Raw genomic sequence first — 57,671 nt, 5'->3', positions numbered from 1 at the left:
GGGGAGGCAGAGGGCGAGGGTTGCTCGCGTGAGCCAGCGTCGCGGGGAGGCGGTTCGGGCAGGGCCGCGCGTGTTCATGGTGGGCGGGGCATAGCGCGGATTAAGGGGGTGTGCAGGCGAAAAGGGCGGGTTGAAGGGAGGTGGGGGCGCGCTGTATGCAGAAGCGGCAGGTGGTCTGCACGTGCGCACGAGGATGTGCTCGGGGCGCGCGAGGACGTGAAGAGAGAGGGTGCGTCACCATGGCGATTGAGTCGCGAAGCGTCGTCTATGAAGGTCCCGGGGGTCCGTTCGAGGGGGTCGTGGCGTGGGATGCCGCGGTCTCGGGGCCCCGGCCCGGGGTGCTGGTCGCGCACACGTGGATGGGCCAGGGGGAGCACGAGGTGCAGCGGGCGAAGGAGATGGCGGAGCGGGGGTACGTGGGGTTCGCGCTCGATGCGTACGGGAAGGGGAAGCGGGGGACGAATCCGGAGGAGTCCGGGAAGCTGATGATGGCGGTCGACGCGGATCGGAAGGCGCTGCAGGGGCGGATGACGGCGGCGCTGGAGACGCTGCGAGGGTTCGAGACGGTGGACGCGGCGAAGACGGCGGCGATCGGGTTCTGCTTCGGGGGGAAGTGCGTGCTCGATCTGGCGCGGATGGGGTCGGACGTGCTGGGGGTGGTGAGCTTCCACGGGGTGTTCGATGCGCCGCCGCACCCGAACGCGGAGACGATCACGGCGAAGGTGCTGGTGCTGCACGGGTGGGAGGATCCGCTGGCGAAGCCGGCTCAGATGGTGGCGCTGGCGGAGGAGCTGACGGCCGGAAAGGCGCGCTGGCAGATCCATGCGTACGGGCACACGACGCACGCGTTCACGGCGAAGGGGTTGAACGATCCGGAGCACGGGCTGGCGTACCAGCCGGATGCGGATCGGTGGTCCTGGCAGGCGGCGTACCGGTTCCTGGAAGAGCTGTTCGGCTGACGCGGCGAGGCGCGGGGGGCGCGCCCGCGTGAGGGCCCAGGGGGGCCTCTTCCAGCCTGCTCTCCCCGTCGCGTTCTCTCCCTGTACACTCGGGGTGGAGCGGCGCTGGACGGGAGGTCGTCATGGAGGTCTGCGGCTGCGAGCTTCTGGAGCAACTCCGGGAGGGGTCTCGCTCGATCACCTACCGGGCGAAGCGGTGCTCGGATGGGCTGCGGGTGGTGCTCAAGGTGCTCCGGGAACACCACCCTTCGCAGGTGCAGCTCGCGTCGCTGCAACACGAGGATGCGATCTTGCGCGGGCTGGAGGTGGAGGGGGTCGTCCGGAGCTACGGGGTCGAGGAGGAGGGGGGACGGGCGGCGCTCTTGCTGGAGGACTTCGGCGGCGAGTCGCTGAAGGTGCTGCACGGGGCGAGGCGGCTGTCGATCGAGCGGACCGTCACGCTGGCCGTGGAGGTGGTGTCCATTCTGGAGACCATCCACCAGCGGGGGGTGGTCCACCAGGATCTCAACCCCACCAACCTCGTGATGCGGCCAAGCGACGGGAAGATCAAGATCGTCGATTTCGGGCTGGCTTCGTTACTTCCACAGCACACTTCGGCGTTCACGAGCCCGGTGGGGCTCAAGGGAACGCTCGCGTACATGTCCCCGGAGCAGACGGGGCGGATGAACCGGCCGGTCGATTACAGGACGGATTATTACTCGCTGGGGGTGAGCCTCTATGAGCTGCTCACAGGGCACCTGCCCTTCACCTCGGAGGACGCGGTGGAGCTGGTCCATGCGCACATCGCGCGGCAGCCTCCGCCTCCGCGCACGCTGAACGCCGAGCTTCCGGAGGTGCTCGCCACCATCGTGCTCAAGCTGATGGCGAAGAGCGCGGATGATCGGTATCAGTCGGCGCGCGGGATCCGGGCGGACCTCATCAAGTGCCTCGATCAGCTCCGGGAGGGGGAAGAGGTCGCGCCATTCTCGATCGCGCGGCGCGACAGGCCCACGCAGTTCCGGATCGCGGAGAAGCTCTACGGGCGCGATGCGGACGTGCAGAAGCTGGTGGCGGCTTTCGAGCGCTCGATCCACGGGACGGTGCTCATGCTGGTGTCGGGGCACTCGGGCATCGGCAAGTCCTCGCTCATCCGCGAGGTGTACCGGCCGATCACGGCGCGGCGGGGCAACTTCATCGCCGGGAAATTCGACCAGTACCGGCACGAGGATCCCCACGCGGCGCTGAAGCAGGCGTTCCGTGAGCTGGTGGAGCAGCTCTTCACGGAGAGCGAGGAGCGCCTCGCGGCGATCCGGGGGCGGGCGAAGGAGGTGCTCGGCGCGAACGCGCGCATCCTGACGGATATCTATCCGGGCCTCGATCTCCTGCTGGGGCAGCACCCGGCGGTGCTCACACTCCCGCCGCTGGAGACACGGCACCGGTTCAACCAGGCGGTGACCCGGTTCCTCGCGTGCGTGGCCACGCCGGAGCACCCGCTCTGCATCTTCTTCGACGATCTGCAGTGGGCGAACGCCGATGCGCTGAAGCTGCTGGAGCACATGAGCCACGCGGATCAGGATCTGCCGCTCTTCATCATCGGCGCTTACCGGGACGAGGAGGTGCTGGATGCCCACGCGCTGGCGCTGACGCTCCGGTCCATCGAGGCCCACGGGGCGCGGGTGGAGAGGCTCGCCCTCAGGCCGCTGGGGCTCGCCGAGACGAAGTGGATGGTCGCCGATACGCTCGCCATCGCGCCGGAGGAGGGGGCGGACCTCGCGGAGCTGCTGCTCGCGCGGACGGCAGGCAATCCGTTCTTCGTGCGGGCGTTCTTCTCGTCACTCCACGCCGACGGGCTGATCGAGCCTCACCCCGAGGGCTACCAGTGGAGTGTGGATCGCATCCGTCAGCGAGGGGTGACCGACAACCTCGTCGATCTGATGACGGCTCGGCTGCGCCAGCTACGGCCAGAGACGCAGGAGGTGCTCACGGTGGCCGCTTGCCTGGGGGGCATGTTCGATCTCGGCACCCTGGCGCTGGTGACGGCGCGCACCCTCGACGAGGTGAGCCTCACCCTGTGGGGGGCGGTGGCGGAAGGGCTGGTGCTCGTCGTTGGCCAGGTCTCCTCGGCGGCGCAGATGGTCGAGCGGGGGCCGGAGCTCCACTGCCGTTTCGCGCACGACCGCATCCAGCAAGCGGCGCTCTCGGTGCTGGGCGAGGAGGCGAGGGCGCGGCTGTCCCGGAAGATCGGCGGGCAGCTCGCGCGGGCGCGGGACGGCCGGGAGGACGCGCGCCGGCTGTTCGACATCGTGGGGCTGCTCAACGAGGGTCGCTCCGCGATGGATGATCGCGAAGAAGTCGTGGCGCTGGCAGGGCTGAACCTGGAAGCAGCGCGCAAGGCGCGCGACAATGCCGCCTCGCAGCAGGCGCTGGAGTACGGGCGGGTGGGGATCACGCTGCTCGACGAGGACGACTGGGAAGCGCGGTACGAGCTGGCCCGGGATCTCCATCTGACGGCGGTGGAGGCCGCGTTCTCCTGCGGTGACGTCGAGGCAGCGCGGGAGCTGTCCGACGCCGCGCGCCCGAAGCTCCGAGGGGTGCTCGACGAGGTGAGGCTGCTCTCTCTGGATGGGCAGGTGCTCTTCTCGCAGCAGCGCATCCACGAAGCGCTGCAGACATACCTGACGGCGCTGGAGAGGCTCGGTTGTGGGCTGCCGGCGAGCATCACCCCGGGAGGTATCGAGGACGAGTTCCAGAGGACGGTGGAAGGACTGAAGGCGTACACCAGCGAGGCGCTGGAGGGGCTCGGCGAATGCCGCGACCCCGTGGCAAGCGCGGCGATGTTTCTCCTCAGCCAGGTCATCAGCTGCGCCGGCGTGGGCGGGGCGAGCGTCTATCCCATCGCGGTGAGCCGACTGGTATCCATGTCGCTTCGTTGCGGCGTGGTACGGCAATCGTCGTTCGGCTATGCCACGTTCGGGTCGCTGCTGCTCCTGCGCAATGAGATCGAGGAGGCGTACCGGCTGGGCCTCGTGGCGCTGCGCATGGCCGACCGGGGCCTGGACAGCGCCTTCCGCGCCCAGACCTACTACGTGGCAGCGTTTCATCTGATGCACGTGAAGAGGCCGCCGCGGGACATCTTCGGGATGTTCCGGGATGCCCATCGCTTTGCCCTCGAAGGAGGCAGTCCGTTCTTCGCTGCCGCGGCGCTGGAAGCCCTGTGCGTCACGCGGTTCTTCGCCGGGGAGGACCTCACGACGTTGAGCGTCGACCTGGAGCAAGGCGCGCAGCTCATCGCGAAGCTCCAGCAGCCGATGGTCCTCGTCTGGCAACGCATCTACGTCCAGCGGGTGCTGAACCTGCTCGGAAAGAGCGCAGCGCCCATGTTGCTCTGCGGCCCTGCCTACGTGGAGGAAGACCACGTGCCACGCCAGCTTGCCGCTGGCGACGCCGGGGGGATGTTCCATTACCACGAGTCCAAGATGCACCTCTGTTACCTCTTCGGTGACCACGAGCAGGCAGTCACGCATGCGGACGCCTTGGCCAGGTACCCCGTGGGTGCAGAGCACTCGGTGGCAGCGACGGCCATTGCATTCACGCAAGCGCTCTCGTACCTCGCCGTGTACGAGCGCGCCGATGAAGCGGAGCGCGAGCGGTTGCTGGGGCTGGTGGAGGGTAGCCTCCGCAAGCTGGAGCGGTGGCTCGAGCACTGTCCAGCGACCTACGAGCACAAGCTGCTCCTCCTGCGCGCCGAGCGCGCGCGGGTGCTCGGCGCGCATGACACGGCCCGCGCCGCATTCGCGCGGGGGACGGAGCTGGCCGACAAGAGCGGCTATCAGCAGGAGGCGGCGCTAGGACACGAGCTGGCCGGCCGTTTCTACGGGATGCGGGGAGACCACAAGCTGGCCCGGCAGCACCTGCGCAATGCCCACGAGCGGTTCCTGCGCTGGGGAGCCATCGCCAAGGCCAAGCAGCTCGAACGAGAGCACCCAGGCATCGTGCCGCTCGTCGCCTCCAGCATTCTCACGGCGTCGAAGGTCTCCGACGCGGCGGGTCGCGAGCTGGATTTCAACGTCCTCGATCTGGTCAGCGTGCTCAACGCCTCCCAGGATCTCTCGCGCGAGATCGAGCTCGACCGACTCCTCGCCCGGCTGATGCAGGTCCTCCTGGAGACGAGCGGCGCGGCGGTGGGGTATCTCCTCCTCGAGCAGGACGGTCAGTGGGTCATCGAGGGGGAGAAGACGGTGACGCAGGAGGATGCGGTCGTCCTGAAGTCGATCCCGCTGGCGGAGCTCGGGGCGCGAGGGCACCGCGGGTTGCCGGTGTCGCTCATTTACTACGTGGCGCGCACCCAGGAGAGCGTGGTGCTGGACGATGCCGCGGCAAGCCCCAGGTTCGGGGGCGACCCGTACATCTCGGAGCACGCGGTCGGTTCGGTGCTCTGCTTCTCGCTCGGCCGGACCGGGGGGCGGCGGGGGATCGTGTATCTCGAGAACAGCCTCACCCGAGGTGCGTTCACGCCGGCCCGCATCCGGATCCTGCAGATGCTCTCGACGCAGGCGGTCATTTCCATCGAGAATGCCGGCCTGTACAACACGCTGGAGCAGCGGGTCGAAGCGCGCACCCTGGAGCTCCAGAGGAAGAATGAGGAGCTCGCGGCGGCCCTGAAGCGGCTGCGCGAGGCGCAGGATCGGATGGTCGTGCAGGAGCGCCTCGCGTCACTCGGCTCGCTGGCCGCGGGGATCGCGCACGAGCTGCGCAACCCGCTGAACTTCGTGACCAACTTCGCCGACTTCTCGGCGGCGCTCGTCGATGAGATCGGCGGCGAGGTCACGGGCGTGTACGAGAAGCTCGGCGCCAGCCGGTCGCAGCACCTCGGGGAAGCGCTGGAGGATCTGAAGGGCAACGTGAAGCGGATCTCCGAGCACGGACGGCGCATGGAGGGAATCATCCGCTCGATGCTGGACCACTCGCGGGACGACCGGGGGGCCCGTCAGCACGTGGACATCAATGCGCTGGTGGAGACCTACGTCCACATCGGCTACCGGGGGACGCGGGCGCGCATCTCGGCGGGCGCAATGGCCATCGATGTGCGGCTCGACCCTGCCATTGGCCTGGTGAGGGTCGTGCCGCAGGAGTTGAGCCGGGTCATCATCAACCTCGTCGACAATGCGTGCTATTCGGTGGGCCGAAGAGCGGCGCAGGGTGAGGCGGGGTTCGAGCCACGCATCCAGGTGAGCACGCACGATGAGGGGGCGTGGTTCGAGATCCGGGTCCGCGACAATGGGTCGGGGATTGCAGCGGTGAACAGGGACAAGGTCTTCAATCCCTTCTTCACGACCAAGCCGCCAGGGGAAGGGACCGGGCTCGGGCTCTCCATCTGCCACAACATCATTACCGAGGGGAATGGCGGGGTCCTCCGCTTCGAGTCGGAAGAGGGCACGTTCGCCGAGTTCATCGTGCGGCTCCCCAAGCGGCCGCAGGGTGGCGAACGAGGCCACGCGCGCGACGTCGCGTCAGGGGCGCCATGAGGGTCGCGAGGGGGGGCGCGTTCGGCAGGAGGAGGCTTCGGGCCGAGGCTCAGCCCGCACTCTTCGTGGTCTGGAGCTCTTCCTCGGCGGTCGTGTCGAGGTTGGCCATGGTCCCCGCGGGTGAGGAGGGGATGCGCTGGATGACCTCGAAGATCCGGGCTGGTTTGTGGGTGCCAGCGAGGAGGCGGTGCCCACGGTCGCTGAGCGTGAAGTGTGAGGCTGCCTCGACACAGGCGTCTCCGCTCAGCAGGATCTGATTGGGCTGCGCCATGACTTCGAGCTGCGCTGCCGTGCTCACGACCGGACCCAGCGCTGTGTAGTCGAGCTGGTGGCTGGAGCGGGAGCCGACCTCGGCAAGGACGATGTCGCCCGTGGCCACGCCCATGGAGAGGGCGCGGGCGAACGGTGAATTCTTGCCTGCCCGGCGGTTCAGGGTCTCGAGCTGCGCGCGCACGGCGAGGCAGGTGTCGAGCGCGTTCGTGAGGTGATCCCGGCCTCTGAAGAGGATCATGACGGCATCGCCCAGGAACCTGCCGACCACCCCGCCACGCAGGGTGATCTCGGGGACGATGACGTCGAAGTTGGCGTTGAGGAGCTGCACCACCTCGCCGGGGCTCTTCCCGCGGGTGCGCTCCTGGAAACCAGCGAGGTCGATGAACGCCACCGTCCCCGGCTCGACGAGGGTGGAGATGGTCCGGTCGGGCATGTCGAGCCGCTCGACGAGGAGCGGGCTCGCGAAGGTCTTGAGGAGGCTGTTCTCGTGGCCCGACCGGGCGCTCTTGCGCGCCTCACTCACCTGCTTGAGCGTCTTCTCCACGGTGAGCAAGAGGTCGCTGGGGTTCAGGGGCTTGATCAGGAAATCGAAGGCCCCGCGGTTCATGGCGGTGCGGATGTTGTGCATGTCGCCGTAGGCGGTGACCACCACGACCCGCGCCTGGGGGCGGGTCTCGCTCACGCGGGCGAGTAAGGTGAGTCCATCCATGCGGGGCATGTTGATGTCGGTGAGGACGACGTCGATGTCGGGGTGGGCGTTCAGCGCCTGCAGGGCCTCCTCGCCGTCGGCAGCGAAGATGAATTCACAGGTGCCGTCGCGGAGGTGGGCACGAAAGCACTGCTTCATGAGGACGGCCATGTCGGGCTCGTCGTCCGCGACCAGGATCTTCGCCGGGCGGCGCCCGTCGCCGTCGGCCAGCGACGCGAAAGCAGAGGCCAGCTCGCGCGCGGACTGGAAGCGCTGGGTAGGGTCCTTGGCGAGCGCGCGCTCGAAGAAGTGGTCGACGGCGGGAGAGAGCTCGGGCACCAGGGTCGAGGGTGGCGGGAACGCTCGGGTGCTGATGTCGATGATGAGATCGCCGAGCCACCTGCCCGTGAACGGTAGCCTGCCGGTGAGGAGGACATAGGCCATGACCGCGAGCGACCAGAGATCGCTGCGGTGGTCGACCGTGGAGGCGCGGATCTGCTCCGGGCTCATGTACGCGGGCGTGCCCACCAGCGCCCCCGGAGAGGTGAGGGCGTTCTGGTCACTGCCCGTCAGATGGGCAATGACGCCGAAGTCGAGGATCTTGGCGATGTCCTCGGCGTCGACACGGGTGAGGAGGACATTGGCCGGCTTGAGGTCGCGGTGCACGATGCCCGCGGCGTGCGCAGCGGCGAGGCCGCGCGACACCTGCACGATGGCAGCCACCGCGGCGCCCAGCGAGAACCGACCGACACGGTCCAGCCGGCGCTGCAGGTCCTCGCCTTCCAGCAGCTCCATGACGATGTACGGGGAACCCGCGTTGATTCCGTAATCGTACACGTGGACGACATGCTGGTTGCGGAGCTGCGCGATGGCCATGGCTTCGCGCTCGAATCGGGCCCGGGCGGCGCTCGATTCCACGAGGTCCGGGCTCATCATTTTCACCGCAATGCGCCGGCGGAGGCTCACGTCTTCCGCCTCCCAGACCTCGCCCATTCCCCCTTCACCGATCTTGCGGCTGAGCTGGTACCTGCCGGCGATCGTGGCTTCTGCCATGAGAGCGCGAGACTACAAGTGCGTCGCGAGCACTGTCAACGAAGCGGGCTCGACGCGTGGTCACGACGCGCGAGGGTTCCAGGGGGTTCGCTGGCCCGTCCTGGAGGCCTCGGCGATGGTGTCGATGAGGTGGTGGAGCGTGAGGGCGTCGTCGAAGGTGGGGGCGGTGTGGGTGCCTTCGGCGAGGTCGCGCTGGAACGCGGCGTAGACGTTGCCGATCTCCTTGGCAGAGGTGGAGACATCCGAGGGCGGTAGCCATTCGTAGCGCTCGGGGATGGGGAGGGGCTTCAAGGGGTTGCCGCTCCCCTGGGCGCCCGAGAGGGTGAGGTCGTCGGAGAGGGCGAGGTCTCCTTCGGTGCCGGTGATGGTGTAGGCAATGCGGCTGCCATTGCGCTTGCCACCTTCGAAGTGGGCCGAGAGGACGGCGCCGCTCGTGAAGGTGCCGGCGAGGAGGACCTGGTCCGGCGCGGTGACGGGGATGACCTGGCCGGTCTCGGCGATGGTCGCCTGATCGAACTGGCGGGCGACGATGGCGGAGAGGTCGCGAAGGTCGCCGAGGGAGGCGAGGAGCAGGTCGAGGAAGTGCGCGGTGTAGATGGTGTGCACGTTGGCGCCGTTCGCCGCGTCGGCCGTGTAGGCGCTGGAGGCGGTGATCTCGGCGCCGAGCATCGCGGTCGAGGCATCGATGGTCGCCGAGCGGACCTTGCCGATGTAGCCGTCGGCGACGAGGTCGCGGAGGTAGCGGATGCTGGGGGCGAGGCGGCGCTGGAGACCGATGAGGGTGCGGACGCCCGTGGCGGCGGCGAGGTCCCGGAGCGCGGTGGCCTGCGCCGTCGAGGTGCCGAGAGGCCACTCGCAGAAGACGTCTTTACGGGCGGCGAGGGCGGTGCGGACGAGACGGTCGTGCTCGGGGGTGCGGACGGAGACGACGACCAGGTCGACGTCGGGATGCTCGGCGAGCTTTCTCGCGTCGTCGAAGGCGTGAGGGACGCCAAAGGCGCGGGCCGTCTCGTCGGCGCTCTGCTGCCTGGTGGTGCTGACGGCAGTGAGCTCGTAGCCAGGGAGAGTTTTGAGGACGGGGAGGTGGGTGAGGCTCGCCCAGCTCCTGCCAGGGCTCGCGCCGATGACTCCGACCCGGATCTTGCCTGCATGCTTCGAGGTGCTCATGAGGGCTCCAGCGATGACCTCCGCGCGCACGCGGCCGCACCGGCGGCTGCGCACGAAGCGGAGGGTTGCTCCGTTTCAAATACGGAGGCAGGCTCCGTTTGGCAAGGGATAGATCGCAAGGACGGAGATGAGCGCGACGAAAAAGCAGGCAGGTGGGGGGGTGGCGGCACCCGCACAGAGGCTGCGCGCGGACGCGCAGCGCAACCGGGAGCGTCTGCTCGCGGCAGCGGACGAGGCGTTCGCGGAGAACGGGGCAGAGGCGTCGCTCGACGATGTGGCGCGGCGGGCCGGGGTGGGGATCGGGACCCTGTACCGTCACTTTCCGACGCGGGAGGCGCTGCTCGTGGCCACGGCGGAGGATCGGCTGGCCGCGCTTGGCAAGAAAGGTCGGGCGCTGCTCGGAACAGCATCTCCAGGAGAGGAACTGGAGGCGTGGCTGAGGGCGATGGTGAAGCACACGACGACCTACCAGGGGCTGGCAGGGTTGCTCGCGGGGGTGGTCCAGGGGCTGTCGGTGGGGTGTGACGATGTGAAGAAGGCAGGGTGTGAGTTGCTGACGCGGGCGCAGGCGGCAGGCGAGATCCGGGCGGACGTCAGCTTCGAGGACGTGCTCGGGGTGGTGACGGCCATCGCGTTCGCGGCGCAGCAGTCACCCACGGACAAGGGGCGGGCGCGGCGGTTGCTCGTGCTGTTCCTGGAGGGGCTGCGGGTGCCTGGAGCAAGGCAACGGGCGGCGCAGGAGTCCGAGCCCTGAGGCGGGGCGCCGGGGGGCGCCTGGCAGCCGGAGAGTGTGAAGCGCGGCGACATGCGCCTGGGGCACCCGCATTGCAAGGCAAGCCGCGATGCCGGCAGGCGGCGCACGGACCGGGAAGGGATGCATGACTCACACCGTGACGCGAGGGTTGAAGGCGGGCGCGGCGATGACCGCGGCATGCGGGGCAACCATGATGGTCTCCTCGGCGATCCAGCGGGGGACCCCCTGGGCAGGGCTGAACGCGATGGCGACGGCCGTGGGGGTGAGGCGGCGGCGGTTCGGGAAGCATTTCGACGCGGACGTGTCGGTCCCTGGGCTGGCCGTGCTCACCGGGGGGCTGCTGGCGTGGGGGATCTTCTACGAGGGGGCGGTGAGGCCGGTGGCGCGAAACCGGGTGGCCGCGGGGGTGCTGTCGGGGCTCGGGGGGTACGCGCTGGACCGGTGGGTGCTGCCGGACTGGGTCCTGCCGAACTTCCGGAAAGCGATGGGGTCTCGCGGGACGGTCGCGAAGTACGTGGCGCTGGGGGTGGCGAGCGCGCTGGCGACCGAGGGGCGGGGCGGGGTGCTCGCCGGGAAGCGGATCGCTGTGCTGGCGGCCGACGGGTTCGAGCAGGTGGAGCTGACCTTGCCCGTGAAGGCGCTGCGGGCGAAGGGAGCGACGGTCGAGATCGTGTCGCTGCGCCGGGGTCGAATCGTGGGGATGCACCTGAACGTGCCCGGGAGCCGGACGAAGGTGGACCGGACGGTGGAGAAGGTGAACGCGGCGCGCTACGACGGGCTGTTCGTTCCCGGAGGGTTCATCGGGCCAGATCTGGTGCGGCAGAGCGAGGAGGCGCGGGATCTGGTGCGCGCGTTCGACGCGGCGGGGAAGCCGATCGCGGTGATCTGTCACGGGCCCTGGGTGCTGGCGTCGGCGGAGATCCTGAAGGGGCGTCAGCTCACGTCGTGGCCCGGGATCCGTGACGACCTGGTGCACGCAGGGGCGGTGTGGCGGAACGAGGCGGTGGTGGTGGACGGGAACCTGGTGTCGAGCCGGGGGCCCCAGGACCTGCCGGCGTTCACGCGGGCGATGGTCGACCTGTTCGCGGGGCGCGCACCCGCGGCAGCGCTGCAGACGAGGGTTGAAAGCTCGTCGCCGCCACGGCTGTCACCGCCCGCGCTGGCGCTGCACGGCGTGGCGACGCTGCCGAAGGTGGCACGGGCGCTGCGCACGGTGGGGCTCGTGGCCGTGACCGCGCTCGTGGCGCGGCGCGCGGGGGTGCTCGCCGCAGCGGCAGCGCTCACGTAGGGTTCGGCGGCGCGCGGGGGCGTGAGCCCCTGCCGTGGGAATCAAACCGTGACGTGGGCGAGGGAGCCCGCCGGGGTGTCCCAGAGGGCCTGGGCGCGGGTCTGGGCCCGGAGGTGGTCATCGCTGCCCTCCACGGGGCCAATGACCCTGGGGGAGGCGCCGGAGAGGTCGACGTCGACCGAGGTGACGCCCGCCGTGGGCAGCTCCCGGCGAAGCTCGCGGGCGAGGCGGTCGCCGACGCGGCGGGAGAGGCCGGAGAGGACCGGGGGGGAGAGGTCCTTCATGCGGAGGATCTCGCGGAGGCTCAGCTCGGAGACGAGCGAGGCGCGGTCGCTGAGGCCCGTCGCGCCGAGGCGACGTTCGAGGAGGGCGGCGAAGACGCTGCCGTAGGCGCGGTCGATCTGGTCGCGGCGGAAGGTGGGATCGAAGCGCGGGCTGACCACGCGCTGGAGCTGGGCGACGCCGTTCAAGCCGTTGGCCCACTGGCCTTCGTTGCGGGCGAAGTACTCGCCGCGACCGTGGAGGTCGGCGGCGAGCGCGGAGAAGTGATCGGCCATGGTGGAGAGGGCGCGGAGGACGTAGTCGGTGAGGCGAAGCTCTTCGCGGAGCCAGGCGACATCGGTGAGGCGGCCGGCGAGGAAGGGCCAGAGGACGAGGTTGTAGTAGTTGTTGAAGTCGAGCAGGTACTTGAGCCGGTACAGCTCGAAGGAGCCGAAGACCGGGTACATGCGGGAGTAGAGAAGCAGGGTGCTCTCGTACTTGAAGCGGTAGTAAGCGTCGTAGGCCTTCACCTTCTCCTCGAAGGCGCTCCGATCGCCGGCGATCTCGGAGGAGATCATGCTGACGATGAACTCGTTGGCGGTGGCGATGAAGTCGGAGCCGGGGCTGTAGAAGGGGTCGGTGAAGGCGCCAGCCTCGCCGGTGACGGCCACGCGGTCGGTCGAGAAGTACAGGTCGGCGTGGTACGGGAGGTGGGCGTAGGCCTGGAAGTCCTCCATGTCGGCGCGGCTGGGGTGCTTGAGCAGGTCGCTCGCGGCGCGGTGGCCGGCGAGGAAGCGCTCGAAGTCCTCGCGGTTGCGCGGACCAGGGGTGCCGAGGGCGTTGAGGCGGTCCTTGTCGTAGACGACGCCAACGCTCATGAGGTCGCCGGCGAGAGGGATGAACCAGATCCAGTAGCCGTCGTACATGAGGTGGTTCGTGGAGAGGTGGCGCGAGGTGTAGCGGACGCGGTCGCGCCAGGCGTCGTCGCGGACGGCGTCGAGACCGCCGACGCCGCGGTAGCGGGCCCAGGCGGCGGCGGTGTTGAGGCGGGTCTCCTTGTGGACCTTCTTGCCGAGCTTGCGGAGCAGCACGTGGCGGCGACCGGAGGCATCGCAGAGCCAGCGGCAGGTGACCTCGTGGCGGGCGCCGTCTTGCTCGTAGACGACGGTATGGTGGCTCTCGGCGTCGATGCGAAGGTCGACGACCTTGGCGCCCAGCGCGACCTCGGCGCCGGAGGCGCGGTTCATGGTGACGAGATCGCGTTCGAGCCTGGCGCGCTCGAGCTGGAAGCTCGGGTGGTAAGGGAGGTGGTCAGAGCCGATCTCGCTCATGCGCTGGAGCGGGAGGTCCTTGCCGGCGCTGTCGAAGAAGAAGCGCAGGCCATTCTTGGGGAGCTGGTGCTGGTAGAGGTAGGTGCCCAGGTCGAGGCGCCGGATCATGTAGCTGGCGGCGACCTCGACGGTGCTCTCGCCGACCTTGTAGTCGTCGATGGTCGCGGCGGCCTCGAGGACGAGGACGGCAAGGTCGGGGTGGGTGAGGCGGAGGTGACGCGCGAGGAATCCCCCGGCGATGCCGCTGCCGATGATCACGACGTCGTAGGCACGCACGAGGGTGCCTCTACACCGTTTTCAGTGCGGAAGCTTCAGGCTGGAGGGGCCGGTTCGCCGAGGAGCGCTTCGCGGAGCGCGAGGGGCAAGGCGCGTGCTTCGGCATCGGCGAAGATCCCGGCGGCGTGGACGATGCTGGCGGAGAGCAGGCCTCCGTGGCGGCTGAAGATGATCTGGAATCCGGGGGGGCTGACCACCGTGGGCAGGGGGTAGGCGTCCTCGACGGGGACGCCAGCGAAGCTGGTGATGGTCATGGGACCGGGGTTCGAGAAGATCATCGAGGAGAGCTCACCGTGGAAGGGGCTCTCGCGGAGCCACTCGTACGCGACACCAGGGAGCCACCGGGCGAGATCGAGGGCGGCGAGCATGGCGAGGTCGAGCTTCTCGCGGACGGCATTGCGCTGCTGGTCGGCGAGGTGGGCGACTGCGCGGCGTTCGTCGCGGAGGTCGTCGCGGTCGAGGGAGACGTGGAGCATGGAGAGGTGGTTGCCGAGGAACCGCCGGGCGCCGACCTTGGGATCGAGGGAGAGGGGGACGGGAAGGATGTGGTGAGGGGGGGCGTGGCCGCGCTCGGCGAGGGCACGGTCGAGGAGGTGGGCCGAGGCGAGGAGCATCAGGCTGGTCTCGGCGAGGCGTGCGCGCTCGCGCACGCGGAGGTCGAACGCGCGGGTCTCGTCGGCGGAGAGGACGAGGCGGCGGACGCGGGGAGGCGTCGAGGCGATGCGCGGGGGAGAGGCGGTGGCGAGGGAGAGGATGGGGCGCGCGCCGACGGCGAAGACATGGGCCTTGTAGGCGCGGGCGAGATCGATGCGGGCGTTGCGATCGAGGTGGGCGAGGGCGCGATCGGAGAAGGCAAACCGCTCCTCGGGAGGCGGGGGTTCCTCGGGCTCGTCGCCGTGCCCCGATCCGAGCCAGCGCACGAGGCGATCGGCGCCACGCGCGTCGACGAGAGCGTGGACGTGGCGGAGGACGAGGACGTCTCCAGCATCGGGGCGGCGAATGAGGTCGATCTCCCAGACGCGGGCGCCGCCGACACGGGTGGTGAGCAAGGCTTCGAGGAGGGCATTGACCGCGAGGTCATCGGCGGCGTCGTGAACGCGGACGCGGGGTGCGCCACGACGGGGGTCAATGCTCCAGCAAGGGCGGGCGAAGAAGGGGATGTCGAGGCGCCAGCGCAGCTCGGGGACGAGCTCCACGGCGCGGTCGAGACGGCGCTGGAGGCGGGCAGGATCAAGGCGGTCCGCCAGCGTGACCACGTAGAGACAGTCGTTGCCGGAGAGGCCGCGGCTGCGCATCGCGCGGTCGTTCATGAGGTGGAACACGTCGATCCCACCGAGCAGGACGGAGGCGGTCATGGGGAGGGCATCGTGACAGGTACGATGGGCGCGGCTCAGGTTGACCAGGTGGATCCGGCGACGTGGCTGACGCGACGCTATCAGCGGGCGGGGCGCAGGGACAGGGCCGCCGTCCTCAAGGCTTGCGACGCGCGGTGGGGATCGTCTAGCGTGCGTGAGCTGGCGTCCTGTGCCCACCATGAGCCACCACCCCATGATCCTGCGACGATCCCTGGTTCGTTCGATTGCAGTCGCTCTGTCGCTCGGCGTTGCCGTGACGAGCGGTCCTGTCCTCGCCCAGGAGGGCGGTCAGCCCTCGAAGGCCGCCGTGGAGGAGGCGAAGCAGCGCTTCCAGCGCGGTCGCGAGCTGTACGAGGAGAACGATTTTCAGGGGGCGCTCGTCGAGATCCGCAGGGCCTACGACCTGGCGCCGACCTACCGGCTGCTCTTCGACATCGGCCAGATCTACTACCAGCTCCAGGACTACCCGAACGCCCTGAAGACCTTCACCAAGTTCCTGCAGGACGGGCGCAACGAGATCCCGCAGCAGCAGCGGGATGACGTCCAGCGGGAGATCGACAAGCTCAAGGGGCGGGTCGGCACGCTGCGCGTCACGACGAACCGGCTCGAAGCGGAGATCTCCGTCGACGATGTGCCGGTGGGCAAGGCGCCGCTCTCCGAGCCAGTCCTGGTGAGGCCCGGTCGGAGGAAGATCACCGCCACGCTCTCCGGGTTCTCGCCGACGACGAAGACAGTGGAGATCGCAGGGCTCGAGACGCTCGATGTGAACCTGGAGCTCGGGGAGGCCAGCACGCTGACCTCGACGCCTCCCTCCGGGGAAACGGGGGGCGCCTCCACGCAGACGCCTGCGGTGGAGGAGAAGAAGAGCGTCCTCCCCACGGTGATGTGGATCACGACGGGTGGGCTTGCCGCAGCGACGACGGTGACAGGGATCCTGGCGCTGAGCGCGTCGAGCAGTCAGTCGACCAACCTGGAGACCTTCCCCACCACCGCAGAGACGCTGGAGAGCGGAGCCAGCAAGGCCAAGACCATGGCGCTCGTGACGGACATCCTGCTCGGAGCCACCGTGGTGGCTGCTGCCGTCTCGGTCTACGTGACCGTCTCCTCAAGCTCGAAGAGCAGCCCCCAGAAGACGGGCGAGGTCCGTCTCGGTGTGGGCCCCGGCAGCTTGAGCGTGATGGGCACCTTCTAGGGCCCGTCCTGGATTTCGAGGGAGGCCGGCCGACGACGCGGGGCGCGCAGCAGCTTTACCGGCAGCTCTTTACTTGGCCCAGGGATCGCTGCTCAGGGTGCGCTTCGGCTTGTTGGTCGCCGTGTCCACGGGTGCCGGCGCCGGCGTCGTCGACGTGCCAGCAGCACCTGACCAGGGATCACTGCCGCTGAGCGTGCGCTTCGGCTTGCCAGCCGCGGCTGCCTTCGCGGGATCCTCGGTGTTGGTGGAGGTGGGGCTCGGCTCGTAGGGCATTCCTTCTTCGCCGCCCGTGGTACGGCGCGGACGGTAGCTCACGGTCGCCGAGGTCTTCTTTTCGAGGTCGAACTCCATCGACACGTCATCGCCGAACTGCGCGAACTCCTTCTGGGTCGCATAGCCCTGCGCCTCTACCCGGACCAGGTGGCGAGCGCCATCGGCCGGGAAGCGCCCCGTGAAGGGGTTCGCGCCGAGCCCGACGTCGTCGAGGAAAAGCTTGGCCGTGGCCGGAGCCGCCGTGATGCGCAGCTCGATGGTCTTGGGCGTCGGCGCCTCGGCGGAAGCCGACGATGGCGTGGGGCCCCCCGGCTGAGAGGCGGCGACGTCGGCGGCTGCGGGAGGGGGCGGGATCGGGTCTGGCCCGCGGCCCCGGAGGAGGAGCAACGCGACCACACCGGCGGCGGCAGCCCCTGCGAGGATGGGGAAGAGCATCCTGCGGGCCGGAGGGGGCGGCGGCGGCGGCGCCTGGGGCACCTGCTGGGTGACGCCCGAGCCGTCGGAGGTCGGGTAGGCGAGGTTCGGGAGGGGCTGCGAGCCGCTCGACGACGAGGAGCGCGTCGACGGGGGCGGGAGCATGCTGTTCATGTCGAGGAGCGAGGCGCTCCCCGAGCGCAGCCGCTTGAGCTGGCTGTCGATGACCGTCTGGAGGCGGGAGCGCCGATCCGAGAACAGGCTGGCCACGAGCTCACCCGTCTCGTCAGGCGTGATGCGCTGCCCGGTCCTGTCGAGGTAGGAGAGCAGATCGGCGCGCAGCTCGGCCGCGGTGTTGTAACGCTCTGCCGGGTCGTAGGCGAGCGCGCGGTCCATGATCCGCACCAGGTCGGGGTCGAGATCGGGGCGGTAATCGGTGAGGCGCGGGATCTCCTGGTTGAAGATCTTGTTGACGATCTCCATGTCCGCCAGGCCCTTCCACATCTTGACCCCGGCGAGGATCTCCCAGAGCACGATGCCGATCACGAAGATGTCGGCGCGGCGATCCACAGGCTTGGCGCGGCACTGCTCGGGCGCCATGTACGAAAGCTTGCCCTTGAGCACGCCGGTGGTGGTCTGGCTGGAGCGCGTCGCGGCCTTGGCGATGCCGAAGTCCACCACCTTGGTGTGACCTTCGTACGTGACGAAGATGTTGTGCGGGCTGCAATCGCGGTGGACGACGTGCAACGGGGTACCGTCGTAGTCCGACAGCTCGTGCGCGTAGTGGAGACCGGCAAGCGTGTCGGCGATGATCTTCAGCAGGATCGCTTCGCCGCGAGGGCCCGCCACGCGCCCGTTGACGCGCATGCGCTGGATGATCCGGTTCAGCGGCTGGCCATCCAGGTACTCCATCGCGATGAAGTACTCGCCGTCGACGTCCCCCACCTCGTTGGTCTGCACCACGTTGGGGTGGTTGAGCCGCGCCGCGAGCCGCGCCTCGTCGAGGAACATCGTGATGATGTCGTTCTCGTCGCCGATGTCCGCCCTGCGAAGGCGCTTGATCACATGCAGCTTGCTGAAGCCGGCAGGACCCTGGGTGACCGCGAGAAAGACGTCCGCCATGCCCCCCTGACCCAGGGTGGCAATGAGTGAATATTTTCCGAAGCGAAGCTCCGGGCTCTTCGGGTTTTCAGGCTCCACGTGAACGAGGAATGGTCAGCCTTCGGGGCGCCGCCGTCAAGCTGCGCGGAGGCGGCGACAGACAACTTCATCTGTAGAGATCCAGCAACGATAGATGATCTGATGCTGGACAACGCACGGGTGATGTATGCAGGACGCAGACATCCTCCGCGTTCCGTCGTAGGCGCGGCGGCTCAATGGAACGTGATGGAACGTGGACGATGCGCTCCCCTCGCCTGCCCCCTGACGCGCGAATGAACCTCTCGGCGATCGACGCCAACCTGGTGGTGGCGCTCGACGCGCTGCTGCGGGAGCGCAGCGTGACGCGGGCCGCACAGCGGATGGGGCTCAGCCAGCCTGCGATGAGCCATACCTTGACGCGGCTGCGCGGAGCCCTGGGCGATCCGCTGCTGGTGCGCGTGGGACGGCAGATGACCCTGACGGAGCGCGCGGAGGGAATCACGGCGCGCGTGGCAGCGCTGGTGCAGGAGCTGAAGGCGATCTTCGACGAACGGCCCCCGGCCTTCGAGCCCGGAGAGAGCACGCGCGCCTTCCGTCTGGCGGCCTCGGACGAAGTGCAGGTGCTGCTCCTCCCCGCGCTGCAAAAGCTGTGCGCGCGAGAGGCGCCTCAGATCACCCTGCATGCGGTGCCCCTCGGCGAGGTGCGCATCGTCGAGGCGCTCCGGAGCGGTGAGGTCGATCTGGCACTCGGCGCCTTCGCGTCGGGGGCACTCGCCTCGGACGTGCGACGGACGGAGCTGCAAGGAGATCGCCTGGTGGGGCTCACCAGGGTGCAGCACCCCCGGATCCGCATGCGCGCAGACATGGAGACGTACCTCGCCATGAGGCATCTGAGGGTGGCGCACCCGGGCGGGCAGGATCCCGTGGACGAGCTGCTCGGGCGACGCGGCCTCACCCGGCACGTGGCGATGACGGTCCCCCACTTCCTCGTGGCGCCTCACGTGGTCGCGGACTCCGATCTGATCGTGGCGCTGCCGAAGAGGATCGCGGAAGCCTTCGCGCCGGGCATGGCAGTCCGGACCTTCGAGATGCCCTTCGATCTGTCGACCCCCGAGATCGTGATGGCGTGGCACGACCGCGTCCACGCCGATCCGGCCCATGGCTGGTTGCGACGGCTCGCAGCGCAGGCGGCCGCCCGCGCCTCCCAGGGTGGGCGGCGACGACGGCGCGGCTGACGCGGAGCTGGCTGGATCAGGGGACCGGGCGGTCCCCGAGGCGACGGCTGGGCGTACTACCGGCCGAGTGCTTCGGCGCGGTTGACGATGCGGGGCGTCAGGAAGATGACGAGTTCGCTGCGCGTGTCGGCCGCGCGACGGCGCTGGAACAGCACCCCGAGCACGGGGATGTCGCCGAAGAGCGGGAGCTGGTCGAGGTTGCGACCGGTATTGCGGGTGAAGATGCCGCCGATCACCGCCGTGTGGCCGTCCATGATCAGCAGATCGGTCTCCGCCTCGCGCTTGAGGATGGTCGGATCGCCGCGCGCCGAGGTCTGGGTGAAGTCCGGCTCGTCGCGGTTGATCTTCACGTGCATGGCGACGCTGCCGTCCGCCGTGACGTGCGGCCGCACGAGGAGCTGCAGCTTGGCTTCCTGGAAGATGGTCTGCACGCCCTGCGCGCTGACCTGCGAGAACGGGATGAGCGTGCCCTGGCTGATCCGCGCCTCGCGGTTGTCCAGGGTGAGGACCCGGGGGCTGGAGATGACCCGCAGCATGCCGCTGGCCTCGGCGGCGCTGAGGCGGACGCCGAGGTTCACCGCGTTGTTGATCGAGCCGAAGGTCAGGCCGAGGGCGCCGCCCTGGCCGGAGCCGACGGTGGCAGGGAGGTTGACCGCGAAGTTCGGGTTGGCGACGCGGCTGTTGAAGGGCGAGAGGCCTGCCGTCGGGGTGTTGGCGTCGCTCGCCCCGCCGACGAGACCGATGGAGTTGGGGAACGCGAGCCCCGTCGGGTTGCCCGTGGCGGCGCTGAAGGTCGTGTCGCCGCCCCACTGGATACCGATGTCGCGCGTGTACCTGCTCGTGGCCTCGACCACGCGCGCCTCGATCAGCACCTGGGGCGTCTGGGTGTCCAGCGCCCGGATCAGCTCCTCGATCTGGTTCAGGTTGCCGCCCACGTCACGCGCGATGAGCACATTCGTGCGCTCGTCGACGGCCATGGACCCGCGGGGAGAGAGGAGGTCCTTGGCGCGGGCCTGGAGCTCCGCCGCCTGGGCGTAGGAGACGGGGATGAGCCGCGTCTCCAGCGGGGCGAGCTGCTGCTCGCTCTTGCGCCGCGCGATCTCGAGCTCCCGCTCCTTGTTCAGGTCGGCGATGGGCGCGACGCGGATCATGTTGCCCTGCCGCACCATCCCGAGGCCCTTGGCCTGGAGCACCGTCTCCAGGGCCTGATCCCAGGGGACGTTGCGCATGCGGATGGTGACCGCGCCGCTCACGTTGTCGGCGGTGACGATGTTCACCCTCCCCACGTCCGAGATGAGCCGGAGGACGTTGTGGATGTCAGCGTCCTTCAGGTCGAGGTCGACGCGACGACCCGTGAAGCGCCGCTGCTGGCCGGCGATCGTGGGCAGGAAGGCGTCGGCCTGGTCGGGCTCCGTCGACGCCTCGCGGACCGCCTTGCCCTGCTCGAACGACGTGGTCACCCGCGGCACGCCGTCGTCGAACGCCTCCTCGCGGGCGACGACGCGGGCCCTCCTGGCGACACCGCCGTCGACGCCCTTGCCGGAGAGCATCGAGTGGACCGGCCCGTCGGAGACCGTGAGCACGAGGGCATTCCCCTCGCGCGCCACCGAGGCCAAGGCGCCCTCCTGTCCCTCGACCTCCACCACGACCCGCGACGCATCGCTCTTCCGGCGGTAGCTGGAGACTGCCCGGACCGTGCCCCCGAACGCGCCCACGTCGAGCGTGCGCTGCAGGCGGTCCGGGAGGCGCGCCCCCTTGAGCTCCAGCACGAGGCGACCTGGCGCGGGGCTCGTCTGCGCGAAGGAGGGAATCGAGGTCATCTCGATGATGACCCGGTCATGCCCGGCGCGGTGGTCGAAGCGCACATCCGAGATCGTGGGCCCCGACCCGGGCGGCGCCTCCTCCACCGTGGAAGGGGCTGGCGTCGGGGATGGCGCAGGCGACACCGGCGTCCCGGGCGCGGCCATCGGGCCCGTCTGGTCCGCCGCCTTGAAGCTCATGACCAGCGACCCTGCCTCGGCGCGGAGGCGGTAGGCGACGGGGCGCGCGAGCTGCACCAGCACCCGCGTCGTCCGCTGTGCCCCCGTCTGGAAGGACTGGGTCATCACCCCACCCACCAGCTGGTTGCCGCGGGTGATGGCGCCCGGCGCCCCCTGCACGTCGGCCCCTTCCAGGTCGACCAGCAGGCGCTTGCCGCCGTCCGTCACCCGCGCCGAGAACCGTGGCGTCCCGCTGGTGGCCACGACGATCTCGGCCGTCTCCTCCGTCGGTGCCGTCAGCTTGACGTCACGGATGTGGATCGCGACGGCTTGCGCTGCCGCGTCACCGACGAGGGAGCCGGCGGTCAGCACCGCTCCGATCGCCAGCGCCCGACACAGCGCGCCCCTTCTTGAGCGACCCTCTCGATTGCTCTTCATTGCACTCCCGCTCGTGTTGACGCGCACCTGCGTCCCACGCTGCAGAGGCTACTCTGCCGGTGTCGTACCGGCCTAATTCGTGGCAATCAGGGTTCGCTCAGCCCGAACCGGGAGGACTCTTCGTCCGCCGAGCGGAGCGCGACCACCCTGGTGGTCGGGGGAATCTCCGGGTGGGCGGGGTCCTCGCGGATGAGGACCACGTCCGACTCGCGGATGCGGTCCACCCGCCAGTTGATGGCGACATCGGCGCCCGTGGCTCCGCCGGTGTGCACGATCTCGGCCTTCCCGATGAAATCGCCGACCTTGACCACCCAGCCGAGCCCCGTGGGATCGGTGAGCAGGGCGCGCGCGGGCGAGCGGCTGACCACGCCCACGAGCTTCAGCTCGTCGAGCGCGTACCTGTCCACGAGGACCTGACGCTGGATGGTGATCCGGGTCTTCGCCTGCGAGGCGAACAGGGACTCGTAGCTGCGGAACGGATCCCGGTTGCGCTCGCTCTCGGAGAAGTCTGCCTCCGAGAAATCACGGAGCGGGAGCGGCGGCAGCTCGGGCTCCGCCACCGCGTCCGCGCCCGCGTCGGCCGCGCGCGGGTTGGAAGGTGGACGCGCCGCCTGGGGGGCTCCCGGCTTGACCGTGGTCGGCGGCGCCACCGGTGCCTCCTCTTCACAGCCCGCCACGAGCGTCATGGCGGTGGGCAGCAGGAGGGCACCTGCCAGCATGGGCCCACGCGCGAAGCGCCGCACCAGGCGGCGAGGAGCGCTCAGGAACTCGACGGACACTAGTGGCCTCCCTGCTTCGGCGCGCCCCGTTGCTGGCGCTTCGGGTTGGTGCCAGCCCCTTCGCCCGCCTTCACCGCGCGGAACGCGGTGGCCAGACACTCCACATCCACCTCCACGTCCTCCGCTCTGGGCTCGCTCTGCCGGGAGGCCTTCTTCTTGATCTGGATGTTCTCGACGTTGATGATCCGGTCGAGCTGCCCGACCCCGTAGAAGAACTTCGCCACCTGGTGGAACTTGCCGCTGAGCGACAGCTTCATCGGAACCTTGGCGAAGAACTCCTGAGGGATCTCCTCCGTCGGGCTCCAGGAGGTCAGGTTGACGCCCGACACCGTGGCCACGCCCTGGATCGCCGAGAGGAACGCCGGGGTCTCCGACTCGTCGGGCAGGATCTTCTTCTGCTCCCGGGAGAGCTGCTCCCGGCGCGTCTTCTCGTCGAGATCCTTCTGGTACGCCTCTTTCGACGCCTGCGCCTTGCTCAGCTCACTCTGCAAGGAGAGGGTCCGGTTCTGGGCGCCCTCGATCTGGGAGGAGACGTCCGTGTAGAAGCCAATGAAGTAGAGCGCACCGATGAGCGCCATGAAAACCGCGCCGATGGCGACCTTCGCGACCGGCGAGAGCCGGTCGAGGGACAGCCCCGACTGCGTGGTGGTGGTCTTCTGGGCCATCAGTACCTCACCCTCAACTGCAAGGCGAAGGAGACCAGCTCGAGCTTGTCGGCCTTGTTGTTCTCCTTTTTCCCCGGCAAGAGCTGCACGTCGTGGAAGTACTCGGACAGCTTGAGCCGCTGCGCGAGCTCGTAGACGTCCGTGCCATCCCGCGCGAGCCCCTCGATCCGCACCACGCGCTCGGACTCGATGTAGCTCATGAGCCACAGCCGCCGGGTGTCCCAGGCAGGGTTGTAGACCGCGAGCGGGTTCTCCTTGCGGAGCTGGGCCAGCTTGTCGGCGTCGGCGGTCGGTCCCTTGCCCTGGGTGAGGATCTGCCCGAGTTCCAGGAGCACCGCGGTCGGCCCGCTGCGCGCGGCCTGGAGCTTCGCGATGGCGTCCTCGCGGGCGCGAAGCACCTCGAGGGCCTGCTTGATCTCCTCGTGGTTCGAGACGAGCTTCTTGATGTCGTTGATCTGCTGCTGGAGAACGTTGTTCTTCCGGTTCAGCTCATCGAGCTCTTCGACCTGCGTCTGGTGGAACCAGAACAGGAGCACCACCTGGAGGATGACGACCCCCAGGGTGACGAGCAGCCACCGCTGGCTGGCCTGCGGCGCGGCCCTGGGGCCACGTCGCTGCGGGAGGAGGTTTACGCGTATCACAGGCGCTTCTCCCGCTCCTTCCGCAGCGAGAGCCCGAGCGCGACGCAGAACTGCGCGGCCCGGAGGCGGAGGAGCTCAGTGTTCACTTCCTTGGCTTCCACGGCGATCCGCTCGAGCGGCTGGATCAGCTCCACCGCCACCCGCGAGCGACGCCCCACGGCCGCTGCCAGCGCGGGGAGGCTCGACGAGCCGCCCGTCAGGAAGATGCGGTGCATCTCTCCCTCGCCGCTGGTGGCCAGGAAGAAGTCCAGCGACCGCTGGATTTCCCCGGCGATGGAGTCGCACACCTGCTCGATGGTCTCCAGCACCTGCCCCGGGACGCCCCCGGGCCCTGCGGTGACGCTCGCGCATTTCAGCTCCTCGGCCTGCTCGAAGCTGACCCCCAGCCGACGCTGCACCTGCTCGGTGATGTAGTTGCCCCCGTTGCCGATGTCGCGTGTGAAGGCGCTGACGCCGCGGGAGATGATGTTGATCGAGGCGAGGCTGGCGCCGACGTTGATGATGGCGAAGGTCTGATCGGGCGGGATTCCGCGGCTGACCTCGAAGAGGTTCTGGACCGTGAACGCATCGATGTCCACGACCATGGGCTTCAGCTTCGCGTTCTTGGCGATCTGCGTGTAGTCGTTGATCTCGTCGCGCTTCGCGGCGACGAGGAGCAGGTCCATCTGCCCTGCTTCCGGGCGACGGCGCAGGACCTCGTAGTCGACGTGCACGTCCTTGATGTCGAAGGGGATGTGCTGCTCGGCCTCCCACTGGATCTGCTCGTCGAGCTCGGCCGCGGTCATCAAGGGCACCGTGATCTTGCGGATGATCACCGCCTGCCCGCTGATGCTCAGGGCCACCTCTTTCTGGCGGATCTTGGCCTCCTGGAACGACTTCCCGAGCGCATCGACCACGGCCTGGGCGTTCATCACGTGGCCATCGACGATGGTCTGCGCCGGCAGCGGGGCGTAGCCCACCCGGACGAGGCCATACCCCTTCCTGCTCTCTTTGACCTGACAGACCTTGATCGAGCTCGATCCGATATCGACCCCGACCAGGTTCTTGCCTTCCGACATCCCGCCCGTCCTGGCCCCGCTACGCGGAGGCCCCTTGACCGATGTTCAGGGAGAAGTTGACGCGCGTGATCCCCGGAATCTCATCCGGAGCGGGGGCCCTGCGCGTCGGTTTCGGACCCACGCCCGGAGCTTCGCACCTCTGCAGTTCCCTGGGCAAAAATCCGCTTTACGCTTGGGTTACGCCCGCTTATCGAAGCGGGTGTGCGCTGCGGCTCCCTCCCACGGGGAGCGGCCCGCGGGCAGACCTGGTGGCAGGCACCGCATCTGCCGGTCAGGGTAGCACGATCAAGGCTGCCTCACCGTGCAGCGAGGACGTGGAGATCGACCGCGTGGCACTGCCTACCATGCTCTCGAAATTGTTGGGTTACCGAGCGCCCCAGGAGGCGCACGCCCCGGGACGCCGCGAGAGGCGTTCCCGTCCTTCCCGCGCCGCGTGCATCGCCGCCCTCGTGGGCCTGGCCCTCCTCACCATCCCGGTCGTGGCAGACGCGGCCACCGTGGAGCACGTCGTCGTTCGAGGCCAGACGCTGGTGCGCATCGCCCGACGCTACCGGACCACGGTCGACATCCTCCGCGAGGTGAACGGCCTGAAGCCGGAAGATCAGCTCCGCCCTGGCCAGCGGCTGGTGATCCCCGAGCGCGGCAAGGAAGCCGAGGCAGCGCGCAAGGCAGCCGCCCTCCGGAAGGAGGAGGCCCGCAAGGAAGCTGCCCGCAAGGAAAAGGAAGCCGCTCGCCTCGAGGCAGCGCGCAAGGACAAGGAGCCCGATCGCAAGCCGACCACCGGCAAGAAGGCCGATCGGCCGGGTGACAGGAAAGACGACCGGAAGGCGAAGCCCAGCAAGGAAGACGAGGAGCAGGGTTACGCCCGCAAACCGAAGCGCCCTGGCTTCGTGCGCATGGTGCGTGGCGGCGAGGGGCTCGAAGTCCAGCTCCTCAACCGGAATGGCCGGCTCAACCCCAAGGCGCTCCCCAAGATCACCCACCTGCTCCGATCAGCGAAGGGCGGTCTCGCCATCGATCCGCGGCTCGCGACCCTGGTGGGCATGGTGAGCGACCACTTCGGAGGGCGCACCATCCGGGTGGTCAGTGGCTATCGACCCTACTCCCCGACCCAGTACACCCCCCGCTCCAACCACAACCTGGGTCGCGCCATGGACTTCTCCATCGACGGAGTGCCCAACACCGTGGTCCGAGACTTCTGCCGGACCTTCCGGAATGCTGGTGTTGGCTATTACCCCAACTCCTCGTTCATTCACCTGGATGTCCGTTCAGCCAAAACCTACTGGGTAGATTATTCACGCCCTGGCGAAGCCCCCCGTTACAGCAGAGGCTCCCCCCCTCCGGCCGAAGCAGAGGGGCCCAGCGACATGGAGCAGACCTCCCGCCACGAGGCTTCTCCGGTGTCTGCGGAGACTCCCCCATCTGCTGCAGAATCCGGAGAAAACTCTGCAGGAGTTCCGAGCAATTCCGGAACTTCTCCCTCCGACGGCGAAGACTAGAGTCGTCCAGGACCCTCCCCGATTCGCGCCTCGTCGGGAGGACCTGAAAACTGCGATTTAGCCCGCCAGCAAGCGTGAAAATTATCCACATCTGATCAAAGGATCCCGCTTTACACACATGCGTCTTCCCTGCACGTTGAAGGAGAGTTGCGTCACCAATCCACCTCACCAGTGACGTGTTTGACCCGAATCGAGCAGGGGCAACATCTGCCCTCGGGGATGGCCATGCCTGTCGCGGAACCTATCTGGGAGTATTCAGAGGCTCGCGCGGAGGAGGACGTCCCTCCGGAGAGCGCATCGTTCCGTAAACACGGAACACCCATCGTTGCGGGTGAGGGACCGAGGCGAACACTGCCGCCGCGAGCAAGGGCGGCGGGCAGCGAGGGCCACGAGGCGCGCCGGTGGGCGCGGAAGCAGCGGGCGCAGCGACGGTTCAACGAAGACTTCTGCCCCGAAGCGCTGAGGGGATACCTGCCGCTGGTCTACAAGATGGTCCAGCAGCTCTCGCGCGGTCTCCCCGCCAACGTCGAGCGCGACGACCTCCTCGCAGCGGGAGTCTTCGGGCTGCTCGACTCGATCCGCCGCAATGGCGGCGTCGAGGGGGACACGTTCACCGGTTACGCGCGCATGCGCATTCGCGGCGCCATCGTCGACGAGCTCCGCGCCCAGGACTGGCTCTCCCGGCGGGCCCGCGCAGCGCTCAACGCATCGGGGACCGAGGGTACGAGCTTCGTGAGCCTGAACGAGATGACCCCCGGCGAGGAGTCTGCCCACCTGGCCCACGGCGAGGATCCCTCGGAGGCCCTCTCCGCCCACCACGAGCGCCGCGCGCTGACCACCGCCATCGAAAAGTTGCCCGAGCGGGAGCGCCGGGTGGTGGGGATGTACTACTTCGAGGGGGCCAAGCTGAAGGAGATCGGGGCCGAGCTCGGCGTGAGCGAACCCCGGGTGTCGCAGCTCCACACCAAGGCGCTCCTCCGCCTGCGCTCGATGCTCCGCGCGGCCTGAGGCAGCTATTTGATGGACATCGCCGGGGTGGTGGCCCCACGCGCGCCGCGCAGCACGGCGTGCACGCTCAGGAGCCCCCCCACGGCGCCCGCGAACCCTCCCCGGGTGAGGAGGACCTGGGCGAATCGATGAAGATCATCGGCCGACGCGAGGGAGGTGAGCCCGGCCCCCTGGAGCGTCTCTTCCATCGCGCGATGCGCCGCTTCCGCGCCAAGCACGTTGGTGAGCTTGCCGAGCGCGATGCCGTGCCAGTCGTAGGGTTCGGGGCTCATGGGGCACCCAGCCTGGCCTCGAGCTCCGCGACCCGCGCCTCTGCGGCCTCTTTGGCGCGCAGCAGGCGCGTCAACGAAACCTCGCTCTCCCTGGCTTGCAGCGCGATCTCATCGAGGAGAGCCTGCGTGCGGCGCTGCACCTCGCGTTGCTCATCGATGTCGGTGTTCGTGCCAAACCAGCGGACGATCTGCCCCTCGGGGCCCCGCTGCGCCACGGCGCGGGCGAGGTGCCACCCGTAGCGGCCGTCGTGAAGCCGCAGCCGGAACTCGACCTCGTAGCTCTCTCCTGTGGTCAAGGAGTGCACCCAGCGCTCGATCACGCGCTGGCGATCCTCGGGGTGCACCACGTCCAGCCATCCTTCGGCGAGGAGCTTGTCCACGCTGAGCCCGAAGTGGCGTGCCGTCTGCGTGGTCACATAGTCCAGGTGCCCGTCGGGGAGGGCGGTCCAGATCTGCACCGGGATGGTCTCGGCGAGGAACCGGTACCGCGCCTCGCCCTCCTCCAGCTCCCTCGCGATGCGGCGCTCGTCAGCAAGAGCGCGCACCTCGATGACCACCCCCACGGCACTACCGTGCTCGAGGACGGGGCTGGCCGAGAACGCGACCGGATAAGCATGTCCGTCCTCGTGGAGGAAGACATCCTCTCCCTGCGCGCTCGTTCGTAGAGCGAGCACGCGCTCACGCAACCCCTCCGAGAACGGGCTGACCGCGCTCTCGGCGTGACCTCGGTGAACCACCTCGTCCAGCGGCTCGTCGCGCCGTTGCACCTCGATGGCCGAGAAGCCCGTGAGCCGCTCGGCGGCTGGGTTCATGTAGGTGCAGCAGAGCCGGGTATCCGTCAGGAAGAGCGCGAGCGTGGCGTTCTGCGCGATGGCCTCGACGAAGGTCGCCGAGGCAAACCTACCGACAGCACTGTCCATGGAGCCTCAGCGCTTACGACCTTCACCCCCCCAGCGCAAGCCTTCCCCTGGCGCCCTGCCTGACCGCTCTCTTTCGCCGTGCTGCCGCCCCCTGCTGCGACCTACCACCCCGTGAAAGGACGGGCTCTGCCGAGCATCGGCGCCTCGAGCAGGAACAGGGTCGTGTCGTCGTAGCTCGCCCGCAGCACCGGCGGAAGCTCCAGCTCCGGCGGTGCCACAGGCGCCGCGTCGGGAGCTGCAGCAGCATCGGTGGGCTCCGCAGGCTCGGTGGGCTCGGGTGGCGTGGTGGGCGCTGACGGATCCGTTGCCTCCGCAGGCTCTTCGCGCGCCGGAGCGGGAGCAGGCAACGCCCCCGCCCGGTGCAAGAAGGAGGACCGGCGGGCTCCACGATCGAACGCCACCACCCGCCCGCAGCCCAGATCCAGGAGCGCCTCGGTGGTCGCCTCGTCGCTGTCGAACGTCGTCGTCGCCACGACGAACGTTCCGTCCTCCAGCACGCAGGCCGCACCCCGCCGACGCATCGCCCCGATCTCCCGCGCCGAGGGAAGCAGCTTGCCCCCCTCCGCGACCAGCGGCAGCTCGGTGGCAGCGGCGCCCGGCGGCAACGCCACCCCGGCAGGAAGGATCTCCACCCGGCGCCCGTGCACCACGAGCTGCCCCCCCTCGCCGCGGAACCGCAGCCCCACCTTGCCATCGATCGAGAGCCCCAGCGCCCCTCGCCTGCGCCCGATCCCGAACCCCACCGCCCCGAGGGCCCGCGCGTGCTCCTCCGGCGTCAGCGCCTCCGGCAGCTTCGGAGCCCCCCGCGGCGAGATCTCACGCGCGCCCGCGCGCAGGCGCAGCTCGAAGCGATCCGGCGAAAACGCGGTGAGCTTCACCCGCGCCCCCAGGTTCAGCACCTCGGCCGCGTGGACCGCCGGCACCGACGCTGGCCCGGGCTGCGTCGCCCCGTCCACGCTCCATGCAGCGCGCCGGGGTTGCACCGGAGGCGCAGGGTCGCGCTGCACGAGGTACGCGAACGCCCCTGGCGACGAGGAGGTGATCTGCTCGGGCACCAGCGACATCACCGGAGAGAGCCGCTCGGCGGCCCACGCCCCCTCACGCTCCCCGACCCAGGCAAACCCCAGCCGCGCCGGATGTCGACCGACCTGCAAGCTCTCCTTGCATCCAGCCACGGTCAGCGCGCGCGAGAGCGCTGGCGCGTCCACCGCGCGCCCCCACGCATGGACCAGATACCCTCCCGCCGTCAGGCAGAGCGCCGCCCGCTCCGTCACCACATCGTCATCCCATCCGCGCGCGCCCTCTCCCCCCCCTGCCCCCACCCCTGCCCCCACCGCCGACGGCAGCGGATCCCCCTGGAACAGCGCGCGGATCCCCGCCGACGCCCCACCCTCCGACGGCCACGCGCCCACCAGCGCACGCCCATGCTGGTCCACGGCGACCGTGGGCAGCCCAGCACGCGGCGCCACCACCGCGCGCCCGTCCACCATCATCCCGTGCGACCCGTCCGCACCGAGCGCGACGGCCCCCAGCACGCGCGACGCGCTCCCCGCCTCGATCCCTCGACTGGCCCCTTCACCCGCCGCAGCCGCGTCAGCCGCTCCCCCCTGCGCTCCAGCCCTGGCTACCCCCGCCCTGGGCAGCCTCCCCGTCCCTCGCGGCCCAGCCTCGGGCCGTGGCGCATCGTAACCCGCCTGGAAGCGCAGCTCGATCCTCCGGGTATCGATCGCCAGGAGCTGCACCCGCGCTTCCGGAAGCCGCAGATCGGGCCGCAGATACGTCGCGTAAAACCAGGGCTCCACGCCCCCCGGCGTTCCCTCCGGGGCGCCCGTCCCGCCCACCCCCCCCGTCCCCCCCTTCACGAACGGTCCATCCGCCACGACCCACACCCCCTCGCCCGTCAGCGCGGGCGAGATCACGGTCGCGAGCGGCCCTGGTGGCCATCCCCCACCTGCAGACATCGCCCCGCCCGCCGCGGTCGCCGCCTGCCCTGCCAGACCGGGCTCCGGCGCCGGCGCCGACAGCCACCGCTCGACATCGATGGCAGCGCGCTCCACGGACTGCGCCTCCTCTGGCCCGAGCAGGCGGCGCGCGGCCATGGTCACCACCTCCACCCACGACCTCGAAGGCCTGGCGACCACCTGCACCGACGGCTGATACGCTTCCTTGCCGCCCGTGTTGAGCTGATGCCCCCCGAGCTCCACCGCCATCGGCGTGCGCTCCGGACCGAGGCCCGCGAGCAGCAGCGTGTCGGTCAGGTCCACCACGGCCTCCGGTGGCGGCGCCCCGAACGCGACCTCTGTACGCCCCACCCCCTGCCAGGTCCCCGCCGAGAGGAATCCCTCCACCGCCTCGAGCACCCGCCCGAACCGCGTCGGCGACGCAGGCGCTTCACCCGCGAGATCGAGCAGCGTCAGGTGCTGCACCCCCACCCCGGGCGTCACGCTCACGAACGCCGCCCGCCGCCCGCGCGCCACCAGACCGCGCTCGTCACCCAGCGGCGTCTCGCTCAGATTGCGGACGGTGTGCAGCCAGAGAGGCCTGCCGCTCCGGGTGAGCCGCACCGTGGCCCTGTACAGATCGGCGCTCCTCTGCCCCTCGGGGCCAGTCGTCGCCGCCAGGAACAGCACCCGCCTCCCGAGCAGCGCGTCGCGCAGGAACCCCCCCCGCTCCTCCCACACGAAATCGTCGACCCCGACGGTGCCCCCCACCGCGCCCCCCAGCATCGCGGCCACGGCGTCTGCGGTGCGCGGCGGCGGCGCGGGCATCCCGAACCGCGCCGCGATCGCGACACCTCCCACGAGCAGCGCCAGCGCGCCGCGGCCATGCACATGGTCGAGGACTTTTCCGGCGGCACCCCGAAGCATCACTGCGCGCGCGCGTCCCCTGCTCCGACCGTGGCCCCCGAGATGCCGAGAAGCTGACGGGCGCGGGCCGGATCGACCACCTCACGCCCCACGCTCCGCGCGTACGCCGCAGCGCGCGCCACGAGCGGAGCGCTCCCCTCGGCGAGCACACCCTTCTCCAGGTAGATGTTGTCCTCCAGGCCCACCCGCGCGTGGCCCCCGAGCCGCATCGCCAGCTCCGTCATCGGCCGCTGATGCCGCCCCACCGCGGCCACGCCCCAGGTCGCCCCCGGCGGGATCTGGCTCACCAGGAAGCGCACCACGTCCTCGCGCGCGCCGATCCCCCCGGGCACCCCGAGCACGAACTGGAAGTGCAGCGGCCCCTTCAGCACCCCCTCCGCGTGCAGCCGCAGCGCCTCGTCCACGTGCCCGACCTCGTAGCACTCCAGCTCGGGCACGCTCCCCGCCGCGTGGATGCGCTGGCACAGATCGCGGATCAGCGGCCGCGGGTTCTGGAACACGTCGTTGCCGAAGTTCAACGTCCCGCAGTTGAGCGTCGCCATCTCCGGCCGGCACTGGAGCACCTGCGCCCGCTCCTCGCCGCTCATGCCCACGGCGCCCCCCGTCGAGGCCTGGACGATCACGTCGGTCTTCTCGCGGATCGCGGCCACCGCCTCGCCGAACAGCCCTGCGTCCTGGCTCGGCGCCCCGTCCGGCGTGCGCACGTGCAGGTGAATCACCGCCACCCCCGCGTCCCGACACCGCGCCGCTTCCTCGGCGATCTCCTTCGCCGTGATCGGTAGCCACGGCGTCTGCTCGCGGGTGATCTCCGCCCCCACGATGGCCGCCGTCAGGATCAGCTCCCCGCTCGGCGGCGTCACGATCACCCGCGGCGGCGGGGTGATGATCGGACGCGGCTCGGGGAGCTGCGCCAGGTCGGGCGGCGCCGCCGAGAGCGACGGCAGCACCAGCCGCGGACGACGCTGCAACTCCCGCGGCACCACGCACGTCCCGAGCGCGCGGCAGACCACCACTGGATCCGCCAGCGCGTCGGCCGCCGAGGCGGCCAGGCTGGCGTCCCGCAGGTTCTGCACCACCTTGCGGGCCTCGAACGCCATGGTCCGCGACGTCGTGCCGACCTTCGAGATGACCCCCGTGGCCTCGATGTAGTCTCCTGCCTTGACCGGCGCGAGGAACTCGATGGCCTCGTACGCGCGGAAGAGCCCCTCGTCCCCGTCGAGGCGGATCAGCAGCTCCGTGGCCACGTCCCCGAAGAGACCCAGAATTCGGGCCCCATCGACGAGCTCTCCGGCGTAGTGTGCGTCGTGCGACCCCATTCGGACGCGAAGCGTGACGGTAAGACCGACCCCGATGCTCATGCGGGGAGAGTCGACAGTCGACAGTCGGTAGTCAACAGTGGAAACTCGCCGCGGCCGATGAACCTCGTGGAAGCCAGAAATCTCCCGCGTCACATCGGGATCATCATGGATGGCAACGGACGGTGGGCCGAGTCCCGGGGCGAGGCGCGCGAGGTAGGCCACAAGGCCGGCTCTGCCGCCGTGCGCCGCCTCGTCCGCGCGTGCCGCCGCCTCGGCATCGAAGCGCTCACCCTCTACGCCTTCAGCGAACAGAACTGGGCGCGCCCGAGCGGCGAGGTCGACGCCTTGATGGGCCTGCTCCGCGAGTTCCTGGAGAGCGAGCGCGACGAGATCCTCAACAACGACATCCGCCTCGTCGCCATCGGCGACCTCCGGCGCCTCCCGGAGGAAGTGCGCCACGTCCTCGATCCGCTCCGCCGCGCCTCCGCCGACCGGAGCCGCATGACCCTCGCCCTCGCCCTCTCCTACGGGGGGCGCGAGGAGATCGCCGCCGTCGCCCAGCAGCTCGCCCTCGAAGCCTCCGCGGGGCAGCTCGATCCCCGGACCATCGACGAGACCCTCGTCGCCACGCGCATCCCGAGCCTCAGCGTCGGCGAGCCCGAACTCATCATCCGCACCGGCGGTGAGCAGCGCCTCTCGAACTTCCTGCTCTACGGCGCCGCCTACGCCGAACTCGCCTTCACCGACCGCCTGTGGCCCGACTTCACCGAGGACGACCTGTTCGCCGCCATCGCCAGCTACCAGCAGCGCGAGCGTCGCTTCGGCAACGTCAGCCAGATGGTGGCCCGACCGATCACCCTGCCCGGAACGGAAGCCTGATCATGCGCTCGAACCTCGTCCAGCGCCTCCTCGCCGCCCTCGTCGCAGTCCCCCTGCTCCTCGCGCTGCTCTACCTCGGCCCTCCCTGGGGCTGGGCCGCCTTCCTCGCCGCCGCCACCACCGTAGGCGCCCTCGAGCTCTTCGGGATGACCCACCCCGGCGACCGCCCCTCGCAGCTCGTCGGCCTCGCCCTCACCCTCGGCGTCTTCGGCGTCGTCTGGACCTGGGGCACCGACGCGCGTGCCCTCCTCGTGCTGCTCCTCATCCTCCCCCTCGCGGGCATGCTCCTCACCCTCGCCCGCCTCGGCGACATGCAGACCGCAGCGCTCCGCGTGGCAGCCGCAACCTTCGGCCCCCTCTACCTCGGCGGAGGCATGGCCGCCCTCGCCATGCTCCGCCGCGAAGGCGGCGCCGACGGCCCCGGCTTCGTGGTCCTCGCCCTCGTCCTCTCCTGGTTCTCCGACACCGGCGCGTACTTCGCGGGCCGCTTCCTCGGCCGCCACAAGCTCTACGAAGCCGTGAGCCCCAAGAAGACCGTGGAAGGCGCCCTCGGTGGCCTCGCCTTCTCCGTCCTCGGCGCGGTCATCGGACACTTCGTCTACGTGCGCTCTCTCCCCCTCGTCCCTGCCCTCGTGCTCGGCGTCGTCGCAGGCGCGCTCGGGCAAGCAGGAGACCTCGGCGAATCCTTGATCAAGCGCTCGGTCGGCGCGAAGGACTCAGGCAGCATCATCCCTGGCCACGGCGGCATCCTCGACCGCGTCGACGCGCTCCTCGTCACCGCCACGATGACGTACGTCTACCTCATGTTCTGGTGGCAGGGCTGACGCACCGCGGCGTTCTCCGTCCGCAATCTCCTCGATCCACCGCCCCACCCGCGCTTCCCCAGCGCTTCCCCCACGTGCCTCGCCGACCCCCGCGCCAGACCGTGGCGCTCACCCGTCAGGCTGACGCGGCGCGTGAATGCAGTCCCATGATTGAAGCCCGGCGCATCGCGGACTAGAACCCGGTGCGTCCTATGAGCCAAGCAGAGAGCCCCACCGAGCACCCGATTCCCGCGGCCACCCCCTCGTCACCTCAACGATCGCAGGCGTCGAAGGAAGAGTTCTTCAAGAGCATCCAGGGTTACCTGGACGAAGCCGCGCGCCTCATCGATCTCCCCCCGTACATCCACACGATCCTGCAGCAGCCCAAGAACGAGATCATCATCAACTTCCCCGTGAAGATGGATGATGGAACCGTCCGCCTCTTCAAGGGCTACCGCATCCAGCACAACAACCTGCTCGGGCCTTACAAGGGTGGCGTCCGCTACCACGAGAGCGTCTCTCTCGACGACGTCAAGGCGCTCGCCGCAATGATGACCTGGAAGTGCGCGCTCATGAACCTGCCCCTCGGCGGCGGGAAGGGCGGCATCAAGTTCAACCCGAACGAGGTCTCCCGCGACGAGCTGCAGCGGATCACCCGCCGCTTCTTCCACGCCCTCGGCCCGAACATCGGCCCCGAGACCGACATCCCCGCGCCCGACGTGGGCACCGACGCGAAGGTCATGGCCTGGGCCATGGACACGTACATGAACACCGTCGGTCAGCTCATGAAGCAAGCCGTGAAGGGCGTCGTCACCGGCAAGCCCGTCGCCAGCGGCGGCACCTACGGCCGCGAGAAGGCCACCGGCCAGGGCGTCGTCCACTGCATCACCGAGTGGGCCGAGGAGCGCGACTTCAACCTCGGCGGCGCCACGATGATCGTGCAGGGCTTCGGCAACGTCGGATCCCACACCTCCGTCATCCTCTCGAAGCTCGGCGTCTCCACCATCGCCGTCGGCGACCACGCCGGCTACATGTACAACCCCGAGGGCTTCAACCCGCACAAGCTCCAGGACTACGTGAAGCGGCACCGCTCCATCGCAGGCTACCCCGGTGGCAAGCCCATCACCCGCGAGGAGTTCTTCCGGATCAAGGCCGACATCTTCACCCCCGCCGCCCTGGAGAACCAGATCGGCATCGACGAGGGCCGCTCCCTCCAGGTGCGCCTCGTCGCCGAGGGCGCCAACGGCCCCTGCACCCCCGAGGGCGAGCGCGTCCTGCTCGACCGCGGCATCGACATCCTCCCCGACGTCCTCGCCAACTCCGGCGGCGTCACCGTCAGCTACTACGAGTGGGTGCAGAACAAGCGCTCCGAGAGCTGGACCATCGAGGAGGTCGACATGCGCCTCGAAAAGGCCATGAAGAAGGCCTACCGCGAGGTCTCCGAGATCGCCCGCCAGAAGAAGAGCTCCCTCCGCATCGCCGCCTACTGCGTCGCCCTCCAGCGCATCGCCGCCGCCTACGGCGAACGCGAAATCTTCCCCTGAAGTACTGGTACTGCGTACCCTGGAGCAGGGACCCAGGGTCCCTACGCTCCCGTTGGTCGCTACCCCCTGAGAATCCGCTGAAGACCAAGGTGCTGCGGCTCCGGCTCGACCGGCGCCGCGGACCTCCCGTCGTCGGGCCTCAAAATCCCCCCTGCTGCACCTCGGGCAAGGCGGGCCTCGTCGTCGATGTCGGCGTCGACGCCGCCGCCTTCCCGGGCGCCTCGTCCTTCCGCACCAGCGACAGGTCGGCCACCCCGTCCTGGAACCGGATCCGCGCCACCATCAGCTTCTCCTGCACGGCGACCAGATCGATCGTCGCCTTCGAGAGCTTGTCGCTCACCTCCGCCAGCTTCTTCTCCAGGCTCTGCATCAGCGGCCCCGCCGTCTTCACGGCCTTCAGCGTCACGAGCTGCGCGTGCAGCTCGTCCATCCGCGCCCGGTACTCCCCCATCTGCTCCCGCATCGTCTCCACCCGCTGCTCGTGGCCGCCGATCTCCTTCTGGATCTGCATCAGCGTCCCCACCGCCTCCTTCAGCGGCCCCTCCACCGCCCCCGACGACAGGAACACCCGCACCATCTCGAACCCCGCGCTCGACCGCAGATCCGCCGTCCTGAACACCGGCGTCGCTTCCTCCACCGGCACCTCCGCCTTCCCTCCCGGCGGCACCGTCACCCGGAACAGGTGCGCCGCGCCGAGCCGCTCCTTCTCCGCCGGCGACTTCCCCAGCGTGAACCCCTGCGCCACCGTGTGACGCACGTACACCACCGCGGGCTCCCGCAGGCGGTTGTGGAACACGTAGGTCCGCTTCCGCGTGTGCTGCACCTCGGTCGAGAACACCCCGCGCTGCACCGAGAGGATCCGCGCGATCCGGTCCTCCTCCGCATCCTTCTGCTCGACCACCACCTGCCGATCGAGCGCGAACGGGACGAACGCCACCGACCGCTCCGGGATCGGCTCCGTCAGCCCCTCGCCAATGAACCGCCCCTCCCCGAACACCGTCACCGGCCCGGTCTCCAGCGCCGACGACGTCGGGTTGCGCACCCTCACCGCGCGGAACGGGAACTGCGCGTTCCCCCGCGCGCTCTCCGCGTCGTAGAAGTAGACCACCTCGCCCTCGGTCTCCCCGTCGAGGATCGAGATCATCGCCGACGTCCCCCGCGGCACGTTCATCGGCGCCCGCGACTCGAAGTGCGAGATCCCGATCGGCTCCGACGCAGGCTCCGCCTGCCCCGGCACTGCCTGCCCCGGTCCCTGCACCGCGCCGGCCATCTGGCCCTGCGGCATGTTCGGGTCCCTCATCGCCTGCATCGCATTCCCCAGCGGCGCCTCCACCACCCGCACCCCGCCCGCGCGCCCCCGCTGCTCGCCGCTGCCCACTGCGACCACCTGCTCCGGCGGCAGCCCATTCCGGATGAGCTGCTCCCGCACCTTGTTCGCCCGGTCCAGCGACGCGGTGAACTTGTCGCCATCACGGGCGTCCGCGTACCCCTCGACGATGATCTGGTTCTGCGTCCCCTGAAGGTTGCGCGCCACCTGCGCCATCTGCCCCTCGGTCCGGTACCGATCGTCGTTCGGCATCTCGCGCGTCACCTCGGCGGTCTTGACCCCCCCCGCGCGCTTCCCGCCTCCGCTCGGCTTCGCCGCCTGAACCCTCGGCTTCTTCTCCTGCCGCTCCTCCGCGTCGGCCTGGGCGATCACCGTGTCCGACATCTCGATCACCATCCGCTGCGGCGCCTGCCCCGGCATCCCCTGCTGCCCCGGCATCCCCCCGTACGTCGCTCCCCCCATCGGCGGCGCCTGCGCGAACAGGTCGTCCTGCCGCAGCGTCTCCCGCTGCACCATCCGCACCGACCGCAGGTCGTACCGGAACGACAGCGCCGAGCTGGCGCCGACCCCGAGCTTGACGTTCTTCCAGTCCTCGCCCGAGGAGTTGTCCACGATCGCCCATGCCTGCAGGCGCACCTTCCCTCCCTTGCCCAGCACGATCCGGTAACTCGGCTTCCACGACGGCGCCTCCGTCACGTACGAGAGCCGCAGTTCATGCGTCCCCTTCCCCGGGAGCTGGATCTTCATCTGCACGTCCCCCCCGCCCCCACCAGGAGGGCTGGTCGGGTACGCGATCGGCGTCGGCTCCCCGGTCCTCGCGTTCACCACCGTCAGCGACTTGAGGAAGTCGTCCACCTTGTCCGCCGGCACATCGAGCGCCAGCGTCTCCCCCTGCACCCGCGCGAACCGCTCGAAGTACGCGATCCCGTTCCGGTACACGACGACCCTCCCCAGGGTCGTGTCCGAAGCAACGTGCGTGGTGGCCGAGCTACACCCCGTGACGGCAAGCAACGAAGCAGCAATGAGCAGGCGCATGATCTCCCCTTGGTACTGCATACCCTGAAGCAGGGACCTGCAGTCCCTACGCTCCCGAGAGTCGGTACTGCGTACCCTGTTTCAGGGACCTGCGGTCCCTACGCTCCCGATGGTCACTACCCCCTCGGGCCTTCCAGAAGGATCGCCAGGCAGAGGGCCTGGGACGAACGAGAAGGATCAGGGAGTAGACCACCCTGGACGTCCGAGGGGCACGCCGGATCTACACGCCACGCCGATTCCCACTGGGGTAGGCGCCCCTACCCTGCCGCGCCTCGCGTCAGCCGGCGCCTCGCCTCAGCCCGCGCCGCGCGCCGCCACCACCGACGCCGGCCTCCCGGCGACCTTCAGCGCCACCCCGGGGTGCGCGTGCTTGTACTTCACGTACCCCAGCGCCAGCACCCCGGCGCCCTCGGGCCGACGCGCCTGGCTCGTCACCACCCCCACGACCGTCCCGTCGGGCAGCGACACCTCGGACTTCGCCGGCACCTCCCCCTCCCCCTCGACCTGCACCTGCACCAGCCGCTTCTTCGCGTGCCCCCGGTGCTGGAGCATGAACACCGCCTCCTGCCCCAGGTAGCACCCCTTGTTGAAGGACACCGCCAGCTCCTCCAGCGACGCCTCCTGCGGGTAGTTCTGGTCGTCGAAGTCGACCCCGAACCGCCCCACGTTCTGCTCCACCCGCAGCAGCTCCCACGCCGCGTCGTCGCCGCGCACGGCGCCCTCCTGCGCGAGCAGCGCCGCCTCCACCGCGTCCACCGCCTCGCGCGGCGCCACGAACACGGCCCCGCCGAGCCCTGTCCAGTCCGCGCTCGCCGCCTGCGCCCCCGCGGCCCGACCCGCCTGCAGCAGGTCCTTCGCGCGCGGCCCCACCGCGAACACCCACCCCATCTCCGCGGAGCCGTCGGACAGCTCCACGTCCTCCATGATCAGGTACTTCTCGAACATCTCCTGCAGCATCGGCACCCGCTCCCGCAGCGCCCCGAGCCACACCTGCTCTTCCCCCAGCACCACCCAGACCTCGGCCTGGATCTTCCCGTTCTTCGCGGCGCTCACCCCGTACGCCCCGCTCCCCGAGCGCAGCTTGGAGAGGTCGCAGGTGAGCATCCCGTTCAGCCAGCTTTGCCGCTCCGAGCCGCCTGCCACCAGCGTCCCGAGCCCATCCATCCGCAGCACCAGCGCTCCCTCACGCAAGGCGCGGCGCTGCTCTTCAAGGCCCGGGAGGTTCGACCGATCGGGGTGCGTGCTCATCGTCTCTCCATCGTGGGCACAACCGCCCGGAAAGCAAGATCCCTCGCGGCGCGCCTGGGCCCGCCGTTCCAGCGCTGCCCACGCTGCCCACGCTGCCCACGCTCCCTCGCCGCGCGGCCCGCCTGTACCTTCACCCCGGATCGCCACCCGGCTCGGCGTTCATGAGCGACGCCGGGTCGGCGCCCTCCTCCACCCGGATCCACACCGCCGTCTGCTCGCCCTCGTAACAGACCGCCCCCTCGTGCCGCATCTCGAAGCGGTAGCGGATCAGGTGCTTCTGCGTCCCGAGGCGCCCCCGCACCGCCACGCACGTGGCCTCGATCGGCGTCCCCGGTGACACCAGCTTCCGGAACACCACCTGGTGGAGGTGCGTCCCGTAGCCGATCCAGCCGTCCCGGTGGCGCAGCCCGAGCAGGTAGTAGGCGTGCACGAACCCCATCATCCCGCTCGCGTGCACCATGATCGCTCCGGCCACGTGCCGCGGGTGCCGCAGCGGGTGCGCGCGCTGCGCCTCCACGAGCGGCATCGGCCTGTCCGTCGGGATCCGGCAGCGGATCATGCTCTGCTCCGGATCAGCCTCCAGCAGCGCGTCGCAGAACAGCACCGAGGGGTCGTACGGGAGGTCCGCCATGAACTCGGCGTCGTCCGCGAAGCGGAGAGGCGTCGCCACGCGCGGCAGACCGGGAACGAAGAAGCGCGAAGGGCCAGGCATCGCGCGGACTCGTAGCAGGGCCCTCCCCCGCGGACAACCTGTGCGTCCGGGGCGTCCGGATACATTGCTTCCCTGAAGCAAACACCCGGTATCACCCTGGCTTGCATTCCGTCGAAACTACTTTGTGCTCCTCCTTCTGCTTGCGCACGCGTCCACACCATCGCACGCTCCCGCACCATCATGGACATGCTCGCCCCGCCGCCCCGCTTCGCCGATGACGTCCGTCGCGGGCTGCTCTCCAGCCCCAAGCAGCTCGACCCCCAGTACCTCTACGACGCGCTCGGATCGCACCTCTTCGAGTCGATCTGCAAGCTGCCGTGGTACCCGCTCACCCGCGCGGAGAGCGCGCTCCTCGAGCGTCACGCCGCAGAGATGGTGTCCTCCTTCGAGGGCGGCGCGACCCTCCTCGAACTGGGGTGTGGCTGCGGCGAGAAGCTCAGCATGCTCTGCGAGCCTCTCGTCGACCGCAGCGCGCCCGTCCACCTGCAACTCGTCGACATCTCCCAGGCGGCGCTCGATCTCTCCAGGCGCACCCTGGCCCGCTTCGGCGTCCCGGTCACCGCGCACCAGACCACCTACGAGGAGGGCCTCCACCGCGCCGCGACCTGCCGCGAGCCCGGCCTGCCCATGGTGGTCCTCTTCCTCGGCTCCAACATCGGCAACCTCGATCCCACCGGCGCCCGCGCGCTCCTCGCCACCATCCGCAGCGCCCTCCAGCCCGGCGACGCCCTCCTCCTCGGCGCCGATCTGGTGAAGCCCCACGACGAGCTGATCCGGGCGTACGACGACCCGCTCGGCGTCACCGCCGCCTTCAACAAGAACCTCCTCGTGCGGATGAACCGCGAGCTCGGCGCCGACTTCGACCTCTCCGCCTTCGCCCACGAGGCCCGCTGGAACGCCGATCAGAACCGGATCGAGATGCACCTCATCAGCCAGTGTACCCAGCGGGTCAACGTCCCCGGCGCCGCCGCGGAGGTGACCTTCCACGAGGGCGAGTCCATCTGGACCGAGAGCTCCCACAAGTACACGCCCGAGGGCATCGCCGCCCTCGCCGAGCAGACCGGCTTTCAGTGTACCCGGCAGTGGATCGAGCCCCACGCCCGCTTCTCCACATCCCTCCTCCGCGTCGCACTGGACGCACCCTAGGGGGTCGCGTAAGCCACGGCCATGTCGAGCCGCACATCCCGCTGGCCTGCGGCGCTGGCCCTGGTCGCCTCGATCCTCGGCCTCGCCTTCGCGGCGTCCTCCACGTTCGACTACACCCGCCACCTCGACCGTCAGGTCCACGACCTGCACTGCAGCTTCATCCCGGGCGCCGAGGCCGCCCAGGGCGCCGACACCGCGTGCCGCACCGCGATGTACAGCCCCTACGCGGCCCTCTTCCGGGACGCCTACTGGGGCGGCATCCCCATCTCCCTCTTCGCGGTCGGCGCCTTCTCCTTCTTCGCGGCCTTCTCGCTCTACGTCCTCCTCGCCGGACGCAACGCCCCCCGCCGCGCCCCCCAGTTCCTCCTCCTGGCCGGCGTCACGCCCCTCCTCGCCTCGATCGCGATGTTCGCCATCTCCCTGCTCAAGCTGGGATCGATCTGCAAGACGTGCGCGGGCATCTACATCAGCTCCATCCTCCTCGCCATCGCCAGCATCGCCGCCTTCGTGGTCGACCGCCGCGAGGCCCGCACCGACGCGTTCCTTTCTGCCGCCTCGCCCGCCGCCCCGCCCCCCGCGTCTCCCCCGGGCGAGGTCGCGGCCGTCCCCCCCACCGTCATCGACGAGCCCTCCGTCTTCGCGCCCCGCCCCGCGGGCTCTCCCCTGCTCATCCTCGGCTGGCTCGTCGCGCTCGGCCTCTTCGCCGTGACCCCGGCGCTCCTCTACATCAGCGCCCTCCCCAGCTACTCCGGCTACCTCACCGGCTGCGGCAAGCTCGAAAAGCCCATCGAATCCACGGGCGCCCTCCTCCAGGTAGGCCCCCGCGGCGGACAGCCCGCGACGCTCTTCGTCGACCCCCTCTGCCCCACCTGCAAGGCGCTCCACCAGCGCCTCGTCGCCGAGGGCGTCTTCGAGCAGCTCGACGCCACGCTGGTCCTCTTCCCCCTCGACAGCGACTGCAACTGGATGCTCGACCGCCCCATGCACAAGGGCGCCTGCCTCGTCTCCAAGGCCATCCTCTGCAGCGAGCACCGCGCCCTCTCCGTGCTCGAATGGGCCTACGAGGAGCAGGAGACCCTCCTCCAGAACGCCAGCTCCGGCGGCGGCCTCGCCAACATCCAGGCAGCCATCCGCCAGCGCTGGCCGGGCCTCGACGCCTGCATCGAGTCGAAGCAGACCCAGCAGCGCCTCGACAAGATGCTCCGCCACGCCGTCGACAACAAACTCCCCGTCTCCACGCCCCAGATCTTCCTCGGCGACACCAAGCTCTGTGACGAGGATTCCGACATCGGACTCGCCTACGCCATCCACAAGCTCGCACCCCAGTTGAGGCAGAGATGAAGCACGCCGCCATCGTCGGGATCGCCACCGGTTGTCTCATGCTCGCCGGCTCCGCCTTCGCGGTGCACTCCGGCGTCGAAGCCGCCGCCATCCGCCTCAAGACCGGCGTCGCCGAGGCCGCCAAGCCCGCCATCGCCATCGCCAACGACGCCGAGGCCCCTTACTGCACCCCCGCCTTCAAGCAGGTCCTCCAGCGCGTCCTCAACGCCTGCGGCCTCACCGGCGGCGAGTCCCGGCGCGGCTGCCAGCCCGCCGACGTGAAGAACCTCGCCTCCATCAGCGACGACGACTTCAACGCCCTCTTCACCCCGCTCCGCGAGCGCGGCGCCGTGATCATGTTCGACGACGCCTCCGAGAAGCTCGACGACGCCGGCAAGGCCCTCATCGAGGACCGCTGGGTCGACCGCCGCGGCGCCCGCTACTTCTTCGTCGTCGCCCGCGCCTCCAAGACCGGCACCCCCGAGTACAACCGCTCCCTCTCGCACAAGCGCGCCAACAGCGTCCTCTTCGACATCTCCGACAAGTTCAAGGAGCCCGACCTCGACAAGAAAGTCGGCCTCCTCTGGCTCGGCAACGAGTTCGCCCAGCTCGGCAAGGACTACTGCGCCTGGAACGTCTCCCGCAAAGACCGCCAGTGCGCCGCCGAAGCCATCAACCGCAGCGCCTTCGTCTCCTGGGTGGACTGCCAGCTATGACCCCTCATGCGTCGACGCCCAGCCACGCTCCTCGTGCGTCGTCCCCTGCCTCGACGCCTGGCCACGACCCCTCACCCCGCCGCTCACCCATGACCTCTCCTCGCCCGTTCTCCCGCACCTCGCGCCTCCTCCCCGCGCTCGTCGCGTGCGCCTCCCTCGCCATCGCCGCCTGCGACAACGACGCCAAGATCCAGCCCGAGCCCCCGCGCCCCGGCCAGGGCCGCAGCAACGCCGTCACCGCCCCCAAGGGCAACGGCGCCGCCACCCAGCCCAGCGCCGCCGCCACCGCCGCAACCAGCGCCGCGCGCCCCGCCGCCCCGCGCCAGCTCTGCACCGGCCAGGCCCCGCGCCCCGCGCCCACCGGCAAGCTCTCCACCGCCGCCGCCACCGGCGAGTCCCCTCTCCCCGCCACCCTCGGCTTCGGCGTCGGCAAGTGGGTGTGGGTGAACTTCTGGGCCGCCTGGTGCAAGCCCTGCAAAGAGGAGATGCCCCGCCTCCTCGGGTGGCAGCAGAAGCTCCGCTCCGCCGGCGTCCTCGTCGACCTCGCCTTCATCTCCCTCGACGAAGACGAGCGCCAGTTGAACCGCTTCCTGCAAGACCAGCCCGGCCACGGCGTCCGCGCTTCTTACTGGCTCCCCGAGGGCTCCGACCGGACCAGCTTCCTCGGGAGCCTGAACCTCAAGGACACCCCCGAGCTCCCCGTGCACGTCCTCGTGAACCCCGCCGGCCAGGTCACTTGCACCATCATGGGCGCCGTCGAGGACACCGACTACCCCGCCGTCGCCGCCTACCTCGGCGCGCGCTGAGAGCGCCCAAGAAAACCGTTCAAGGAATCTGAGGCACACCAGTGCGGCTCCGGATTCGGAGGCGGGAACGACTCTCGATACCGCGCCGTGGGATTCGCGGCTTGGTGTGGCATCTCGGGCATTCTTGCCGACAGACGCAATGGTTGTAAGCTTTGTCGGCGTGCAGTTTTGCGATTCGTTTCCGGCACGCTCGACCGCCACAACGAATAGGTACGAGGGCGTCCAGCGTATCCGCCAAGCACTTCGAGTTCTTCCTGTTCGCCGCCGTCAGTTCCGTGCCAAGAGGGATGCCGTTACGATCGACAATGGCGTGCTCCTTCAAGCCGAGCTTGCCTTGGTCCGTGGGGTTCGAGCTCGTCTGCTGAGCCCTCCCCTTTCGCGCGCACGCTGGCGGAATCAAGCGACGCTCGGTCACAATCGATAAAGTGGGCCTAGAGACCTGATCAGCTAAGAGGCAGGCAAGATCAAGCACTTCCGCGTGAGGGGATCGACGGCGCCCTTGGCATCTGCTCAAAGGGCGGCGGAGGTGGTGCATGCCGACCCTGTGGAAGCCGCTGGTTGAGCTGTCGTCGCGGGAGCAAAAGATCGTCAAGCGTTGCGCCAAGAGGCGTGTGTTCATGCTCCTGCGGGAGCTTCGGCACCGCCTCTTTGACGATGACTTTCAGGCGAAGCTGCTCGCGGCCTACAACCGGCAAGGTGTCCCACCGGCTCAGCTTGCGCTCGCGTCGTTGCTGCAGGCGGCTCTTGGCATTCCGGATCACGAGGTCGTGGAGCTGACGGCCATGGACCTGCGCTGGCAGATGGTGCTCGACTGCGTGGGCGCAGAAGAGCCGATCTTTTCGCAGGGCACGCTCTTCAATTTTCGTCAGCGTCTCATCGACCATGACCTGGACCGCGAGCTGTTCGATAAGACAGTGCAACTGGCCCGAGAGACTGGCGGCTTCAGCGCCACACACCTTCGCGCTGCCTTCGATTCGAGCCCTCTGTAGGGCGCAGGCCGCGTCGAGGAAACCTTCAACTTGATCGGACGTGTGGCCAAACATGTGGTGCGCACAGCGGCGGAGATGACAGGGCGAGCCTTCGCCGAAGTGGCGCAAGAGGCGGGTATCCCGATCGTCACCACGACCAGCATCAAAAACGGGACTCGACCTCGATTGGGATAACTCGAAGGCACGCAAGCTCGGACTGGAGAAGCTCTTAGTGCAAGTCCGTGCGCTTGGGGACTGGCTTCAAGGAGAGCTGTCAGAGCAGCTCGGCAAACCTCCGCTCAAGGAGCACTGGGAGCTTGTAGAGCAGCTCATCGCGCAAGATACCGAGCCTGACCCGGATGATGGAGGGCATCGCATCGCGCGCGGAGTCGCCAAGGATCGTAGGATCAGTGTCAGCGATCCGGATATGCGCCACGGCCGCAAGAGCAAGAGCAAACGCATCGACGGATACAAGAGGCACATCGCGGTGGATCTCGATGCGCCGGGCCTCGTTTGCGGTGTTGCCATCGCTCCTGCCAACCAGCCTGAGCACCTCGCTGCGGTCAGGCTGTTCACGGATAGTCTCGCTCTTGTTCGCCGCGCTGGGCGCAGACGACCCCGCGAAGGCGGCTGACTCCGCGCAAAAGCGCGAGCTTGTACCGCAACCCCCAGAGCCCCTGAAGCCCCCCGCGCGTCGCGGGGGACGAGCACCGCTGCCCGCGCACCTGGAGCGCAAGCCGAAGCTCGTCGCTGTTCCTGCCTCTGAGCGAGTGTGCCCGCGTTGCGGCAAAGACAAGGCGTGCATCGGCTACCGGACCAGCGCAGTGCTGGACTTCGTCCCCGCGCACTTCGTAGTCATCGAAGAGCAGCGCGAGAAGCTCGCCTGCCCTCGCTGACCAGAGGAAGGGGTGACCACCGCCCCCAGCGACAAGGTCATGGACCGGGGCCGCCCGGGACCAGGCCTGCTCGCCAAGCTGATCGTCGACAAGTTCGAGGACTCGATCCCCCTGTACCGGCAGGCGCAGCAGTGCGCACGCGCTGGGGTCGCGCTGTCGCCCTCGACACTCGGGGACTGGACCTCGTTCGCGCTCGACGCGCTCGCTCCCGTCGCCGCGCACATCACCGCGCGCGTGCTCTCAGCTTTCTACGTGCGTGCCGATGCCACCGGGATGCCGGTGCAGGATCGCAACGACCCCAGCGGCATCAAACGCGGACATGTCTGGTCCTTCATCGGCGCGGACCTCGCCGCCTTTCTCTACGCTCCGGACTGGAAAGCCAAGCACCCGGCAGCGCGCCTCAAGGACTTTCAGGGCTTCCTGCAAGGCGACGCCTACGCGGGCTACGCCGCCATGCTGCGCGGCGATGACCCTGAAGAGCCCATCCTCCCGGAGGACCGTCGCCTCGCCTGCGGCATGCACATCCGCGCCAAGTTCGAGAGCGCCGCGAAGCTCCAGGATGCTCGCGCAACCGTCGCCCTCAGCTACTTCAAGCAGCTCTACCGCATCGAGGCTGCAAGGCCGATGCGCTGTCCCCGGAGCAGCGCCATGCGCGCAGACAGCAGCTCTCGCTGCCTCTCGTCGATGAGTTCTACGAGTGGGTCCTCAAGGTGCATCCTCACCTCGTCCCCAAGTCCCCACTCTACAAGGCCACCTATTACGCCATTCATAGAGAGCAAGCCTTTCGGCGGTGCTTCACCGATGGCCGCTTTGAGATCGATAACGGCGAGGTCGAACGACAGCTCCGAAAGGTCGCTCCCGGACGAAAGAACTTCCTGTTCGCTGGCTCCGACAAGGGTGCCGAACGTCTCGCCGTCGCTTTCACCGTCTTCCGCTCGTGCAGCATGCACGCCGTCAATCCGCTCACCTGGGCCACCGACGTCCTCACCAAGCTGCAGGACGGCTGGCCTCGTTCCCGCCTCGACGAACTGCTCCCCGACGCCTGGGCCCGCGCTCACGCGGCGGCTTCCGAAGCTCCCAGCTCCTCAGCTCCCTGAAGCGGAGCAATTCCTCACGCCTGCCCTGCTCTTCGCGCCGCAACGCGCGACGGAGTTCCACGGCTGTTTTCAACGTTGAGCCCTGCCCGGGCTGAGCTTCACCCGGCGGCTTCGGGGCCTCAATCGCCTTCAGGCCATGCCCTTTGTCGGGCGCTTACCTAAAGGTCAGCGAGTGAAGTCATTGCGTTGAGCTACCCCTGAGAGGAACGAGCTGATGGCTGACCGGTCCCTCGACACCTTTGCATCAAGCGTGCTTTCCACGCTGGTAACGAGGCAACAGTCATGACCCTAGACCACGAACGATGACGATCTTTCGAGCGTGACGACGCGAGACGCAGCGCGGTTCCGAGTGCACTTCTGCTCCGGTTAAGGAGATCGAGACCTTCTCCGAAATCCAGGGCGAAGACGCGATAGATGGTAAGTCCTCGCCCTGGCACGTCTTGACAGGTGTGATGCCGTCCCTACCGCGACCTCTCAATTGACTAGGCGCGCCGCCTCACGCATCATTCCAGGCTCGAACAGGGGGTATCATGAGCACGCCCAAGATAACAGATCGCAGCCCGCTTACATTTGGCAGTCGCGGGAAGCGCCGCAGCGTGAGCCAGAAAGCAGGAAAAAAAGGTCAGCTACTTTTTGAGCAATGGGCTCTCGAGCAGAGGCTTGTTGCGAACCCGTGCCCGGAGGACTTCGGCGTTGACTACTTCTGTCAAGTCCTTTCTGCATCAGAAAACTCGACGGAAGAGGTCCGTGGCGAGGTGTTGGCGGTGCAGGTTCGCAGCGTTAAGGGAGGGGCACGGCCGAGGATCAAGCTCGACAAGGTCGACGCCGAGAATGCCCTTCGCCTTGAGTCTCCCTATCTTCTGGTGGGCGTGAACACCGAAACCAACCAGGTGGTCTATAGATTTCTTGACGCCGCGTTCGCAAAGAGGCTCGCCACTTTCATCAATGCACCCGAAGCGGAGTTGACGCTGCGACTCGATGCGAATGGCTTTCAGTCCGTTGGGTTCCGAACTGCTATCGCAGAGAACTGTCGCCCAGGAGTGCAACATCGGCTGCGTATCCTCTGTGCACAGCTCTGCGTCCAACAAGACATCACTGGTGCGAGGCTTCGTGTTAGCCAAAGTGCAGATTCTGGCTTCGCGCGTGTCGAGGTTCCTTGGATTAGTTCCATTTTCCAAGTTCAAGCCGATCACGAAGACGCTTTTCGTAAACTCGTATTTGAGCAAGGTAAGTTCCCAGACCCCGGGACTAAGGGTGTCGACTTGCAACCGTCGCTGTTCCGATTCCTCGACGTGGCCGGCACCGATCAGATGCTCGTGCGCGGCACCTTCGAAGACGCGCTTGACGGATTTGTGGAGCTTGGGGGGACACGCAAATCGTTGTCCTTTAGGGTCAGAACCGCTGGTAATGAGATTGCATTCGTCTCTGAATGCGGGCTGGTCTGTACGATTTCAGATCGGGTCCAGGATGATTCGGGAACGTTCGTGCATAAGATGGGATTCTCGCTGAGCCGCGAATTTGGCAAAAACCTTGATGACTTTGCGGAGTACGACGCCGCAATCCGTCTGCTGAGGCCAGGGGCAAAGTTGGGGTTCTCGGAGGACGACACACGGACGCACGACGTGGCCGCTTGGGGACCCTCACTTGAGCATCTGGGCGTCGCGTACGAGCAGATGGTCGCGGGTATCCCGTATGTCGGGCTCCCGCTCCGCGAAGTGCATCTCGCAGATCTCAAAAATGAGGAATTCGCCGCAGCGGTCACACTGTTGGCGGCTTTGGCTAAGGGGGCCACTCTGCCGCAGCTCATGCAAGGATTCTTGATCGGGCCTGCTGCGTCGGACCCGAACTTTCAAGAGCGGCTTGAGCCGGCCATCTTCGATGTGCCGCTGGTCATGAATGTGAACAACCACGGCGTGGTAGTCTGGATTCAAGGCGAAGCGCTTGTTTATGTCAATGACCAAAGAGTAGTCTGTGGTTTCACCCCGACAAAGCAGACTGGGCATAGGATTCAAATTCGCGGCGAAAAATTCAAGAAAGTATCGAATAGCCCCGAAGTGTGGGTTCATAAGTACTGGCCAGGGATTCCCTTGCTGGAGAAGCTCGCAGAGCTGTCCACTTGGACGGGCGGCGTCGAGCACGAACTTGATGGGGTTATGACACTAATCGACTTGACGCCTTCCGATGAAGAGACAAAGACCTCCGACGGGTAAGCGAGAATATGCCGCCCGACTCGTCGATGGATCCGACGAGCAGGTAAGGCGCCTCTGCACCCTGACGCCAAGCGCCCTCCCACCTCTGTGCGGCTCCTCGTGCCCGTCGCGCGAGTGGAGCCTTCCGCCGCTTCCCGGCTCCTCCCTGTCACGGAGGAGCTTCTCACGGCTACCCCCTTCCTCGCACCATGCACCTAGCCGGGCGCATACGCCTCACGATCCATCCCAACGAGCCCTTCCTGGCGGAGCTGCGCGCCCGAGCAAAAACACCCGAAGAGCGTGCCGAGCTACGCAAGCGTGTGATGGTCGAGCACGGGCTGGCGAAGCTCCATAACCGCCAAGGTGACCGTGCTCGTTACCGAAACACCCGCAAAAACCTTTTTGATCTGCGACGCCACGCCGCGCTCAGCAACTTGGGAGTAGTCGATCAGCAGCTCCGGCTTGCGGCTTAACTGGTCAGTTCTCTGGCCGAGTTCGTCGAGCAGGACGTGGTGAAGCCGAACCTACACCCCTTGATTCGACCAGTCCTATACGCGTCTCTGGCTGTGTCATAATGAGCAAAGACGGACGGGCTTCTCGCCTTCAGATTGGACACCTACTTTCAGGATTAGAACATCAGCTTTAACGAATCGAGAAACTATTATGACTCAAGAAGATTTGTCGTCCCTCCTGAGTGGAATTGGACTCTCGGTGAGTGCTCTTGCACTCGCTATCGCCTTTTGGACCCTGAAAGCGGATCATGAGCGTCGAAAGAAGCAAGCAACAATCGAATATGCAAATCAGATACGTGAAATCTGGCAAAAGAGCAAAACAATTATTGAGCAAGCTTTGAACAAGACAGTGAGTCGCGGTTCACCAATAAGTCAAAAAGAAACTACAATCATCGAAAACACACCTGAACTACTCACTGCATCAATGGAAATCCTGGCGCGACTTGAGCATTTGGCCGTCGGAGTCAACGCAGGGGTATTTGACGCTTCTATTCTTTACCGAATGTCCGGAAGTCACCTAATCGGTATCTATGATTATATGCTTGAGTACATCAAGATGACAAGAGAGACTCCTGACAACGAATTCGCCTATATCGAATTTGGAATGCTGGCTGAGGAATTCAAACGACTGAAAACTGTCAGCAGGGATCCCCGAAAGTTCGGTCACGTTAGGCTTTCCTGAGCCATTAACTCCTCCTAGGAGCCTATCCTAATTTTAGTTCCCGTCCCAAAAGTCTCCGAGCCGAGGATCTATAGCGTGTGATCGCCGGCCTTTTTGGGGCGGTCGGGCGCCACGTCGAAGCGTTTCGGGATGGGGATGGGAACTAATTTTAGCTATCAGAATCAATTCCTCGGCGTGGCTTCTTGTTCATCGCCTGAGGATTTTGACGTGCTTCTTGGCTCGCGCTACGAGGACCACCTCGGAGTTCGGCTTGCTGGCAAGTACACCATTTAGATAATCGATGACCGCGCCTGCGGCGCCATTCTTGTCTGGAACCTCGTCGATGAGCCGAGCGAGCAGGAAGGCGAGCGCAGTCCATAGGATCGGGAGAAATCGCATTACGCCAGGATCTACCAATTGTGTCGCAGTTACAGCCGCGCTCAGATGTCCGACAATGTTGACGGTTTTGAGCAGATCCGGTCTGCGCTCGTAGTGTCGCACGTCGGCATTAAATTTTTCGATAGCTGCGGAGAGAAACTCCGGATCGATGTTCTCCCTCGTCAACCGGAGCACAAGTTCTCGTAGACGATTCACATTGGTGGTGCTGAACTCTTTTGCGAAAGCGACGACCGGAACTCGGCTGTCGAGAGCGAGTATATCGTCGATGGTCGACAGTGCGGCGGGAGGAACAACCGACCCCGAAGCCGCTGGTCCATAGAGGCCTGCCACGAGGTCGCAAGCTGCCGTCTCATCGTATCCTTCGCCGACGATGGGGAACAGGTGGGCGCCGAGCGCCGCCGCCCATTCGACCTTCATGCCAGCAGTTGACATTTCAATCCGTAGGTCCTTACCCGAGACGTGCTCGTAGGCTGCGGCAGTAAGCCAGCCTATGCCACACGATGCGCTTCCCATAGCGCCGCCATAGTGGAGCGAAGCGTCCACGGAAGACCAAGAGTTCCCAAGTTCTTGCGTCATGCGGAGCATGAGGCTCTTCACGCCCTCGTCGCTTGTGGAGTGTGCTGCACGCGCAAGCGCATTCAGAGTGAGGTAACGGTCCCTAGGAGAAAGCGGTGGATACACTAGGGGTATCCGGCAGCGAGAATCGGCTATCACACCGGCAAGCAGCCTCCGAGACGGCAGTAAGGCCAGCGGAGATTTCTCCGCGACCTTGCTCAACCACGTGAGCGGGTAACGGTCAACGGACTGCGGTAGGAGCAACCGCACGCGGTCAAGCGCCACTAGTTCCAGCAATTCGTCCTGCGTCACAGCCAGTCCGCTGCAAGCCGTATCGAAGTGCTCAGCGAGAGGCATGACCAAGTAGACTCGCTCGTACAGCGATAGATGCGAGCGTATATTGTGCCGTTGTCTGCCCAGAGCATCGACAACGCATGCGAGGGTGTCTCTGCTAGACCATCGCGTTCCGAGTACGTCAGCGCGATCTACAGTATAAGAACCAAGAATCTTCTCACGATTGGCGGTCCAAAAATCTTCATCTTCTTCGATGGCAAATCGCAGATCTCGACCGAGATTAGAAGGCAAGTGACGGCAGGGAATCAAATTGATACCCACGCGTCTCACACTGACTCGGAACGGGTCGACAGAGGCATGTTGCGCGGAGCGAACTTCAAATTTAATCGGCACGTCATCGCCGAGACGATCGCATTCGCTTAGGAAGCGCATGCATTGATCGTCAGAAAGCGTTGAAGACGTGACCACGGTGATCAGGCCACCGGCGTTCTCAAGGAAGAACTCCGGAAAATTTCGTGGCAGCGAAACTGCCAACTCCGTGAAGAGTTGGCCGACTGTTCGGGGGGAGCCACGAAGCAAGGCGCGATCGGCAGATGATCGTTCCGCTACTCGCTCTGAGCCCGCTGGAGGCGCCTCAACGATCTCGACCGACGCGCCTAGGACGCGGCAATGCTGTTCGAACCACGGCGACAGCGCCTCACCGTCACTCGCGCGCGCCTCGTGGACCTCTGGACATACGACGAAGTATTTCCCCGCCAGAGCCCAGAGTCCCTCAAAGTGAATGTGTGGCTGGAGCTGTATCAGTTGCTCGTATGACCAGCGGGCGTAGTAATCGGGAGTGGTAGCCCTGAACTGCTTCACCATGCCAGTTCCTTTCGGCGCATACGGAGTTCTCCAAATACTCTCAGCCACCTCCTCTTGGTGCGGACCGCCTCTCCTGCTCTCAGCCCCCGCTGCCCGTGAACTGCTTCCGGTGCTCGTGGAGCCAAGCGCGCGCCGTCGCCTCGTCCTCGAAGAAGGCGGCGTTCATCTTGCCGGGCGCGAAGAGGCTCGAGGCCTGGATGACCACCTTCACCAGGAGCCGCGAGGTGAACGAGCCGCCGAGGAACGCGAAGAACCGCGGCGCTGACCGCCTCGGGAGGCTCGCCACGGTCCGCCGCGTCTCTGCCGGCGCCGTCCAGTGCGAGCGCAGGTCGATCAGCAGGAGCATGTACGTCGCCCGCGCGATGTACCTCTCGTTGGCGGCCGCCATCGCCAGGATCTGGTCGGGCGTGAGCGTTCCCTCCAGCCTCACCACGTGAAGGTCAGGTGGCTCGTGGATCATCATGTGACGCCCGAAGAGCATCCTCCGGCCCGTCGACGTGCCCGGCGAGGTGCCTGGCAAGGTGCCCGGCGACGAGGGCCGCGCGTCCTCATCGAGATCGGGTGGCCGGATCGAGTCCTGGATCACGCAGCCTCAGCCTAGCACCGTCTCGGGCTCTTTCCCGCGCACGCCACCACGCCCTGCACGTTCCTGCGGTGGAAGCAGGCTTCTCTCCCACCTCAGGAACAGCGTCGCGCGGGTCACCTTCGCCGCTGCCCACGTCTCTTCATCCATCGCGCCCCCTTGAAGATCGGCGATGGCGTCCCTCTTTCCTGGCGAAGCCTCCCGGCCATCGCCTGCTGGCGGGAGCTCACCCCCGGACCCCTTTCACCGGAGCTTCACCATGCGTTTCGAAGGCGCACCACGTTCTGTCGAGAGCGTCAGGGCCGGTCGCTCCCGGGCGGACACGCTCCGTGTCCAGGCGCGCGTCCTGCACGCGCAGGCGGAGATCCTCCGCGCCCAGGCGAACCTCCTCCGCTCCCAGACCGCCCTCCTGCAGGGGCGCCCCCCTCATCGCGGGAGCTGGGTCCTCCGCCTTCGCTCCCGCGCCCCGACCCGTCGCGCCCGGTCCCCGCGGTTCCATTCACACGCCTGGTCCTGTCGCATTGCCATCATGCCGCGTGGCGTCAGTGCCTCGGTCTCTCGCAGGCGACCCAGCCCCCTCGTCTTCCGTCTCTCGCTCCTCCAGGCCCGCGCGAACACCTGTCGCTTCCAGGCAACCCTCATCCTCTTCCGGATGGTGGCCGGCTCTGCTCCAGCGGCATCAAGATCGAAGGCGCGTCCAGAAGCCAAACTGGCCACCCCCCTCTTCCGCGCCTCCCGTCTCCGCCCCTGACGTCCGTCCCTCCACGCCCGAGCGGTCACCCCTTCGCTCCCGAGCGATCATCCTTCACGTGCCAGCAGACATCCTTCACTGACCAGCAGACATCCTTCACTGACCAGCAGACATCCTTCACTGACCAGCAGACATCCTTCACTGACCAGCAGACATCCTTCACGTGACCAGCAGACATCCTTCACGTGTCAGCAGACATCCTTCACGTGCCAGCAGACATCCTTCACGTGCCAGCAGACATCCTTCACTGACCAGCGAACATCCTTCACGTGCACGTGGTCACCCCTTCACGTGCACGTGGTCACCCCTTCACGTGCCAGCGATCACCCCTTCGCTCCCGAGCGATGCCCACCTTCGCCTCGAAGGGTTCTCAACCTGCCGTAACCACGATCTTTTTCGGCGCACCCCCCCGGAAGCGTAGCCTCCCTGCCCCCTTCGCTCCGGTGCGAGGCGATGCTCGGCGACAATGAGGGCACCTGTCAGAGGGTGTAGGGAATCGGCAAGTCTGGCTCCAGCACGGTCTCTTTGCCGGTGATGGCGCCGTCGTCGGTGAGTGTCAGGTCGAGGCGCACCAGGCTCTGCTTGCGCAGGGCGTAGACCGCGGCCTGCCAGGGACCGCTGCCGGTGAGGGTCGGCGGCTGGAGGACACGCCCGTAACGATCCATCGCTTGCGAGAAGCGGCTCGCGGTCGCGTCGTCGAGGCCGGGTCTCGGCTGGATCTCGCTCGTGTCGCGCACGATGTCGAAGCGGTGGGCGAAGGAGCGGGTGGTCTCCAGGAAGATGGTCAGGTAGGCGAGGCGCAGCGCGTCGTTCTCCAGCCGGAGCTGCGCCTTGCGCGCCAGCGCGCGGTAGCCGTCGGGGTTGTCGGCGAGGCGGACCACGGCGTCGCCCGCGACACCCACCGTGAGCACCAGCGGATGGTGCGTGAGCCGCCGGGTGATCCGGTAGATGTCGCCCTTGCCGAAGAACGGCGCCGGCACCTGCATCACCTCGGTCTCCGGCGCGCGGATGATCGCCGCGAGTTCCTTGTCGAAGGCCTCCACCCGCGCGGCGAGGGGCTCCTTGTCGGACACGGGCGCGGTCTTCTGGGCAGCCGCAGGCGGAGGCGATGCAGGCTGCGCGGAAGCTCCAGGCGCGACGGCAGCGGCGGAGCCCGGCGCAGCAGCGGAGCCCGACGCAGCGGCGGGGTCGCCCGTCGAGGATGCGGCTTCTCTGTCCTTGTCGCACCCGCCCACGAGCGCCGCGCTGGCGAGGCCGAGGACCAGGCCCACGACACGCCACGCCCCACACGCCCTCCTGGTGCGGTCTCCTTCTGGTCGTCCCCTGACGAGGGTCGCGCTCTCCACGTTCTCTCTTGCCTCCGACCGCCCCCGCGAGAGGAGCAACCGCTCGGTGCACCAGGGCCACCAGGGCCACCAGGGCCAACGGTGGACCCTGACCCAGAATACGCAGGTCCCACCCGTTGACCATCTCCCACAATCTGGCCGACATTGAGAGCGGCCGACATTGAGAGCGGCCGACATTGAGAGCGGCCGACATTGAGAGCGGCCGACATTGAGAGCGCCAACACCTGGCGCGCCGCCACGGCATCGGAGAGGAAGGCATGGAGTACCGGCACCGCGTTGCAGGTCGCACCTGGGTTTTCCGTGACCTCAAGGAACTCCTGGCCCGCGCGAGCCCTCTCCGCTCGGGCGACCAGCTTGCCGGTATTGCCGCCTCGTCCACCGCGGAGCGCATGGCCGCCCGCATGGCGCTCGCCGAGGTGCCCCTCCGCCGCTTCCTCGACGAGGTGGTCATCCCCTATGAGTCCGACGACGTGACCCGGCTCGTCCTGGACACGCACGACAACGAGGCCTTCGCGCCGATCGGGGCGCTCACCGTCGGCGACTTCCGGGACTGGCTGCTCTCCGATGCCGTCGACAGCGAGGTCCTCGCCAGGATCAAGGCCGGGATCACCCCGGAGATGGCCGCCGCCGTCAGCAAGCTGATGCGCAACCAGGACCTGATCCTCGTCGCCCGCAAATGCCGGGTCATCACCCGCTTCCGCGACACCATCGGCCTGCCCGGGACGCTCTCCGCCCGCCTCCAGCCCAACCACCCCACGGACGACCCGCGCGGCATCGCCGCCGCGATCATCGATGGGCTGCTCTACGGCTCCGGCGACGCCGTGATCGGCATCAACCCGGCCAGCGACAGCCTGCCCGCGCTGACGGAGCTCTTGCACCTGACCGACGACATCATCCAGCACTTCGAGATCCCCACCCAGTCGTGCGTGCTCACCCACGTGACGAACCAGATCGACGCCATCGAGAAGGGCGCGCCCGTGGATCTCGTGTTCCAGTCCATCGCCGGGACGGAGCTGGCCAACAAGAGCTACGGGATCACCCTGAAGATGCTCGCCGAGGCGCGCGACGCGGCCCTGTCGCTGAAGCGCGGGACGGTGGGCGACGACGTGATGTACTTCGAGACGGGCCAGGGCTCCGCGCTCTCCGCGAACGCGCACCACGGCGTCGACCAGCAGACCTGCGAGGCGCGCGCCTACGCCGTCGCCCGGGCCTACGCGCCGCTGCTCGTCAACACGGTGGTGGGCTTCATCGGGCCCGAGTACCTGTACGACGGCAAGCAGATCATCCGCGCCGGCCTGGAGGACCACTTCTGCGGGAAGCTCCTCGGTCTGCCGCTCGGATGCGACGTTTGCTACACGAACCACGCCGAGGCCGATCAGGACGACATGGACACCCTGCTGACGCTCCTCGGGACCGCGGGGGTCACGTACATCATGGGGGTGCCTGGGGCCGACGACATCATGCTCAATTACCAGAGCACCTCGTTCCACGACGCCCTGTACCTGCGCGAGCTGCTGGGCCTCGCGCGCGCCCCGGAGTTCGACGCATGGCTGAAGAAGATGGACCTCACCGACGAGAAGCACCGGATGCAGCCGATCACCCCGGGTCACCGGCTGCTGGAGCAGATCCGCACGCGCGCCCTGGCGCCCTGAGCGAGGACGCACGGGCGGGGGGTGCGCCAGGCATGCCGATCGTCACGGTCGACCCCTGGATGGAGCTGCGGACGCACACGGCGGCGCGCATCGCGCTGGGACGCACCGGGGTGAGCATGCCGACGCACGAGGTGCTGCGGTTCGGCTACGCCCACGCCGAGGCCCGGGACGCGGTGTACACACCCCTCGACGAGGACGCCCTGCGCGAGGCGCTGGAGGGCGACGGGTGGACGACGGTGACCGTGCACAGCGCGGCGAAGGACCGGTCCACGTACCTGGCGCGGCCGGACCTGGGGAGGCAGCTCGACGGGCCCTCCGAGGAGGCGCTGGGGAAGCAGGCGTCGTCGAAGCACGAGGTGCTCCTGGTGGTGGGCGATGGCCTGTCGTCGGCGGCCATCCACCGGAACGCGGCGCCCTTCCTGCGGGCCCTGCGCAAGCACGCCCCGGCGAAGTTCTGCAAGGGACCGGTGGTGATCGCGCGGCAGGCGCGGGTGGCGCTGGGGGACGCCATCGGCGAGAAGCTGGGCGCGAAGCTGGTGGCGGTGCTGATCGGCGAGCGGCCCGGCCTCAGCTCCCCGGACAGCCTGGGTATCTACCTGACGCTCGATCCGCGGCCCGACCGCACCGACGCCGACCGGAACTGCATCTCCAACGTGCGGCCGGAAGGGCTCCCCCACGACGCCGCGGCGAAGCGGATGGTGTGGCTGTGCAAGGAGGCGCTGCGGCTCGGAAAGACCGGGGTGGAGCTGAAAGAACGGAGCGATCTGCTGGAGATCGAGGC

The 57,671-nt window shown here is 68.0% G+C and carries 44 protein-coding genes and 1 pseudogene (1 of these 45 cut by a window edge); 24 read left to right on the top strand and 21 right to left on the bottom strand.

The features are described 5' to 3' along the window. Positions 1–239 precede the first annotated feature (239 nt). Together CAP_RS15945 and CAP_RS15940 are read left to right on the top strand one after the other, a co-directional pair. Complete coding sequence (locus CAP_RS15945) at positions 240–959, top strand: dienelactone hydrolase family protein (protein WP_044241445.1); 720 nt, start codon at positions 240–242, stop codon at positions 957–959. Positions 960–1,081: 122 nt separating this feature from the next. Next, positions 1,082–6,463: a trifunctional serine/threonine-protein kinase/ATP-binding protein/sensor histidine kinase gene (locus tag CAP_RS15940; RefSeq protein ID WP_044241444.1), complete on the top strand. Its 5,382-nt coding sequence runs from the start codon at positions 1,082–1,084 to the stop codon at positions 6,461–6,463. A 49-nt stretch (positions 6,464–6,512) separates the two neighbouring features. Here CAP_RS15940 and CAP_RS15935 read toward each other — a convergent pair whose 3' ends face one another. Both CAP_RS15935 and CAP_RS15930 read right to left on the bottom strand, forming a co-directional pair. Further along, positions 6,513–8,477, bottom strand: coding sequence for a protein kinase domain-containing protein (locus CAP_RS15935; RefSeq protein ID WP_044241442.1), 1,965 nt, complete (start codon positions 8,475–8,477; stop codon positions 6,513–6,515). A gap of 60 nt (positions 8,478–8,537) precedes the next feature. Beyond that, positions 8,538–9,644, bottom strand: a complete 1,107-nt coding sequence (locus tag CAP_RS15930) for a Gfo/Idh/MocA family protein (protein WP_044241521.1) — start codon at positions 9,642–9,644, stop codon at positions 8,538–8,540. A gap of 127 nt (positions 9,645–9,771) precedes the next feature. Here CAP_RS15930 and CAP_RS15925 point away from each other — a divergent pair, with 127 nt between their 5' ends. Together CAP_RS15925 and CAP_RS15920 are read left to right on the top strand one after the other, a co-directional pair. Continuing rightward, on the top strand, positions 9,772–10,398 hold the full coding sequence (locus CAP_RS15925; protein ID WP_044241440.1) for a TetR/AcrR family transcriptional regulator: 627 nt from the start codon (positions 9,772–9,774) through the stop codon (positions 10,396–10,398). A gap of 124 nt (positions 10,399–10,522) precedes the next feature. Further along, positions 10,523–11,686, top strand: a complete 1,164-nt coding sequence (locus CAP_RS15920) for a type 1 glutamine amidotransferase domain-containing protein (protein ID WP_231511502.1) — start codon at positions 10,523–10,525, stop codon at positions 11,684–11,686. 41 nt (positions 11,687–11,727) lie between these two features. Here the strand turns inward: CAP_RS15920 and CAP_RS15915 are convergent, their stop codons facing one another. Both CAP_RS15915 and CAP_RS15910 read right to left on the bottom strand, forming a co-directional pair. Beyond that, positions 11,728–13,554, bottom strand: a complete 1,827-nt coding sequence (locus CAP_RS15915; RefSeq protein ID WP_044241438.1) for an NAD(P)/FAD-dependent oxidoreductase — start codon at positions 13,552–13,554, stop codon at positions 11,728–11,730. Between the two features lie 35 nt (positions 13,555–13,589). Next, positions 13,590–14,909, bottom strand: a complete 1,320-nt coding sequence (locus tag CAP_RS15910; RefSeq protein WP_044241437.1) for a WS/DGAT domain-containing protein — start codon at positions 14,907–14,909, stop codon at positions 13,590–13,592. A 193-nt stretch (positions 14,910–15,102) separates the two neighbouring features. Here CAP_RS15910 and CAP_RS15905 point away from each other — a divergent pair, with 193 nt between their 5' ends. Continuing rightward, positions 15,103–16,101, top strand: coding sequence for a PEGA domain-containing protein (locus CAP_RS15905; protein ID WP_156040850.1), 999 nt, complete (start codon positions 15,103–15,105; stop codon positions 16,099–16,101). Between the two features lie 69 nt (positions 16,102–16,170). Here CAP_RS15905 and CAP_RS15900 read toward each other — a convergent pair whose 3' ends face one another. Continuing rightward, positions 16,171–17,988 carry a serine/threonine protein kinase gene (locus CAP_RS15900; RefSeq protein ID WP_044241434.1) on the bottom strand — a complete coding sequence of 606 codons (1,818 nt, stop codon included), beginning with the start codon at positions 17,986–17,988 and terminating at the stop codon, positions 16,171–16,173. Positions 17,989–18,221: 233 nt separating this feature from the next. Between CAP_RS15900 and CAP_RS15895 the strand changes: the two genes are divergently transcribed. Next, entirely contained in the window at positions 18,222–19,163 is a 942-nt protein-coding gene (locus CAP_RS15895) for a LysR family transcriptional regulator (protein WP_044241433.1), read from the top strand. 56 nt (positions 19,164–19,219) lie between these two features. Here the strand turns inward: CAP_RS15895 and CAP_RS15890 are convergent, their stop codons facing one another. The 5 genes from CAP_RS15890 to pilM form a co-directional block, all read right to left on the bottom strand. Then, positions 19,220–21,580: a type IV pilus secretin PilQ gene (locus tag CAP_RS15890; RefSeq protein ID WP_044241432.1), complete on the bottom strand. Its 2,361-nt coding sequence runs from the start codon at positions 21,578–21,580 to the stop codon at positions 19,220–19,222. Between the two features lie 86 nt (positions 21,581–21,666). Further along, complete coding sequence (locus CAP_RS15885; RefSeq protein ID WP_231511501.1) at positions 21,667–22,359, bottom strand: pilus assembly protein PilP; 693 nt, start codon at positions 22,357–22,359, stop codon at positions 21,667–21,669. Beyond that, positions 22,359–23,024, bottom strand: a complete 666-nt coding sequence (locus CAP_RS15880) for a type IV pilus inner membrane component PilO (protein WP_044241430.1) — start codon at positions 23,022–23,024, stop codon at positions 22,359–22,361. Before CAP_RS15880 ends, CAP_RS15885 begins: the two co-directional genes overlap by 1 nt. After that, positions 23,024–23,665: a PilN domain-containing protein gene (locus tag CAP_RS15875; RefSeq protein ID WP_044241428.1), complete on the bottom strand. Its 642-nt coding sequence runs from the start codon at positions 23,663–23,665 to the stop codon at positions 23,024–23,026. The genes CAP_RS15880 and CAP_RS15875 overlap by 1 nt, the downstream gene beginning before the upstream one ends. Beyond that, the gene (gene pilM / locus CAP_RS15870; RefSeq protein WP_044241426.1) at positions 23,662–24,723 is read right to left on the bottom strand and encodes a type IV pilus assembly protein PilM; all 1,062 of its coding nucleotides are present in this window, start codon (positions 24,721–24,723) and stop codon (positions 23,662–23,664) included. Before pilM ends, CAP_RS15875 begins: the two co-directional genes overlap by 4 nt. A gap of 449 nt (positions 24,724–25,172) precedes the next feature. Here pilM and CAP_RS15865 point away from each other — a divergent pair, with 449 nt between their 5' ends. Next, positions 25,173–26,222 (top strand): peptidoglycan L,D-endopeptidase MepK, encoded by a 1,050-nt coding sequence (locus CAP_RS15865; RefSeq protein ID WP_052375346.1) that lies wholly within the window; start codon positions 25,173–25,175, stop codon positions 26,220–26,222. A 225-nt stretch (positions 26,223–26,447) separates the two neighbouring features. Then, on the top strand, positions 26,448–27,230 hold the full coding sequence (locus CAP_RS15860) for a sigma-70 family RNA polymerase sigma factor (RefSeq protein WP_231511500.1): 783 nt from the start codon (positions 26,448–26,450) through the stop codon (positions 27,228–27,230). A gap of 5 nt (positions 27,231–27,235) precedes the next feature. On the opposite strand, the gene CAP_RS15855 is transcribed toward CAP_RS15860, so the two are convergent. The 4 genes from CAP_RS15855 to kal/cle all read right to left on the bottom strand — a co-directional run bounded on the left by CAP_RS15855 (position 27,236) and on the right by kal/cle (position 32,647). After that, positions 27,236–27,502, bottom strand: coding sequence for a hypothetical protein (locus CAP_RS15855; RefSeq protein ID WP_044241425.1), 267 nt, complete (start codon positions 27,500–27,502; stop codon positions 27,236–27,238). Next, on the bottom strand, positions 27,499–28,422 hold the full coding sequence (locus CAP_RS15850; RefSeq protein WP_044241423.1) for a PAS domain-containing protein: 924 nt from the start codon (positions 28,420–28,422) through the stop codon (positions 27,499–27,501). Before CAP_RS15850 ends, CAP_RS15855 begins: the two co-directional genes overlap by 4 nt. Positions 28,423–28,523: 101 nt before the next feature. Further along, positions 28,524–31,289 (bottom strand): hypothetical protein, encoded by a 2,766-nt coding sequence (locus CAP_RS15845; protein WP_044241421.1) that lies wholly within the window; start codon positions 31,287–31,289, stop codon positions 28,524–28,526. Beyond that, the gene (gene kal/cle / locus CAP_RS53660) at positions 31,289–32,647 is read right to left on the bottom strand and encodes a bifunctional 3-aminobutyryl-CoA ammonia lyase/3-keto-5-aminohexanoate cleavage enzyme (protein ID WP_156040849.1); all 1,359 of its coding nucleotides are present in this window, start codon (positions 32,645–32,647) and stop codon (positions 31,289–31,291) included. Before kal/cle ends, CAP_RS15845 begins: the two co-directional genes overlap by 1 nt. 57 nt (positions 32,648–32,704) lie before the next feature. Here kal/cle and uppS point away from each other — a divergent pair, with 57 nt between their 5' ends. The 3 genes from uppS to CAP_RS15825 all read left to right on the top strand — a co-directional run bounded on the left by uppS (position 32,705) and on the right by CAP_RS15825 (position 35,813). After that, entirely contained in the window at positions 32,705–33,466 is a 762-nt protein-coding gene (uppS, locus tag CAP_RS15835) for a polyprenyl diphosphate synthase (protein WP_044241420.1), read from the top strand. A gap of 2 nt (positions 33,467–33,468) precedes the next feature. Then, complete coding sequence (locus CAP_RS15830) at positions 33,469–34,290, top strand: phosphatidate cytidylyltransferase (RefSeq protein ID WP_044241419.1); 822 nt, start codon at positions 33,469–33,471, stop codon at positions 34,288–34,290. A gap of 191 nt (positions 34,291–34,481) precedes the next feature. Next, positions 34,482–35,813: a Glu/Leu/Phe/Val family dehydrogenase gene (locus CAP_RS15825; protein WP_081864931.1), complete on the top strand. Its 1,332-nt coding sequence runs from the start codon at positions 34,482–34,484 to the stop codon at positions 35,811–35,813. Positions 35,814–35,952: 139 nt separating this feature from the next. Here CAP_RS15825 and CAP_RS15820 read toward each other — a convergent pair whose 3' ends face one another. From CAP_RS15820 to CAP_RS15810, 3 genes are all read right to left on the bottom strand, one after another. Continuing rightward, positions 35,953–38,175 carry an OmpA family protein gene (locus CAP_RS15820; protein WP_197041198.1) on the bottom strand — a complete coding sequence of 741 codons (2,223 nt, stop codon included), beginning with the start codon at positions 38,173–38,175 and terminating at the stop codon, positions 35,953–35,955. A 294-nt stretch (positions 38,176–38,469) separates the two neighbouring features. Continuing rightward, the gene (gene ygfZ, locus CAP_RS15815; RefSeq protein WP_044241416.1) at positions 38,470–39,423 is read right to left on the bottom strand and encodes a CAF17-like 4Fe-4S cluster assembly/insertion protein YgfZ; all 954 of its coding nucleotides are present in this window, start codon (positions 39,421–39,423) and stop codon (positions 38,470–38,472) included. Between the two features lie 130 nt (positions 39,424–39,553). After that, positions 39,554–40,135: a hypothetical protein gene (locus CAP_RS15810; protein WP_044241415.1), complete on the bottom strand. Its 582-nt coding sequence runs from the start codon at positions 40,133–40,135 to the stop codon at positions 39,554–39,556. A gap of 180 nt (positions 40,136–40,315) precedes the next feature. Here CAP_RS15810 and egtD point away from each other — a divergent pair, with 180 nt between their 5' ends. The 4 genes from egtD (at position 40,316) to CAP_RS15790 (ending at position 44,123) form a co-directional block, all read left to right on the top strand. Beyond that, positions 40,316–41,281, top strand: a complete 966-nt coding sequence (gene egtD / locus CAP_RS15805) for an L-histidine N(alpha)-methyltransferase (protein WP_044241414.1) — start codon at positions 40,316–40,318, stop codon at positions 41,279–41,281. A 21-nt stretch (positions 41,282–41,302) separates the two neighbouring features. Further along, complete coding sequence (locus tag CAP_RS15800) at positions 41,303–42,622, top strand: vitamin K epoxide reductase/DsbA family protein (RefSeq protein ID WP_044241413.1); 1,320 nt, start codon at positions 41,303–41,305, stop codon at positions 42,620–42,622. Continuing rightward, the gene (locus CAP_RS15795; protein ID WP_044241410.1) at positions 42,619–43,317 is read left to right on the top strand and encodes an OmpA family protein; all 699 of its coding nucleotides are present in this window, start codon (positions 42,619–42,621) and stop codon (positions 43,315–43,317) included. The genes CAP_RS15800 and CAP_RS15795 overlap by 4 nt, the downstream gene beginning before the upstream one ends. An 89-nt stretch (positions 43,318–43,406) precedes the next feature. Then, positions 43,407–44,123 carry a TlpA family protein disulfide reductase gene (locus CAP_RS15790; RefSeq protein ID WP_044241408.1) on the top strand — a complete coding sequence of 239 codons (717 nt, stop codon included), beginning with the start codon at positions 43,407–43,409 and terminating at the stop codon, positions 44,121–44,123. 19 nt (positions 44,124–44,142) lie between these two features. On the opposite strand, the gene CAP_RS55770 is transcribed toward CAP_RS15790, so the two are convergent. Beyond that, positions 44,143–44,658, bottom strand: a complete 516-nt coding sequence (locus CAP_RS55770) for a transposase (RefSeq protein ID WP_370865979.1) — start codon at positions 44,656–44,658, stop codon at positions 44,143–44,145. Here CAP_RS55770 and CAP_RS15785 point away from each other — a divergent pair. The 7 genes and pseudogenes from CAP_RS15785 (at position 44,657) to CAP_RS48135 (ending at position 50,467) form a co-directional block, all read left to right on the top strand. After that, positions 44,657–45,112 carry a transposase gene (locus CAP_RS15785; protein ID WP_044241406.1) on the top strand — a complete coding sequence of 152 codons (456 nt, stop codon included), beginning with the start codon at positions 44,657–44,659 and terminating at the stop codon, positions 45,110–45,112. The genes CAP_RS55770 and CAP_RS15785 overlap by 2 nt on opposite strands. Before the next feature lie 211 nt (positions 45,113–45,323). Beyond that, positions 45,324–45,725 carry a hypothetical protein gene (locus CAP_RS52335; protein ID WP_197041200.1) on the top strand — a complete coding sequence of 134 codons (402 nt, stop codon included), beginning with the start codon at positions 45,324–45,326 and terminating at the stop codon, positions 45,723–45,725. After that, complete coding sequence (locus CAP_RS53650) at positions 45,610–45,987, top strand: IS66 family transposase zinc-finger binding domain-containing protein (protein ID WP_231511505.1); 378 nt, start codon at positions 45,610–45,612, stop codon at positions 45,985–45,987. The genes CAP_RS52335 and CAP_RS53650 overlap by 116 nt, the downstream gene beginning before the upstream one ends. A 39-nt stretch (positions 45,988–46,026) precedes the next feature. Next, a pseudogene (locus tag CAP_RS55765) lies at positions 46,027–46,832 on the top strand (IS66 family transposase); the annotation flags it as partial. 99 nt (positions 46,833–46,931) lie between these two features. Then, positions 46,932–47,084 (top strand): transposase domain-containing protein, encoded by a 153-nt coding sequence (locus tag CAP_RS55760; protein WP_370865981.1) that lies wholly within the window; start codon positions 46,932–46,934, stop codon positions 47,082–47,084. A gap of 530 nt (positions 47,085–47,614) precedes the next feature. Further along, positions 47,615–49,294, top strand: a complete 1,680-nt coding sequence (locus tag CAP_RS50440) for a hypothetical protein (RefSeq protein ID WP_156040847.1) — start codon at positions 47,615–47,617, stop codon at positions 49,292–49,294. Positions 49,295–49,936: 642 nt separating this feature from the next. Further along, positions 49,937–50,467, top strand: a complete 531-nt coding sequence (locus tag CAP_RS48135) for a DUF4760 domain-containing protein (RefSeq protein ID WP_081864929.1) — start codon at positions 49,937–49,939, stop codon at positions 50,465–50,467. Between the two features lie 186 nt (positions 50,468–50,653). Here the strand turns inward: CAP_RS48135 and CAP_RS50435 are convergent, their stop codons facing one another. The 3 genes from CAP_RS50435 to CAP_RS15755 form a co-directional block, all read right to left on the bottom strand. Next, a complete protein-coding gene (locus CAP_RS50435; protein WP_156040846.1) occupies positions 50,654–52,558 on the bottom strand; it encodes a hypothetical protein in 1,905 nt (634 codons plus the stop codon). 79 nt (positions 52,559–52,637) lie between these two features. Further along, entirely contained in the window at positions 52,638–53,144 is a 507-nt protein-coding gene (locus tag CAP_RS15765; protein ID WP_044241402.1) for a SpoIIAA family protein, read from the bottom strand. Between the two features lie 1,227 nt (positions 53,145–54,371). Next, on the bottom strand, positions 54,372–55,163 hold the full coding sequence (locus CAP_RS15755; RefSeq protein WP_044241400.1) for a hypothetical protein: 792 nt from the start codon (positions 55,161–55,163) through the stop codon (positions 54,372–54,374). Positions 55,164–55,495: 332 nt separating this feature from the next. On the opposite strand from CAP_RS15755, the gene CAP_RS15750 reads away from it, so the two are divergent. Both CAP_RS15750 and eutC read left to right on the top strand, forming a co-directional pair. Further along, on the top strand, positions 55,496–56,890 hold the full coding sequence (locus tag CAP_RS15750) for an ethanolamine ammonia-lyase subunit EutB (RefSeq protein WP_044241398.1): 1,395 nt from the start codon (positions 55,496–55,498) through the stop codon (positions 56,888–56,890). 32 nt (positions 56,891–56,922) lie between these two features. After that, positions 56,923–57,671: the 5' portion of an ethanolamine ammonia-lyase subunit EutC gene (eutC, locus tag CAP_RS15745; RefSeq protein ID WP_044241396.1), read on the top strand. It continues 25 nt past the right edge of the window; 749 of the gene's 774 nt are visible here — the first part of the coding sequence; its start codon is at positions 56,923–56,925; its stop codon lies off the right edge, out of view.

The sequence above is a fragment of the Chondromyces apiculatus DSM 436 genome, from assembly GCF_000601485.1.
Taxonomy (GTDB): domain Bacteria; phylum Myxococcota_A; class Polyangia; order Polyangiales; family Polyangiaceae; genus Chondromyces; species Chondromyces apiculatus.
This window is presented reverse-complemented; position numbering and strand designations above follow the sequence as displayed.

Coding starts and splice junctions, on each gene's coding strand:
- CAP_RS15935 (WP_044241442.1), bottom strand. CDS start 8,477: ATGGCAGAAGCCACGATCGCCGGCAGGTACCAGCTCAGCCGCAAGATC.
- CAP_RS50440 (WP_156040847.1), top strand. CDS start 47,615: ATGAGCACGCCCAAGATAACAGATCGCAGCCCGCTTACATTTGGCAGT.
- CAP_RS48135 (WP_081864929.1), top strand. CDS start 49,937: ATGACTCAAGAAGATTTGTCGTCCCTCCTGAGTGGAATTGGACTCTCG.
- CAP_RS15810 (WP_044241415.1), bottom strand. CDS start 40,135: ATGCCTGGCCCTTCGCGCTTCTTCGTTCCCGGTCTGCCGCGCGTGGCG.
- CAP_RS15790 (WP_044241408.1), top strand. CDS start 43,407: ATGACCTCTCCTCGCCCGTTCTCCCGCACCTCGCGCCTCCTCCCCGCG.
- CAP_RS15890 (WP_044241432.1), bottom strand. CDS start 21,580: ATGAAGAGCAATCGAGAGGGTCGCTCAAGAAGGGGCGCGCTGTGTCGG.
- CAP_RS15750 (WP_044241398.1), top strand. CDS start 55,496: ATGGAGTACCGGCACCGCGTTGCAGGTCGCACCTGGGTTTTCCGTGAC.
- CAP_RS15895 (WP_044241433.1), top strand. CDS start 18,222: ATGAACCTCTCGGCGATCGACGCCAACCTGGTGGTGGCGCTCGACGCG.
- CAP_RS50435 (WP_156040846.1), bottom strand. CDS start 52,558: ATGGTGAAGCAGTTCAGGGCTACCACTCCCGATTACTACGCCCGCTGG.
- CAP_RS55760 (WP_370865981.1), top strand. CDS start 46,932: ATGCACGCCGTCAATCCGCTCACCTGGGCCACCGACGTCCTCACCAAG.
- uppS (WP_044241420.1), top strand. CDS start 32,705: ATGAACCTCGTGGAAGCCAGAAATCTCCCGCGTCACATCGGGATCATC.
- CAP_RS15880 (WP_044241430.1), bottom strand. CDS start 23,024: ATGGCCCAGAAGACCACCACCACGCAGTCGGGGCTGTCCCTCGACCGG.
- CAP_RS15855 (WP_044241425.1), bottom strand. CDS start 27,502: ATGAGCCCCGAACCCTACGACTGGCACGGCATCGCGCTCGGCAAGCTC.
- CAP_RS15920 (WP_231511502.1), top strand. CDS start 10,523: ATGACTCACACCGTGACGCGAGGGTTGAAGGCGGGCGCGGCGATGACC.
- CAP_RS15820 (WP_197041198.1), bottom strand. CDS start 38,175: ATGCGCCTGCTCATTGCTGCTTCGTTGCTTGCCGTCACGGGGTGTAGC.
- CAP_RS15925 (WP_044241440.1), top strand. CDS start 9,772: ATGAGCGCGACGAAAAAGCAGGCAGGTGGGGGGGTGGCGGCACCCGCA.
- egtD (WP_044241414.1), top strand. CDS start 40,316: ATGGACATGCTCGCCCCGCCGCCCCGCTTCGCCGATGACGTCCGTCGC.
- CAP_RS15795 (WP_044241410.1), top strand. CDS start 42,619: ATGAAGCACGCCGCCATCGTCGGGATCGCCACCGGTTGTCTCATGCTC.
- CAP_RS15940 (WP_044241444.1), top strand. CDS start 1,082: ATGGAGGTCTGCGGCTGCGAGCTTCTGGAGCAACTCCGGGAGGGGTCT.
- ygfZ (WP_044241416.1), bottom strand. CDS start 39,423: ATGAGCACGCACCCCGATCGGTCGAACCTCCCGGGCCTTGAAGAGCAG.
- CAP_RS15800 (WP_044241413.1), top strand. CDS start 41,303: ATGTCGAGCCGCACATCCCGCTGGCCTGCGGCGCTGGCCCTGGTCGCC.
- CAP_RS15825 (WP_081864931.1), top strand. CDS start 34,482: ATGAGCCAAGCAGAGAGCCCCACCGAGCACCCGATTCCCGCGGCCACC.
- CAP_RS55770 (WP_370865979.1), bottom strand. CDS start 44,658: ATGCACCACCTCCGCCGCCCTTTGAGCAGATGCCAAGGGCGCCGTCGA.
- CAP_RS15930 (WP_044241521.1), bottom strand. CDS start 9,644: ATGAGCACCTCGAAGCATGCAGGCAAGATCCGGGTCGGAGTCATCGGC.
- pilM (WP_044241426.1), bottom strand. CDS start 24,723: ATGTCGGAAGGCAAGAACCTGGTCGGGGTCGATATCGGATCGAGCTCG.
- CAP_RS15830 (WP_044241419.1), top strand. CDS start 33,469: ATGCGCTCGAACCTCGTCCAGCGCCTCCTCGCCGCCCTCGTCGCAGTC.
- CAP_RS15905 (WP_156040850.1), top strand. CDS start 15,103: ATGATCCTGCGACGATCCCTGGTTCGTTCGATTGCAGTCGCTCTGTCG.
- CAP_RS15845 (WP_044241421.1), bottom strand. CDS start 31,289: ATGCTTCGGGGTGCCGCCGGAAAAGTCCTCGACCATGTGCATGGCCGC.
- CAP_RS15910 (WP_044241437.1), bottom strand. CDS start 14,909: ATGACCGCCTCCGTCCTGCTCGGTGGGATCGACGTGTTCCACCTCATG.
- CAP_RS15860 (WP_231511500.1), top strand. CDS start 26,448: ATGCCTGTCGCGGAACCTATCTGGGAGTATTCAGAGGCTCGCGCGGAG.
- CAP_RS15785 (WP_044241406.1), top strand. CDS start 44,657: ATGCCGACCCTGTGGAAGCCGCTGGTTGAGCTGTCGTCGCGGGAGCAA.
- CAP_RS15850 (WP_044241423.1), bottom strand. CDS start 28,422: ATGGACAGTGCTGTCGGTAGGTTTGCCTCGGCGACCTTCGTCGAGGCC.
- CAP_RS15945 (WP_044241445.1), top strand. CDS start 240: ATGGCGATTGAGTCGCGAAGCGTCGTCTATGAAGGTCCCGGGGGTCCG.
- kal/cle (WP_156040849.1), bottom strand. CDS start 32,647: ATGAGCATCGGGGTCGGTCTTACCGTCACGCTTCGCGTCCGAATGGGG.